55 protein-coding genes and 6 pseudogenes (2 of these 61 cut by a window edge) are annotated in these 54,920 nt (G+C 70.6%); 26 read left to right on the top strand and 35 right to left on the bottom strand.

What is annotated here, in order from left to right; all coding sequences use genetic code 11:
• Both IPT68_RS23415 and IPT68_RS23410 read left to right on the top strand, forming a co-directional pair.
• Window positions 1-67 carry the final stretch of a hypothetical protein gene (locus IPT68_RS23415; RefSeq protein ID WP_189696337.1) on the top strand. It extends 413 nt beyond the left edge of the window, so 67 of the gene's 480 nt are visible here — the last part of the coding sequence; its start codon lies off the left edge, out of view; its stop codon occupies window positions 65-67.
• 216 nt (window positions 68-283) lie between these two features.
• The gene (locus IPT68_RS23410; RefSeq protein ID WP_189696336.1) at window positions 284-565 is read left to right on the top strand and encodes a hypothetical protein; all 282 of its coding nucleotides are present in this window, start codon (window positions 284-286) and stop codon (window positions 563-565) included.
• A gap of 398 nt (window positions 566-963) precedes the next feature.
• On the opposite strand, the gene IPT68_RS23405 is transcribed toward IPT68_RS23410, so the two are convergent.
• The 5 genes from IPT68_RS23405 to IPT68_RS23385 all read right to left on the bottom strand — a co-directional run bounded on the left by IPT68_RS23405 (window position 964) and on the right by IPT68_RS23385 (window position 4,490).
• Complete coding sequence (locus IPT68_RS23405; protein ID WP_228039828.1) at window positions 964-1,308, bottom strand: hypothetical protein; 345 nt, start codon at window positions 1,306-1,308, stop codon at window positions 964-966.
• A 321-nt stretch (window positions 1,309-1,629) separates the two neighbouring features.
• A complete protein-coding gene (locus tag IPT68_RS23400) occupies window positions 1,630-1,914 on the bottom strand; it encodes a hypothetical protein (RefSeq protein ID WP_189696335.1) in 285 nt (94 codons plus the stop codon).
• Between the two features lie 166 nt (window positions 1,915-2,080).
• A complete protein-coding gene (locus IPT68_RS23395) occupies window positions 2,081-2,422 on the bottom strand; it encodes a hypothetical protein (protein WP_189696334.1) in 342 nt (113 codons plus the stop codon).
• Window positions 2,423-2,579: 157 nt separating this feature from the next.
• The gene (locus IPT68_RS23390) at window positions 2,580-2,822 is read right to left on the bottom strand and encodes a hypothetical protein (RefSeq protein WP_189696333.1); all 243 of its coding nucleotides are present in this window, start codon (window positions 2,820-2,822) and stop codon (window positions 2,580-2,582) included.
• Between the two features lie 255 nt (window positions 2,823-3,077).
• On the bottom strand, window positions 3,078-4,490 hold the full coding sequence (locus IPT68_RS23385) for a condensation domain-containing protein (RefSeq protein WP_189696332.1): 1,413 nt from the start codon (window positions 4,488-4,490) through the stop codon (window positions 3,078-3,080).
• Window positions 4,491-5,257: 767 nt separating this feature from the next.
• On the opposite strand from IPT68_RS23385, the gene IPT68_RS23380 reads away from it, so the two are divergent.
• The 3 genes from IPT68_RS23380 to IPT68_RS23370 are packed head-to-tail and all read left to right on the top strand — an operon-like array spanning window position 5,258 to window position 7,008.
• Entirely contained in the window at window positions 5,258-5,644 is a 387-nt protein-coding gene (locus IPT68_RS23380; protein ID WP_189696331.1) for a CPCC family cysteine-rich protein, read from the top strand.
• A complete protein-coding gene (locus IPT68_RS23375) occupies window positions 5,641-6,372 on the top strand; it encodes a HEAT repeat domain-containing protein (RefSeq protein WP_189696330.1) in 732 nt (243 codons plus the stop codon). The genes IPT68_RS23380 and IPT68_RS23375 overlap by 4 nt, the downstream gene beginning before the upstream one ends.
• A 3-nt stretch (window positions 6,373-6,375) precedes the next feature.
• On the top strand, window positions 6,376-7,008 hold the full coding sequence (locus IPT68_RS23370) for a DUF6000 family protein (RefSeq protein ID WP_189696329.1): 633 nt from the start codon (window positions 6,376-6,378) through the stop codon (window positions 7,006-7,008).
• Here the strand turns inward: IPT68_RS23370 and IPT68_RS23365 are convergent.
• Both IPT68_RS23365 and IPT68_RS23360 read right to left on the bottom strand, forming a co-directional pair.
• Window positions 6,902-7,522, bottom strand: coding sequence for a CbrC family protein (locus IPT68_RS23365; protein WP_228039827.1), 621 nt, complete (start codon window positions 7,520-7,522; stop codon window positions 6,902-6,904). The two genes, IPT68_RS23370 and IPT68_RS23365, sit on opposite strands and share 107 nt — an antisense overlap.
• Before the next feature lie 109 nt (window positions 7,523-7,631).
• Window positions 7,632-7,988, bottom strand: a complete 357-nt coding sequence (locus IPT68_RS23360; protein ID WP_189696328.1) for a hypothetical protein — start codon at window positions 7,986-7,988, stop codon at window positions 7,632-7,634.
• Between the two features lie 96 nt (window positions 7,989-8,084).
• On the opposite strand from IPT68_RS23360, the gene IPT68_RS23355 reads away from it, so the two are divergent.
• Complete coding sequence (locus tag IPT68_RS23355; protein WP_189696327.1) at window positions 8,085-8,627, top strand: hypothetical protein; 543 nt, start codon at window positions 8,085-8,087, stop codon at window positions 8,625-8,627.
• A gap of 18 nt (window positions 8,628-8,645) precedes the next feature.
• On the opposite strand, the gene IPT68_RS23350 is transcribed toward IPT68_RS23355, so the two are convergent.
• The 3 genes and pseudogenes from IPT68_RS23350 to IPT68_RS23340 form a co-directional block, all read right to left on the bottom strand.
• A complete protein-coding gene (locus IPT68_RS23350; protein WP_189696326.1) occupies window positions 8,646-9,107 on the bottom strand; it encodes a hypothetical protein in 462 nt (153 codons plus the stop codon).
• Window positions 9,104-9,640 carry an NUDIX domain-containing protein gene (locus IPT68_RS23345; protein ID WP_189696325.1) on the bottom strand — a complete coding sequence of 179 codons (537 nt, stop codon included), beginning with the start codon at window positions 9,638-9,640 and terminating at the stop codon, window positions 9,104-9,106. The genes IPT68_RS23350 and IPT68_RS23345 overlap by 4 nt, the downstream gene beginning before the upstream one ends.
• 1 nt (window position 9,641) lies before the next feature.
• Window positions 9,642-10,118 (bottom strand): annotated as a pseudogene (locus IPT68_RS23340) (tetratricopeptide repeat protein); the annotation flags it as partial.
• A 218-nt stretch (window positions 10,119-10,336) separates the two neighbouring features.
• Here IPT68_RS23340 and IPT68_RS23335 point away from each other — a divergent pair.
• Window positions 10,337-11,164, top strand: a complete 828-nt coding sequence (locus IPT68_RS23335) for a hypothetical protein (protein WP_228039826.1) — start codon at window positions 10,337-10,339, stop codon at window positions 11,162-11,164.
• A 134-nt stretch (window positions 11,165-11,298) separates the two neighbouring features.
• On the opposite strand, the pseudogene IPT68_RS23330 reads toward IPT68_RS23335, so the two are convergent.
• Window positions 11,299-11,976 (bottom strand): annotated as a pseudogene (locus IPT68_RS23330) (relaxase/mobilization nuclease domain-containing protein); the annotation flags it as partial.
• Between the two features lie 24 nt (window positions 11,977-12,000).
• Here IPT68_RS23330 and IPT68_RS23325 point away from each other — a divergent pair.
• Both IPT68_RS23325 and IPT68_RS23320 read left to right on the top strand, forming a co-directional pair.
• Window positions 12,001-12,168 (top strand): annotated as a pseudogene (locus IPT68_RS23325) (XRE family transcriptional regulator); the annotation flags it as partial.
• A 156-nt stretch (window positions 12,169-12,324) separates the two neighbouring features.
• Window positions 12,325-13,335, top strand: coding sequence for a tyrosine-type recombinase/integrase (locus IPT68_RS23320; protein WP_228039824.1), 1,011 nt, complete (start codon window positions 12,325-12,327; stop codon window positions 13,333-13,335).
• A gap of 84 nt (window positions 13,336-13,419) precedes the next feature.
• On the opposite strand, the gene ychF is transcribed toward IPT68_RS23320, so the two are convergent.
• Complete coding sequence (gene ychF / locus IPT68_RS23315) at window positions 13,420-14,508, bottom strand: redox-regulated ATPase YchF (RefSeq protein WP_189696324.1); 1,089 nt, start codon at window positions 14,506-14,508, stop codon at window positions 13,420-13,422.
• A 443-nt stretch (window positions 14,509-14,951) separates the two neighbouring features.
• On the opposite strand from ychF, the gene IPT68_RS35065 reads away from it, so the two are divergent.
• Window positions 14,952-15,347: a DUF6542 domain-containing protein gene (locus tag IPT68_RS35065; RefSeq protein ID WP_373300496.1), complete on the top strand. Its 396-nt coding sequence runs from the start codon at window positions 14,952-14,954 to the stop codon at window positions 15,345-15,347.
• A gap of 363 nt (window positions 15,348-15,710) precedes the next feature.
• On the opposite strand, the gene ppgK is transcribed toward IPT68_RS35065, so the two are convergent.
• Entirely contained in the window at window positions 15,711-16,457 is a 747-nt protein-coding gene (gene ppgK, locus IPT68_RS23305) for a polyphosphate--glucose phosphotransferase (protein ID WP_189696322.1), read from the bottom strand.
• 70 nt (window positions 16,458-16,527) lie between these two features.
• Window positions 16,528-17,547, bottom strand: coding sequence for a 4-hydroxy-3-methylbut-2-enyl diphosphate reductase (locus tag IPT68_RS23300; protein ID WP_189696321.1), 1,020 nt, complete (start codon window positions 17,545-17,547; stop codon window positions 16,528-16,530).
• A 117-nt stretch (window positions 17,548-17,664) separates the two neighbouring features.
• Between IPT68_RS23300 and IPT68_RS23295 the strand changes: the two are divergent.
• From IPT68_RS23295 to IPT68_RS23280, 4 genes and pseudogenes are all read left to right on the top strand, one after another.
• Window positions 17,665-17,931 (top strand): annotated as a pseudogene (locus tag IPT68_RS23295) (amino acid permease); the annotation flags it as partial.
• A gap of 136 nt (window positions 17,932-18,067) precedes the next feature.
• The gene (xseA, locus tag IPT68_RS23290; RefSeq protein WP_189696320.1) at window positions 18,068-19,276 is read left to right on the top strand and encodes an exodeoxyribonuclease VII large subunit; all 1,209 of its coding nucleotides are present in this window, start codon (window positions 18,068-18,070) and stop codon (window positions 19,274-19,276) included.
• Window positions 19,277-19,285: 9 nt separating this feature from the next.
• Window positions 19,286-19,555, top strand: a complete 270-nt coding sequence (locus IPT68_RS23285) for an exodeoxyribonuclease VII small subunit (RefSeq protein ID WP_189696319.1) — start codon at window positions 19,286-19,288, stop codon at window positions 19,553-19,555.
• 559 nt (window positions 19,556-20,114) lie between these two features.
• Complete coding sequence (locus IPT68_RS23280) at window positions 20,115-20,705, top strand: malonic semialdehyde reductase (RefSeq protein WP_189696318.1); 591 nt, start codon at window positions 20,115-20,117, stop codon at window positions 20,703-20,705.
• Between the two features lie 117 nt (window positions 20,706-20,822).
• Here IPT68_RS23280 and IPT68_RS23275 read toward each other — a convergent pair whose 3' ends face one another.
• Window positions 20,823-21,359 carry a DUF4245 domain-containing protein gene (locus IPT68_RS23275; RefSeq protein WP_189696317.1) on the bottom strand — a complete coding sequence of 179 codons (537 nt, stop codon included), beginning with the start codon at window positions 21,357-21,359 and terminating at the stop codon, window positions 20,823-20,825.
• A gap of 126 nt (window positions 21,360-21,485) precedes the next feature.
• Between IPT68_RS23275 and glpX the strand changes: the two genes are divergently transcribed.
• Window positions 21,486-22,517 (top strand): class II fructose-bisphosphatase, encoded by a 1,032-nt coding sequence (gene glpX / locus IPT68_RS23270; RefSeq protein ID WP_189696316.1) that lies wholly within the window; start codon window positions 21,486-21,488, stop codon window positions 22,515-22,517.
• A 79-nt stretch (window positions 22,518-22,596) separates the two neighbouring features.
• On the opposite strand, the gene IPT68_RS23265 is transcribed toward glpX, so the two are convergent.
• Window positions 22,597-22,974, bottom strand: a complete 378-nt coding sequence (locus IPT68_RS23265; protein ID WP_189696315.1) for a WhiB family transcriptional regulator — start codon at window positions 22,972-22,974, stop codon at window positions 22,597-22,599.
• A gap of 175 nt (window positions 22,975-23,149) precedes the next feature.
• Window positions 23,150-23,833 (bottom strand): DUF1707 SHOCT-like domain-containing protein, encoded by a 684-nt coding sequence (locus tag IPT68_RS23260; RefSeq protein WP_189696314.1) that lies wholly within the window; start codon window positions 23,831-23,833, stop codon window positions 23,150-23,152.
• Between the two features lie 148 nt (window positions 23,834-23,981).
• On the opposite strand from IPT68_RS23260, the gene IPT68_RS23255 reads away from it, so the two are divergent.
• From IPT68_RS23255 to IPT68_RS23240, 4 genes are all read left to right on the top strand, one after another.
• On the top strand, window positions 23,982-25,658 hold the full coding sequence (locus IPT68_RS23255; RefSeq protein ID WP_308438735.1) for a fumarate hydratase: 1,677 nt from the start codon (window positions 23,982-23,984) through the stop codon (window positions 25,656-25,658).
• Between the two features lie 123 nt (window positions 25,659-25,781).
• Window positions 25,782-27,167: a class II fumarate hydratase gene (locus tag IPT68_RS23250; RefSeq protein WP_189696312.1), complete on the top strand. Its 1,386-nt coding sequence runs from the start codon at window positions 25,782-25,784 to the stop codon at window positions 27,165-27,167.
• Between the two features lie 82 nt (window positions 27,168-27,249).
• A complete protein-coding gene (fomD, locus tag IPT68_RS23245; RefSeq protein ID WP_189696311.1) occupies window positions 27,250-27,942 on the top strand; it encodes a cytidylyl-2-hydroxypropylphosphonate hydrolase in 693 nt (230 codons plus the stop codon).
• 329 nt (window positions 27,943-28,271) lie between these two features.
• Window positions 28,272-30,377 carry an ATP-binding SpoIIE family protein phosphatase gene (locus IPT68_RS23240; protein ID WP_189696310.1) on the top strand — a complete coding sequence of 702 codons (2,106 nt, stop codon included), beginning with the start codon at window positions 28,272-28,274 and terminating at the stop codon, window positions 30,375-30,377.
• A gap of 129 nt (window positions 30,378-30,506) precedes the next feature.
• On the opposite strand, the gene IPT68_RS23235 is transcribed toward IPT68_RS23240, so the two are convergent.
• Window positions 30,507-32,867: a transglycosylase domain-containing protein gene (locus tag IPT68_RS23235; RefSeq protein WP_189696309.1), complete on the bottom strand. Its 2,361-nt coding sequence runs from the start codon at window positions 32,865-32,867 to the stop codon at window positions 30,507-30,509.
• 231 nt (window positions 32,868-33,098) lie between these two features.
• Here IPT68_RS23235 and IPT68_RS23230 point away from each other — a divergent pair, with 231 nt between their 5' ends.
• The 5 genes from IPT68_RS23230 (at window position 33,099) to IPT68_RS23210 (ending at window position 38,003) form a co-directional block, all read left to right on the top strand.
• Window positions 33,099-34,103, top strand: coding sequence for an SPFH domain-containing protein (locus tag IPT68_RS23230; protein WP_189696308.1), 1,005 nt, complete (start codon window positions 33,099-33,101; stop codon window positions 34,101-34,103).
• Complete coding sequence (locus IPT68_RS23225) at window positions 34,100-34,363, top strand: hypothetical protein (protein WP_189696307.1); 264 nt, start codon at window positions 34,100-34,102, stop codon at window positions 34,361-34,363. The genes IPT68_RS23230 and IPT68_RS23225 overlap by 4 nt, the downstream gene beginning before the upstream one ends.
• 105 nt (window positions 34,364-34,468) lie before the next feature.
• Window positions 34,469-34,993: a PadR family transcriptional regulator gene (locus tag IPT68_RS23220; protein WP_189696306.1), complete on the top strand. Its 525-nt coding sequence runs from the start codon at window positions 34,469-34,471 to the stop codon at window positions 34,991-34,993.
• On the top strand, window positions 34,990-35,676 hold the full coding sequence (locus IPT68_RS23215; RefSeq protein ID WP_189696305.1) for an ABC transporter ATP-binding protein: 687 nt from the start codon (window positions 34,990-34,992) through the stop codon (window positions 35,674-35,676). The genes IPT68_RS23220 and IPT68_RS23215 overlap by 4 nt, the downstream gene beginning before the upstream one ends.
• Window positions 35,673-38,003 carry an ABC transporter permease gene (locus IPT68_RS23210; protein WP_189696304.1) on the top strand — a complete coding sequence of 777 codons (2,331 nt, stop codon included), beginning with the start codon at window positions 35,673-35,675 and terminating at the stop codon, window positions 38,001-38,003. Before IPT68_RS23215 ends, IPT68_RS23210 begins: the two co-directional genes overlap by 4 nt.
• Here IPT68_RS23210 and IPT68_RS34230 read toward each other — a convergent pair.
• The 9 genes and pseudogenes from IPT68_RS34230 to IPT68_RS34225 all read right to left on the bottom strand — a co-directional run.
• A pseudogene (locus tag IPT68_RS34230) lies at window positions 37,939-38,166 on the bottom strand (hypothetical protein); the annotation flags it as partial. The gene IPT68_RS23210 and the pseudogene IPT68_RS34230 sit on opposite strands and share 65 nt — an antisense overlap.
• Before the next feature lie 236 nt (window positions 38,167-38,402).
• Window positions 38,403-39,728, bottom strand: coding sequence for an AI-2E family transporter (locus IPT68_RS23205; protein WP_189696303.1), 1,326 nt, complete (start codon window positions 39,726-39,728; stop codon window positions 38,403-38,405).
• Between the two features lie 137 nt (window positions 39,729-39,865).
• Window positions 39,866-40,564 carry an aggregation-promoting factor C-terminal-like domain-containing protein gene (locus IPT68_RS23200; protein ID WP_228039822.1) on the bottom strand — a complete coding sequence of 233 codons (699 nt, stop codon included), beginning with the start codon at window positions 40,562-40,564 and terminating at the stop codon, window positions 39,866-39,868.
• Between the two features lie 418 nt (window positions 40,565-40,982).
• On the bottom strand, window positions 40,983-42,308 hold the full coding sequence (locus IPT68_RS23195; RefSeq protein WP_189696301.1) for a PhoH family protein: 1,326 nt from the start codon (window positions 42,306-42,308) through the stop codon (window positions 40,983-40,985).
• A 313-nt stretch (window positions 42,309-42,621) separates the two neighbouring features.
• Complete coding sequence (locus IPT68_RS23190; RefSeq protein WP_189696300.1) at window positions 42,622-43,395, bottom strand: isoprenyl transferase; 774 nt, start codon at window positions 43,393-43,395, stop codon at window positions 42,622-42,624.
• A 723-nt stretch (window positions 43,396-44,118) separates the two neighbouring features.
• Window positions 44,119-44,940 (bottom strand): class I SAM-dependent methyltransferase, encoded by an 822-nt coding sequence (locus IPT68_RS23185; RefSeq protein ID WP_189696299.1) that lies wholly within the window; start codon window positions 44,938-44,940, stop codon window positions 44,119-44,121.
• A gap of 67 nt (window positions 44,941-45,007) precedes the next feature.
• Window positions 45,008-45,178 (bottom strand): GntR family transcriptional regulator, encoded by a 171-nt coding sequence (locus IPT68_RS23180; protein ID WP_229818340.1) that lies wholly within the window; start codon window positions 45,176-45,178, stop codon window positions 45,008-45,010.
• A 60-nt stretch (window positions 45,179-45,238) separates the two neighbouring features.
• Complete coding sequence (locus tag IPT68_RS23175) at window positions 45,239-46,111, bottom strand: LLM class flavin-dependent oxidoreductase (protein ID WP_189696298.1); 873 nt, start codon at window positions 46,109-46,111, stop codon at window positions 45,239-45,241.
• Between the two features lie 145 nt (window positions 46,112-46,256).
• Window positions 46,257-46,415: pseudogene (locus tag IPT68_RS34225) on the bottom strand (dihydrofolate reductase family protein); the annotation flags it as partial.
• A 106-nt stretch (window positions 46,416-46,521) separates the two neighbouring features.
• On the opposite strand from IPT68_RS34225, the gene IPT68_RS23165 reads away from it, so the two are divergent.
• Together IPT68_RS23165 and IPT68_RS23160 are read left to right on the top strand one after the other, a co-directional pair.
• Complete coding sequence (locus IPT68_RS23165) at window positions 46,522-47,706, top strand: DUF418 domain-containing protein (protein ID WP_189696296.1); 1,185 nt, start codon at window positions 46,522-46,524, stop codon at window positions 47,704-47,706.
• Between the two features lie 74 nt (window positions 47,707-47,780).
• Window positions 47,781-48,149 (top strand): DUF192 domain-containing protein, encoded by a 369-nt coding sequence (locus IPT68_RS23160; RefSeq protein WP_189696295.1) that lies wholly within the window; start codon window positions 47,781-47,783, stop codon window positions 48,147-48,149.
• Between the two features lie 75 nt (window positions 48,150-48,224).
• Here IPT68_RS23160 and IPT68_RS23155 read toward each other — a convergent pair whose 3' ends face one another.
• From IPT68_RS23155 to IPT68_RS23120, 8 genes are all read right to left on the bottom strand, one after another.
• Complete coding sequence (locus tag IPT68_RS23155) at window positions 48,225-48,851, bottom strand: OmpA family protein (RefSeq protein ID WP_189696294.1); 627 nt, start codon at window positions 48,849-48,851, stop codon at window positions 48,225-48,227.
• Between the two features lie 7 nt (window positions 48,852-48,858).
• Window positions 48,859-49,437, bottom strand: coding sequence for a hypothetical protein (locus IPT68_RS23150; protein WP_189696293.1), 579 nt, complete (start codon window positions 49,435-49,437; stop codon window positions 48,859-48,861).
• Between the two features lie 16 nt (window positions 49,438-49,453).
• Window positions 49,454-50,062 carry a pilus assembly protein TadG-related protein gene (locus IPT68_RS23145; RefSeq protein ID WP_189696292.1) on the bottom strand — a complete coding sequence of 203 codons (609 nt, stop codon included), beginning with the start codon at window positions 50,060-50,062 and terminating at the stop codon, window positions 49,454-49,456.
• Window positions 50,062-50,259, bottom strand: a complete 198-nt coding sequence (locus IPT68_RS23140) for a Flp family type IVb pilin (protein WP_189696291.1) — start codon at window positions 50,257-50,259, stop codon at window positions 50,062-50,064. Before IPT68_RS23140 ends, IPT68_RS23145 begins: the two co-directional genes overlap by 1 nt.
• 123 nt (window positions 50,260-50,382) lie before the next feature.
• Window positions 50,383-51,231 (bottom strand): response regulator transcription factor, encoded by an 849-nt coding sequence (locus IPT68_RS23135; RefSeq protein ID WP_189696290.1) that lies wholly within the window; start codon window positions 51,229-51,231, stop codon window positions 50,383-50,385.
• Window positions 51,232-51,263: 32 nt separating this feature from the next.
• On the bottom strand, window positions 51,264-52,454 hold the full coding sequence (locus tag IPT68_RS23130) for a sensor histidine kinase (RefSeq protein WP_189696667.1): 1,191 nt from the start codon (window positions 52,452-52,454) through the stop codon (window positions 51,264-51,266).
• Between the two features lie 647 nt (window positions 52,455-53,101).
• Window positions 53,102-53,989: a DUF5936 domain-containing protein gene (locus IPT68_RS23125; RefSeq protein WP_189696289.1), complete on the bottom strand. Its 888-nt coding sequence runs from the start codon at window positions 53,987-53,989 to the stop codon at window positions 53,102-53,104.
• Window positions 53,990-54,005: 16 nt separating this feature from the next.
• Window positions 54,006-54,920 carry the 3' portion of a type II secretion system F family protein gene (locus IPT68_RS23120; RefSeq protein ID WP_189696288.1) on the bottom strand. 30 nt of this gene lie beyond the right edge of the window, so 915 of the gene's 945 nt are visible here — the last part of the coding sequence; its start codon lies beyond the right edge, outside the window — the gene reads right to left on this strand; it ends in the stop codon at window positions 54,006-54,008.

Below are 54,920 nucleotides of genomic sequence, written 5' to 3'. Positions count from 1 at the left end.
CCGGGGCGTCGACTGCACCCAGGCCAACAGTCAGGCGAATTCCTTCGCCAACGCGCGCACGCGGTAGCACCGTCGGACAGCCACGCGTTGCCGCCCGGCACCGGCCTCCCGCGCTTCGCGGCGCAGGCCGGTTCGCATGCGATACGGCTTTTCGGGTGCTTCCGCCGCATGTTCGCAAGATCGGCGCGCCTTTGCCCGCTTTGTCGCATTTCCTATTAGTCTCCGGGAACTGTAGAAAGTCGATCTCCCGCAGATCGCACCCACCCACTCCACCGGAGATGAAATGCGCAAGCTTCGCACCGTTGCCGTCCTGGTCGCCGCACTCGGCAGCATCGGCCTCGTGGGCGGCACGGCCCACGCCGACCAGGGCAAGGGCAAGGACGGCGACAAGTTCCACATCTCGCAGAACTCCCAGTGCAAGTCGCACGACCTGAACCTCGACATCCTTGGCCAGGTCGGCCTCCTCAACGGCCTGCTGGGCAACGGGCTCAACGGCGAGGGCAACCCGGGCGCCCAGTCCTCCCACATCGGTTCCACCATGGGCTGCAACAACAGCGCCTTCTGACGTTCCGGTCGGCGCACAGCCGCCGAGCGAGTTGGTCCCGGCACCAGGCCCCAGGGCTAGGCGCCGGGACCATCTGCGTGCGCCGGCAGATTCGCGGGCCGTACCGGGCCTTGCGGCAGATCCCCCGCGCTTTCAGTCACGCGACGCACTCCTCGACCACTGCGCGTGCCGCGGTCCGGGCGCGGTGTGACGGATCGTCCGGTCGACGGGAGGGCGCGGGCGAGATCCACAGCCACAACGGTCGTCCGGCGTCCGGCGTCCGGCGTCCGGCGTCCGGCAGAACGTAGTCGGCATCGGCGAGCCGCGGAACTGCGACAACAGGGTCAGCGTCACGTAGGGCGAGGCACAAACGAATGCCGGGCCGGGAATCGTCCCGGCCCGGCATTCGCCGACGGCGCTCAGATCTCGACATGCGGCTTCTTGAAGCCCTTCGGCAGCTTCGCCGTGTTGGAGCAGTCCACAACCGGCCCCACGCCGGCGGACCCGCCACCCAACAGTTGGTCGTCCCGAAACACCACGTTCGGCCGGTCGGTCGTCGAGCATTCCTGCTCCTGCCTGATGACATGCTCGCCGTCCTTGTCCATACGGGTCTCGCTCTTGCGAATGCAGACCGTGCCACCCTGCACGGTGCTCTCGCAGTTGCCCGAGCGCCCATCTGCGGATGCGTGTCCGGCACCGACACAGATTGCGGCGAGACTTCCGACGATCCCCGAGACAGTGGCGATCTTCCGCGAAGTGAACATGTGCTGCGCTCCTTTACGACGTAGGCCCGGGCGCCGTTGTCATGTGACTGGCGTGCGCCCGGGCCTGAGATTGTCGAAACTGATCGTTCTACGCCGGAATGCATAGTCAGCTGCGCCCGGCGGCAAGATTGCCGCAGCCCGGACGCGGACAGTCATGACTGCTGCGCGTCCGGGCTGCCTTCGCCACGGATGTCACTCAGCACACGAGGGAGCAGGCCGAGTCGGGATCAGGCCGTTGCGGTGGTGTGCCCTGAGCTTCTCGCTTCCGAAGAAGGTCGATGGCCCGTGGTAGCGCCAAGAGAATGAGCTCTCGGTACGCCTTTACTCGCCCTCGCCGTGCTCACCCTCGCCGTGCTGGCCCTCACCGTGCTCACCCTCGCCGTGCTGGCCGTAGTCCTGCTCGGGCTCGCCGTGCTTCTGCTGCTCCGGCGCGGCGTGCGGCTGAACGTAGTAGCCGCCGCCGACAGCCACGGCGTTGGCCGACGAGTTGGCCACGGCGGTGACAGGCGGAGTGTCGCCCTCGCCGGCGAAGCTGACCCCGGCACCGAAGGCGGACAGTCCCGCGACCGCCACGGCGACGACTGCAACGCGCTGCAACTTGTGCATGAATGACCCTTTCTTACCCAGGCGAGTTGCCCGGCTTGAATACTGTTTGTGATCATATACGCACAGTTGGTCACATTTCGGGATCTACGTTCTCGACGTCGTGTCGGCCCGTGCCGCGTCGCGCAGCAGGGAACGACGTCGGCCGGAAGGATGTGGTCTGCCGTACTCAGCCCGTCAGGCCGAACGACTCCGGCACGCCGTCAGCCTCGTCGGGCGCTCCCGTAGTCGTAGGGGAACAGGTCACCTCAGGCCCGAGCCGTGTCGTCCCGGTCCCCCAGGCGGCGGGCAGCGTCAACGGCTTCACCGGCATGCAGGTCTCCTGGTGGGGGACGACGCCGTCCTCGGGGATCACGCCCTGGATCCGCTGAGTGCAGGAGATGTTGCCCAGGAGGTCACGAGTACAGCCTCCCGAGGTCTCCCCGACAGTCGCATGGCTCGTTCCGGCGCAGGCCACTGCGAGGCCGCCGACGAGCACCGAGACCACCGCGATCTTCTTCCTGCTGAACATGTGATGCGCTTCCCTTCGTAGGGATGCCCGGCACCCCTGAACACCGGGCGGGCCGGGCACCGTCTTCGACACTCAGACAACCGGCCCGGGGAAGGGGGCCCTTCGAGGCCGGCCGCGAAAGGTCCGCCGAGCCTCGGGCGCGTCGACGCCGCCGAACTCAGCCGGTGAAGGCGTTGTTGTACTGGCCGCAGGCCGTGTCCATGGCGCCCGCGAGGCCGAGCACACCGATCGGGACGTCGTTCTCGGACACCGTCTGCGGACTGCACTCCTGGTAGGGGCGGTAGAGGTCGGTCAACCGCACTCCGCTGTCAGGGGCGTCGGCGGTAGCGGTACCGGCGCCGACGGCGGACAGGCCGCCCGCCGCCACTGCTGCGATCACGACCTGCTGAAGCTTGCGCATGGAACCCTCGGTTCTCGCTCGTACATCGAGGCTGATTGCCTACCGTGACTGTATGGACACTATCAGTAATCACTCGCGACTTGCCACACTGAGCCTCCCTCCGAGGGGCATTGGCTCACACCATCACCGGATGGACGTCAATTGGCCGTATAAGCAGCTGGATTGCCGTTCAGTCCGCGCCCTCACGTCAGGGCAACAGGGATCAGGCACGGCTCGACGCCCGCGCCAACTCGACTGGAAGAAGAAGGAATCGCGTCACGAGAATTCCCATTCCGGGGCCAGGACGCGATCGCGCGCCGAGACGGAGACGATCAGGTCCCGCAGCCCTTCGACATAGCGCCGCACGTTCTTGTAGGCGACGTCGGTGTCCGGGTACCGGCAGGCGAACCACAGTCCCTCGTGCAGCCGGTTGACCCAGACGCACACCTGGTCGCCGTACGACACCCGGATCAGCCCGTACGCCCTCTGCTCGGCCCAGTGGGCCGCGCCCGGGATGAGGCGGGCGTCCACGTAAGAGACGATCGAGTACATGTCGGGGGAGTTCGGGCGGAAGTCCCTGCCGAGCAGACGCAGTACGCGGGCCAGTGGAATGCGCGCCAGTGACCGGTTGGCCCGCAACTCGGCGCGGACCGTCTCCAGCGCCCCGTGGAAGTCGCGTGCCGCGGGCACTTCGATGGGTGCGCCGCCGACGTACCAGCCCACGGAGTCCGACCACGCGGACTTCAGCCGGGTGTGGAACGGCACCACCGTACGGTAGACCGGCTGCCCACCGAGTTCCTGGACGATCAGACTGGTCGCGGCCAAAATGCCTACCAGGCTTCCGCCGTAGGGTCGGCAGTGAGCCTCGAACGCGGCGGCGGCCTCCGCGTCGACAAGCGGCTCGCACACCAACTTCTGGGTGGGCAGCGGGTCACCGGGACGCAGACCGAGGTCGACAGGGAACTCCGGCAGCCTCCCGTCACACCGTCCGATGAACTCCCGCCAGCGCGCGACGATCACGTGTGTGTCGTCGATCCCGTCCGCGTCTGTCCGTTCCTGCTGGCAGAAGTCGACGTAACTTCGCGCGGGTGCGCCGCTGAGAGGTCGCCCCATGACGCCCGCGACGTAGAGTTCGTGAATTTCGTCCGGGATGCGCTGGAGGGAGTAGGCGTCGACGTTGGTGTGGTCGAAGGCCATGTACACACTGGTGGATTCGTCGCGGACGATCGCGGCATAGATGATGTTCGGCCAGCCGAGCGCGTCCGCCGCGACGTCGAATCGATCCTGCAGGTACCGGGTCAGCGTCTCCGTGTCGACGAAGTCGCCGATCACCTCGCGCTGCAGCGACACGTCGTTGCCGCGGAGCGTGAAACGGTGCATGTCGTCGCCGACCCACCGGAAGCCGCTGCGCAGGGTCTCGTGGCGCAGCGTCCAGCCACGCAGGGCCTGTTCCAGCGCGTCGAGGTCGGCTCGGCCCGGCAGGTCGAACGCCGTGCCCAGCCAAGTCGGTACGAACAGACCGTCTTCCCGCACCAGTCGCGCCGTCCTGATGTGCGACTCCTGAATGTATGCCGGCGGCCGCGGATCCGGCGGCAGCGCTGCCGCGGCCGCGATGGTCGCCTTGCTGAACGTCCACTCGACGAGCCGTCCGGCCCGGACCTCACAGCGCTGAATGTCAGAAATTCGCACGGTGGCGTCTCCTTCGCTGAAGACACCAGCTTGATCAAGTGGGGGCCGTGCGCGCGCGGTGATCGTTGTGTCGCGGACTTTTCAGCGGTATGTGTGACATGTCGAACGGTGAAGCGATACCTCAATGGTGAGCGCGTACCGCTGACCGGCCACTCCGGCGGACCGCCCGGCTGCCACGGAGCCCGAGGCTGCAACGAGGAGATGGTACGCGCGCCACCAGTGTGGCTGAACGAGACGCCGCATCGCCCTACTTGTGGACCGCCGTGCCGGCGTTGCGAACCGACTGGCATCGGACCAGCCGGTCACCTGCCGGGAAGGTCTCCCGCGCTTCGCGCACACACGCTGACACCCCCTGCACGGAAGGTGTTCGCGCGGCATCCGGACGGGCGGCAGAAAGGTCGCCAGGGCGGAAGGTCGACGGAAGCGGAGCGGTCACCCGGAATGTGGACGTTGGACGTCACCGTCCACGGAGTGCGGGCGGAACGGGGCCGGACCGCCAGCGACCCGACCCCGCCCGGCCTTGGCGTCCGCAAGATCGGCGAACGCGCACCGTGGCGCCGCTAGACGTTGAAGCGGAACGTCTGCGGCCCGATCCTGACCTGCGGCGGAGCCCCCTCCAGGGCTCTGGCCCGGGATTTTATGGTCGGCATGCGTTGGCTCCCGACGGCCGTTGACGGGTGTCCTGCGGACTGGCTGCGGACTGGCCTGGGGCTCCGAGGCGGCGAAATCCCTGGCACACCGGCGGGGCCTGCAAGGAGACTGCGCAGGTGAGCGACTCCTACCCCTGTCCCTGCTGCGGGCACCGCGTGCTGGACGCGATGCCCGGCTCGTACGAGATCTGCCCCGTCTGCTTCTGGGAGGACGACGGGGTCCAGTTCCGCTGGCCCACCATGAGCGGCGGCGCGAACAAGGTCTCCCTGATCGAGGCCCAGCGGAACTACCAGGACTTCGGCGCCTGCGACGAGCACGGCCGCCGGCACGTCCGCCCGCCGGCCGAGGACGAACCGCTCGACCCCGCCTGGCGCCCCATCGATCTGACACGGGACTCCTTCGAGGACTGGACGGCCGAGGACCGCGCCCCGTGGCCCGACGACCACTCGGTGCTCTGCTGGTGGCTGCCCACCTTCTGGCGCCGGGACCACTCCGCGTCATGACCTCCCACATCGAGACACTCGTCCAGCAGCTCGACGGCAAGGCCGACGAGTCCTACGACGCCCGCGCGGAGCTGATCTGGATCGGCGCCGACGCCATACCCGCCGTCATCAACGGCCTGCCCTCCCTCAGCGGCTTCGGTCAGCTGACCGCCATCGAGGTCTTCGAGGAGGTGGGCGATCCACGTTGCGGCCCCGTTCTCATCGGCCTGCTGGACAGCGACAACCCGACCGTCCGCGAATGGGCGGCCATGGCCCTGGCGAGCCTGGAGCTCGACGGCGCCATCGAGCCCCTGCGCCGCGCCTACCGCGCCTGCCTGGAACGGGCGACCCCACCGGACTGGACCGAGTCCGTCGGCATCCGCTGGGCGCTGACCGAACTCGGCGCACGCACCCCCGTCGTCCCACCGCTCACCGCACGCCTAGGCCCCACCGCTGCGGACAACGCCCCAGGCTGGCCCTCGGCCCACTTCACCGAGATCGTCAACGACCTGGCCGACCACGCCCAGGTGATCCTCTACTCCCAGTTCTGGCGAGTGGACGCCGGCCGCACGTACGGCATCTCCGGTCCCGGCCTGGATTGGGAACTCGACTGGACCGCGCCCTGGGAGCACCTGGTCGAAGAGTCCCGCACCTGGTCCCTGCTGGAAGCGTCCGAAGCCCCCACCGGCAGCAACATCTTCGTCGCCCCCACCTGGATCGACCGTGCCGACCTGTACCCGGAGTGGTGACCGATGCCGTTCCAGCACCCCGAGGAGATCGGCTGCGGCTACGTAATCGAGCGCTATGTGACGAGGAAGGACTCGGACCATCCGCGCTACCGCGAACTGAAGAGCGGTCGCGTCCTGCGGCCCGGGTGGCCACATGCCGAACGCTTCGCCCGTCACCTCATCGACGACGCAGTCACGATCACCGATGACGAGCTGGAGGCCCTCCTCGGCTACGAGTGGCGCTCACGCCTCACCGCCGCCTGGCTGATCGGCGTAGGCCGACGCGCCACGTTCCGCGAACGCATCGGCGACCTGCTCCTGGCCAGCGAGTTCTGCTTCTCCGGCAGCGCCTACTGCTTCGCCCTGGCCCGCTTCGGCACCCACGCGGACGCCGAGATCCTCGCCTCCTACCTGAACCGCTACCTCCCCCGCACCGACCTCCGCTACGACCAGCCAGCAGCCCTCGGTGCACTCCTCCGCCTCGACGCGCACCTTGGCACCCACCATGCGGACCGCTTCACCCAGCCTGATGGTCTCTGGGACCAGTGGGTCAACGCCCTGGCCCACCTCCGCGACAACCCCGCCTACACCCCCGTCGAGCGTCGCCGCTGGACGGACCTCCCATGCGACTTCGCCAACGGCTGGACCCGGCCGTAGCCGCAGCTGTCTGACTGCGGCTACGTGAGTCCGCGTACGCCATGTACCGGCCGCAGGTACGGCACTTGAAAAGGTAGCCGGTGGGCTGACTGTCCTTGTCCAGAGCACCCAGATAGCTCTCCACTGCCCCGGCGGACCACCCCCACACGCCGGCCTCGCTGCGCAGTTCCTCCCGCGCATCCGGGAACGCGGCCAACTCGGCCGCCCCGACCGCCCCCATGAACGCCGTACCGTCACCGCAGTGAAAGAACCACCGCGGGTCCTGCCAGAATGAGAAGCCCGGCGTACCCGCATCGACGGGCATCACGACCTCAAGCGGGACATCGTCCCCGACCGGGTCACCGATGAAGTGCGCGTCGTACTTCGCAGCCGCGCTGCCATCCGCGATGCACCACGGGCACCGCAGGTGGGAAAGTTCCTCGACCGCGTACACCGGGCCCGTGTGAATGAACCCCCGCGCCCTCCCGCAACAGAGGCACGTCGTGCTGGACGCAACGACCGCCCCGGTCGCCAACGGGTCGGGGTGTTAGGGAAAACCGGGCAACTCCTCGGACATGCCGGTCACGCCACCTGCGCACAGGAAGGTCGTGCCGGACTGCACCCGGCCCTCGATCCGAAGGCGGTCACGGCCGCAGCAGCCGCGCCTGCGGGTCATAGCAAACGAGCCCCGTCGATGCCGCGAGATCAGCGGCGTAGGCCGAAGCCTCCTCGGCCATGCTGTACCGCATCGGGAAGTAGATGAACGGCCCGGACGCCTCGCCGATCAACGGCCCCGTCGACCAGGGGGAGGTGTCCTCCTCGTCCTCCGTGAGATCCACCCATCGCGCCAAGAGCCCAGCAACGTACTCCGCGATACGCGGTGACGGTGGAAACTCTTCCTCCGTGTCGATGTAGCGGTCGTACAGCTGGGTGAGGACCTCGCCCGCGATCACATCGTCAGCCGGCTTGCTGCCTTCCCACACCGCCAGGTCATAGCTCATGGCCGAACCGTGCCATGCCCCACTGACAGCACCCCTTCAGCGTCGATCAGCATGCCAGCCGCACCAGATGTCCGAGAGCGCTGTTACGTTCCACCCATGCCCGCACCAGACGATCTACTCCTTCGGATCGAACAGGAGCCTTCCCTTGCTGCCGCGCTCGCCTGGCCTGGCGACTTCGACGTCGAGCGCCGGGACCCCATTGAGGACCTTGCCCTTCCCACCTGGATCCCCCTACATCCGATAGCCGGATGCGGCGCCGGCGGCACGTACTTCCTGTGCGGGGAAGCCGGGGCCGAGGAGAGGCCCGTCCTGTACGCCGATTCCGAGGGCCAGGCCACGTTGATCGGCGCCGACCTCGTCGAGGCCATCACGCTCATCGCCGTACTGCCCTTCTGGCGCGACCTGGCGAAGGGCTTCGTCATCAGCGAGCTCGGATCGGACCTTCGAGCCGACCACCCGGACTTCGACGCAGAGCGCGACCGCCTTCTGCACGCCCTCGGGCTTGCCGCCCTCTCCGAGGAGGAGGCTGCCGCTCGCCTGCTGGCTGTGGCCGCACACACGGCCCCGGACTACGTGCCGCACGTACCGGACGACGATCACCTGCCGTACGAGCTTCTGTTTCCGAGCGGCCCTGCATAGCGAAGCCAGCGCTTGACGTCAGTACCGGGCGATGACCTGTCGCAGGTCCGTGCCCAGGAGGTCCTCCAACGCCTGGACGCTGGCTGGCGGTAGTGGCAGCTCGCATTCTGGATCTGTGGTTACGATGCTGTACCTGGCGAAACCCGCAGCCCAGACGTAGTCCAGGGCGTTCAAGTCCGTCTGGGCAGAGCAACAGGGCATCGTCACGGCAAGTGCGTCGAAATAGCCGTCCGGACGGGCTGCACTGTCCATCGCGTTGCCCCACCAGTCTTCGATATCGGAGCTGCATACGGGGCACCGAACACCACACCAGTTCTCCCCGGGATCAATGAAGGCTGTGCCGGGGATGTCCCCAACGTCGTAACCGCCCAACGCCTCAGGAACCAGTTGCTGTAGCCGGGCCTGCGCAGCCTCGCTCGCAGCCGGCGCAGGCGAAAAGCGCGGGTCCTTGGGTATGAGGTGGAGCAGCGTGATGCTCACGCTGCCGACCAGCCGTCCAGCGAGACCTCCGAGCCGTCATTCAAGTATTGGTGGAGGGCGCTGGCAGTGGTATCCACAAACGCCTCGGGGATGGAGTTGACGTCGACCCAGCGGACCTGGGAGTGCTTGCGGGGTTCGCGGTTTTCGGGTTCGCCGGTCCATTCGTGGGCGGCGAAGACGACGGTGAGGAAGCCGTTGGGGGCCTCGACGCCCCAGGCGCCGTGGATGATGTGGGCGACCTTGAGGGACTCGGGCTTCACCGTGAGGCCCGTCTCCTCGTAGAGCTCGCGGACCGCGGTCCCCGTGATGGGTTCGCCCGGCTCACTCTTGCCGATGGGCAGGTCCCACAGGCCCTGGGCGAACTTGGCGTTTTCGCTGCGCTGGAGGAGGACGACGCGGTTGGTGGCCTTGTCGTGGACGATGACGGCCGCGACCAGCAGGGTCATCGATTCGAGCGCCGGCTTGAGGGCTTGGGAGCGGTCGTCGGTCTGCTGGGCCACGGTGTTCCCTTCGTCGGGCGGGTTGTTGGGCATGTTAGGCGAGAGCCTCGTGGGCACGGCGGGCGAGATCGGAGGCGCCAGGAACGCGGCGGCGCTGGTAGACCGCGAGCGTGGAGCGGATCGATGTAATCGCCTTCCGGGTCCGGTCGGAGGTCATGCCCTCCATCAGGACCAGGGCCTGGGTCCATGCGGTGACCGCTTCGTCGGCGAGGGCCTGGGCGGCGAGACTGTCGCCGAGGTCGGCGTGGGTGAGGGCATGGACGCGCTTGTACTTTTCGGGGTCCCAGCGGGTGAGGGCGTCTCGGTGCTGCTGTTCGGCGCCGATGTGGTCGGCGAGGTCGGTCAGGGTGCGGGCGGTGTGGCTGGCCACGGTGCCGGCGGCGGGGCCGCTGACGCGGGAGTAGCTGGGCTGGGGGTCGTCATCGCGGAGGAGGGCGTCTTCGGCGGCGAGCAGGGCGCGCGCGGCCATGGAGCTCTCGTGCACGGCGGCGTAGGCGCGGGCGTGTGGGCCGTCGAGTGGTTCATGGAGCAGTCCATCCGCTGGATCGACGATCCGGCCACCGACCCCGCCAGCAGACGGCCGTGGTCGGGGTGGAGCCAGACTCTCCGAAGACCGGTGGGAGCGCAGGGCCGGTCGGCGGTCGCTTCGCGCCGAACTGCTGAACTGGCAACCCCGCCCTCGCCTCGTCCGTACCCCGGTACGCGCCCGCCGTTCGCGAGGTCCTTGCCGTGAGCGCGGACTCCTACTACCGGTGGATCGCCCGGGAACGGCTGGCTGCCTGGGGGGAGGATGTCACTGGTCTCGTCACTGCGGAGAAGGAGCGCCGCGCGGCCCTGGACCGGGCAGGCGAGCTGGCGGAGGACCCGTTCGGCGGCCAGGAGCAGGAGCAGGCGATCCGCCGGCTGGAAGAGCAACCCGAGGACACCGCGGCTCCGAAACGACTCGGCCGCCGGCGTGAGGACCGGACCGCGCCCATACCGGCCGCCCTGCACGAGCCAGCACCCGAGCAGCCCGTGGCCGCCGCTGGAAGCGAGGCGGGGTACTGCGGCCCGTGGCGGATCGCTCGGGAGGAGGAGCGCGCCGAGTGGACGTTCACGCCGTACGTAGGAGTCGGCCCCCTGCACTTCGGAATGACCTTGGAGGAGATCACCCGCGTCCTCGGCGAAGGACCGGCCGTCTCGTCCTACTCCCACCACAGCGAAGACCAGCAGCTCAACTACGCCGACTTCGCTGAGAGCGGGATCAGGGCCCTTTTTCACGACGGCCGCCTGGGGTGCGTCGCCGCAGACGCCCTCACCGGCCCCCAGGTGAGACTGGACGCAGCCCCGCTGACCGGCTGCGCGCCTTCCCACGTGGAGGACTGGCTCGTCCACCGCACAACACGGCCCGGCAGCCTGTCGTACAGCGTCGCCGGCGATCCGGTCTTCGCCGACCTCGGCCTGGCGATCCGCTCCCAGCGGGCCGGCGACATCGTCCTGACCCGCCCCCTCTTCCTGCTCCACGACTGGCTCGACCTGTGGCACGCACTACCCAGCGAGGAGTGGAACTGCTCCTGAAGCGTGGTTCGCCGGTCGGCCTCACCTGAGTGCGAGGCCGACCGGAGCGACATCTCGTCCACTCGAGCGATATCGGGGACGTAGACCACCGGTCGAGTGGGGAATCAACGTGAGCAGCTCTGCGCTGGCCGGGGTCAGCGGTGTCGACTGCGTTCTTCGGGCCTCATGGCCACTGGTGTGGCCGGAGGGTGTGGCGTGGCGGACAGGGCCGAAGTGCCGCTGGTGGCGCTTCGCATGCGAGCCGCTTGCGTCCGCCGGTTCGGCTGAGCCGTGATGCGCCAGTTGAGGACCTCGGCGGGGTGCTCGACGCTGTCGAGTTCCCGCTGGGTGCCCACTTCGGCTAGGAGGCGTCGGGGGTTGTGGCCGGCGGTCTCGGCGTGGGCGAGGGTGGTGGTCAGGGCGGTCCAATTGAGGTCGGCGAGGATCCGGTCGGCGTGGTTGGGGAGGGCCGCGCGCACGTCTTGCTCGAAGCGGCGGGCGGTTGCGGCTCGTGGTGCGCGGCGGGCCAAGTCGGCCAAGACGGGTGTGGCGGCCTGCTGGTAGCCCGCCTCGAGGTAGCGGAAGGCTTCCTCGGCCACAGCGGCCTGCTGCTCGTGGCCGCGCTGCTCGTGCCACTTGGCGGCTGCGCGAGCCAGGTGCACGGTGGCGAAGAGCAGGGCGATGGCGAGCCCGCCCGGCTCGTTGGAGGCGTGGGCGAGTTCCTTGGCGGCCTTGCGCAGGGCGGTGGCGGCCTGGTGGTCGGCGCGGATGGCGGAGCGGCGGGCGCGGTTGAACGCCATCGCCGCCACCCGCAGTTCCACCCGGTTGGGGGCCGGTCGTGGCGCCGGCGATGTGCCCGAGACGCACGCGATCGCCTGCATCACGCCGTGGTCGCCATCGCCGACCACATCAAGGCCCACCCCGACAGCTCGCGGGCCATCCATGAGCAGTGCCTCCGCCTCATGGGCGACGAGCGCGACGCTCGCACGCTCAGCGGCGACATCGAGAACGGCGGCCACTACTGACAACCGACACGAAGGAGAGGCCACTTGGCCAACATTCAGAAGCGCCCCAACGGCAAATGACGTGCTCGCTACCGCGACCTCGACGGCAAGGAGCACGCCCGCCACTTCGAGCGCAAGATCGACGCCCAGCGCTGGCTCGACGAGGTCACGGCCACCATGGTCACCGGCCAGTACGTCGACCCGCGGTCGGCGAAGAAGCCCTTCAAGGAGTACGCGGAGGAATGGCGTGCCATCCAGCCGCACCGGCCTTCCACGGCCAAGGCGGTGGCCCAGCACCTGCGCTGCTACGTCTACCCGGCCTGGGAGAAGCGGGCACTCGGCGCCATCAAGCCCGGCGACGTACAGAGCTGGGTCACCAGTCCGACCACCACGCACGGGCTGGCCGCCAGCACCTCACGGTCCGTCTTCAACACGGTCAACGCCGTCTTCCGGGCGGCCGTCCGTGACCGGATGATCTCTCACAACCCGTGCGCCGAGGCGAAGCTGCCCTCGGTACCACGAAAGAAGATCGTGCCCCTGGCCGTCGAGCAGGTACGGACGCTGTCCGAGGCGATACCCGCCCGTTACAAGGGCCTCGTGCTGCTCGGCGCGGCCACCGGGCTCCGCCCCGGCGAACTCTTCGGCCTCCAGCTCCGGCACGTGGACCTGCTGCACGCGACCGTCTCGGTCGAGCAGCAGATCCAGCAGACCGCCAAGCACGGCGTGTACATCTGCCCGCCCAAGACCGCTCGCTCGCACCGCACGGTCCCGCTCCCCCGCATGGCGGTGGACGCGATGAAGGCCCACCTGCGGGACTTCCCCGCCGATGGGCCCGAGGGCTGGATCTTCACGGCGCCGCAAGGCGGACCCGCGGTCTGCACGCACTTCATGGACGGGTCCTGGCGGCCCGCCTGCGCGAAGGCCGGCATACCGAAGGGCACCGGACCCCACGCCCTCCGGCATCACTACGCCAGCCTGCTGATCAAGCACGGCGAGTCCGTGAAGACGGTCTCCGAGCGCCTCGGCCACACCAACGCGGCCATGACGCTGAACATCTACACCCACCTGTGGCCCGACTCCGAGGAGCGGACCCGGGCCGCGGTCGACAAGGCGTACGCGGACCAGTCCGCCGATGCCCAGCCACCGGTCGACCAAGCGGCGAAGCCGCTCCCCCGCGCGCTGACCTAAGTCAGCACGCTGCGGACTCTGTGCGGACCGCAAAGGCCGCCCAACCCGCTCCGCCGCAGGTCAGACGGCCTTTCGCCGGACGTATCAGACGTTGAAGCGGAACTCGACGACGTCCCCGTCCTGCATCACGTAGTCCTTGCCCTCCATGCGCGCCTTGCCCTTCGCGCGGGCCTCGGCCACCGAACCCGTCTCCACCAGGTCGCCGAAGGAGATGACCTCGGCCTTGATGAAGCCCTTCTGGAAGTCGGTGTGGATGACACCGGCCGCCTCGGGGGCGGTGGCGCCCTTCTTGATGGTCCAGGCGCGGGACTCCTTGGGTCCGGCCGTGAGGTAGGTCTGCAGGCCCAGGGTGTTGAAGCCGACGCGGGCCAGGGTGGCGAGGCCCGGCTCGTCCTGGCCCACGGACTGGAGCAGCTCCAGGGCCTCGTCCTCGTCGAGCTCGGCGAGGTCCGCCTCCAGCTTGGCGTTGAGGAAGATCGCCTCGGCGGGGGCGACCAGCGCGCGCTGCTCGTCCTTGAAGGCGTCGTCCGTCAGCTCGTCCTCGTCGACGTTGAAGACGTAGAGGAACGGCTTGGTGGTGAGCAGGTGCAGGTCGTGCAGGAGCTCGGCGCGCTCGCTGCCCTGGACGATGCCGTGCGCGAAGAGCGTGTCGCCCTTCTCCAGGATCTCCTTGGCCTCCTCGACCGCCTTGACCTTGGGCGCGACGTCCTTCTTGATCCGCGACTCCTTCTGGAGGCGGGGCAGCACCTTCTCGATCGTCTGGAGGTCGGCCAGGATCAGCTCGGTGTTGATTGTCTCGATGTCGTCCTTGGGCGAGACCTTGCCGTCGACGTGCACGACGTTCTCGTCCTTGAACGCGCGGATCACCTGGCAGATCGCGTCGGACTCGCGGATGTTCGCCAGGAACTTGTTGCCCAGGCCCTCACCCTCGGACGCGCCCCGCACGATGCCCGCGATGTCGACGAAGTCGACCGTGGCCGGCAGCACCCGCTCCGAGGAGAAGATCTCCGCCAGCTTCGCCAGGCGCGGGTCGGGGACGCCGACCACGCCGACGTTCGGCTCGATCGTGGCGAACGGGTAGTTGGCCGCCAGCACGTCGTTCTTGGTCAGGGCGTTGAACAGGGTCGACTTGCCGACATTCGGCAGACCGACGATTCCGATCGTGAGCGACACGTTGCGACTTCCCGTACGTGAGAGGGGCGTGGAGGCCGAGGGGCCGGGGGCCGGGAGCCGGGGACCGGCTGGCCGATCCCCCAGTTTACGGGGTGCCGCACTCCGGCCGGGCGCCCAGTCGAACGCTTGGTCAAGCTTGCGCAACGGCGTGTCGAACGGCCTATTCGGCACATTAACCGACCTAAGTTGGGCCAGTGGAGCAACACAGGGCGCGATTTCCTCAGCACGGGCCGGGACGTGGGGCCTCGCCCCCGACGCCGCTGCCACCCCAGGCACGGCGCGGTGGCAGCGGCGCCGGTGGCGGTCGTGGTGGCGGTGGTGGGACGTCGTCACGGCCGGTCAAGTCCGCCGGGGCGCGGTCCGAACGCCGTCCCGCCGGTGCTGCCGGAGCGCCGGTGGCGGTACGCCGGCCTGCCCCGCCTGTCGTCCAGGCGGTTCGGCGGATGCCCAATCCACGGCTCACCGGACTCGGCTGCGGGCTGTTCTGCGTGGCGGTGATGCTGACGCTCGGGACACTCGACGCGATGCTGTTCGGATCGTCGCCGATCGTGTACGGCGTGCTGTTCCTGCCGGTGTGCGTGCTGGCGGCGGTGTGGGTGCGGGGCGTGGACCTGGTGACCGTGCCGATCGTGGTGCCGATCGCCTTCGCCTCGGGGCTGGTGTTCGTCGCCGAGAGGGGGGAGGGGCTGAGCGGGCGGGTCGTGGGCCTGTTCACAGCGCTGGCCACGCAGGCGGGGTGGCTGTACGGGGGGACTCTTGTCGCCGGGTCGATCGTGACGGTCCGGAAGGTGCGGATGATGCGACGACGCCGGGCGGCACGCAGCCGTCCGCCGGCGTAACCGCCCCGGCCGGGATCGAGGGGCACCTTCTACCACCCGCAAGGACTCCGGCGGCCGAGCAGGGACCCGGTCCGTCCGCCGCGGATGAACTCCGCCAACCGGCGCCCAGCCCAGCGGCCCTCGGACGGACTCCGAGAACCGGCGCGCACCCGCGCCGCCCCGCGTCCGCCCCAGCCCGCCCCCTCGTGGAGCCCAGCGCCCCGGGCCGCCCCCGCACGCACCCGGCACCCGGCCACCCAGCCCCCTCCGCGTGACGTCTGGGCCCAGGACGCACAGCTGAGCCGCCGCCCGGCAGGCACCCCGGCAACCAGCGCGCACCCGCGTCGCCCCGGCCCGCGTGCCACCCGCTCGGTCCGGGCCTACCTACCCCCCGTTCGCCGCCCGCATCGCCGCCCCCACGATTCCCGCGTTGTTCTGCAGCTGCGCCGGGACGATCTCCGCCTTGATGCCCTCGACGTAGTGCAGGAACTTGTGCGCCTTGCGGCTCACGCCGCCGCCGATGACGAACAGCTCCGGCGAGAAGAGCATCTCGACGTGCGCGAGGTACTGCTGGACCCGGTGCGCCCACTGCTCCCACGACATGTCGTGGTCGTCCTTGACCTTGCTGGAGGCCCGCTTCTCGGCGTCGTGGCCGTGCAGCTCCAGATGGCCCAGCTCGGTGTTGGACACGAGGACGCCGTCGGTGAAGACGGCGCTGCCGATGCCGGTGCCGAAGGTCAGCACGATGACCGTGCCCTCGCGGTCGCGGCCGGCGCCGAACGCCATCTCGGCGACGCCCGCCGCGTCCGCGTCGTTCACCACGGTCACCGGCACGCCGCCCAGGCGGTCGCCGAGCAGCACGCGCGCGTCGGTGTCGATCCAGCTCTTGTCGACGTTCGCCGCCGTGCGGATCATGCACCCGCCCGTGACGACGCCCGGGAAGGTCACTCCGACCGGGCCGGTCCAGCCGAAGTGGTCGACGACCTCCTTGACCCCGTCGGCCACCGCGTCCGGTAGGGCCGGGTGCGGGGTCAGCACCTTGTATCGCTCGTCCGCGAGGTCGCCCCTGTCGAGGTCCACAGGGGCGCCCTTGATCCCGGATCCACCGATGTCCACGCCGAAGATCTGCATGTCACCACGTTACGACGGACGACTGACAGTCACGACGCCGCACCCGGCCCCCGTCACCGCACCCGGCGGCTCACGCCTCGGCGGAGCCCTCCGTGGCCGTGCGCTGTGCGATCAGTGCCGCCGCCTCCTCGCGCAGGTCGCGGCGGAGTTCCTTGGGCAGCGAGAAGGTGATGGACTCCTCGGCCGCCTTGACGATCTCGACGTCCTCGAAGCCACGCTGGGACAGCCACTCCAGCACCTGCTCGACCAGCACCTCGGGGACGGAGGCTCCGGAGGTGACGCCGACCGTCGTGACGCCGTCCAGCCAGGCCTCGTCGATCTCGTCGGCGAAGTCCACCAGGTACGCGGCGCGGGCGCCGGCCAGCTTGGCGACCTCAACGAGTCGCTTGGAGTTGGAGGAGTTGCGGGAGCCGACGACGATGACGAGGTCGGCCTCGGCGCCCATCTGCTTCACGGCGAGCTGGCGGTTCTGGGTGGCGTAGCAGATGTCGTCGCTGGGCGGCGAGATCAGCTGCGGGAACTTCTCCTTCAGCGCGTCGACGGTCTCCATGGTCTCGTCGACGGAGAGCGTGGTCTGGGACAGCCAGACGACCTTGGACGGGTCGCGGACCTCGACCTTGGCCACGTCGCCGGGGCCGTCGACGAGCTGGATGTGGTCGGGGGCCTCGCCGGAGGTGCCGATGACCTCCTCGTGGCCCTCGTGACCGATCAGGAGGATGTCGTAGTCCTCGTTCGCGAACCGGACGGCTTCCTTGTGGACCTTGGTGACCAGCGGGCACGTCGCGTCGATGGTGGCCAGCCGGCCCCGTTCCGCCTCCTGGTGGACGACCGGGGCGACGCCGTGCGCGGAGAACATGACGATGTTCCCCGGGGGGACCTCCTCCGTCTGCTCGACGAAGATGGCGCCCTTCTTCTCCAGGGTCTGCACGACGTACTTGTTGTGGACGATCTCGTGCCGGACATAGATAGGAGCGCCGTACTGCTCCAGGGCTTTCTCGACGGCGATCACGGCGCGGTCCACACCCGCGCAGTAGCCACGGGGGGCGGCGAGCAGGACACGGCGGCCAGACGAAGCAGTCATGGCACCCATCGTAAGGCCGCGTTCGGGGGGTCAAAGATCGCGCCCTCGTGACGTTCCCGGGGAGTCTGGCCTGGAGCCGGGAGGGATGGGGAAGCGCAGCACGTACGCGACCGTCGGAGGCAACTGATGTCCGGATCCGGCACGGTGGCGACCGGGGCGGAGGAGCAGCAGGGGCTGCGGCGCACCCTGGGCCTTCGGGACCTGGTCGTCTACGGGTTGCCGTTCATCGCCCCGATGGCCCCGGTCGGCGTGTTCGACGCCCTGGACGCCAGGTCGCACGGGGCGGTGGTCCTGGTGTACGTCGTCGCCACGGTGGCGATGGCGTTCACCGCATGCAGCTACGCCCAGATGGTGCGGGTGGTCCCGCAGGCGGGCTCGGTGTTCGCCTACGCGACGCGCAGTGCGCAGGTGGTGGGGGCGTGTGGCTGGTGGTCGGAGGAGTGATGCTGGTGGCGCAGGCCCGCGGGAAGAGCCCGGCCGGCGTCTGAGGAGGGGCGGGATTGTCGGTGCCGCCCATTACGCTCGCCGCATGGCAGTCAACACGTCCCCGGAAACCCCCCTGCCCGTCGGTGAGGTGTCACGGCTCATCGGGGGGTGGATCGACCGGCTCGGGGCGGTCTGGGTCGAGGGGCAGATCACGCAGTTGTCGCGCCGGCCGGGCGCGGGCGTGGTGTTCCTGACGCTGCGGGACCCGTCGTACGACATCTCGGTGAGCGTCACCTGTTACCGGCAGGTGTTCGACGCGGTCGCCGACGTGGTCGGCGAGGGCGCGCGGGTCGTCGTCCTGGCGAAGCCGGAGTGGTACGCGCCGCGGGGGCAGCTGTCGCTGCGGGCCGCCGAGATCCGGCCCGTCGGGGTCGGGGAGCTGCTGGCGCGCCTGGAGCAGCTGAAGAAGAAGCTGGCGGGTGAGGGACTGTTCGCGCCGGAGCGCAAGCGGCCGCTGCCGTTCCTGCCGCAGCTGATCGGGCTGGTGTGCGGGCGGGCCTCGGCCGCGGAGCGGGACGTGCTGGAGAACGCCCGGCACCGCTGGCCCGCCGTGCGCTTCGAGGTGCGCAACGTCGCCGTGCAGGGCGTGCACGCCGTGCCGCAGGTCGTGCAGGCGGTGAAGGAGCTCGACGAGCTCGACGACGTCGACGTGATCATCGTGGCGCGGGGCGGGGGCAGCGTGGAGGACCTGCTGCCGTTCTCCGACGAGCAGCTCGTGCGGGCCGTCGCGGCCTGCCGTACGCCGGTCGTCTCGGCGATCGGGCACGAGCCCGACAACCCGCTCCTGGACCATGTGGCCGATCTGCGGGCCTCCACGCCCACCGACGCCGCGAAGAAGGTCGTACCGGACGTGGGCGAGGAGGTCGAGCGGGTGCGGCAGCTGCGCAACCGGGCGCGGCGGTGCGTGGCGGCGTTCGTGGAGCGCGAGGAGCGGGGGCTGGCGCACGCGCTGGCGCGGCCCTCGATAGAGGACCCGCACCGGATGATCCGCGAGCGGGAGGACCAGGTGGCGGCGCTGGTCGAGCGGGGGCGACGGTGCCTGGGGCACCACCTGGACCGGGCCGAGTCGGAGCTGACGCACACGCACGCGCGCGTGGTGGCCCTGTCGCCGGCGGCGACCCTGAAGCGGGGGTACGCGGTGCTGCAGACGGCCGACGGGCACGTGGTCCGCGCACCGGACGAGGTGACGGCCGACGAGCGGCTGCGGGCGCGGGTGGCCGAGGGTGAGTTCTCCGTACGAGTCGATGCGTAGGGTGAGGGGATGACCAGCGAGGTGGAACAGACGGCGGCCCGGACCGAGGCACTCGGCTACGAGCAGGCCCGGGACGAGCTGATCGAGGTCGTACGGCGGCTGGAGGCGGGCGGTACGACGCTGGAGGAGTCCCTCGCGCTGTGGGAGCGGGGCGAGGAGCTGGCGAAGGTGTGCCGGCGGTGGCTGGAGGGCGCGCGGGCCCGACTGGACGCGGCACTGGCCGAGGAGACGGCGGAGGAGTCGGGCGAGCAGGCGTCCGGCGGGGGTCGGGCCGAGTAGGCGGCCGGCGGGCAGCTCGGGCCGCGTAGGCGGCCGGCGGGCAGTTCGGGCCGAGTAGGCGGCCGGCGGGCAGCTCGGGCCGAGTAGACGGCCGGCGAAGGGCGGCCCGCGTAGGCGGCAGACGGAGGGCGGCCCGCGTAGGCGGCAGACGGAGGGCGGCCCGCGTAGGCGGCAGACGGAGGGCGGCCCGCGTAGGCGGCCGGCGGGCAGCTCGGGCCGCGTAGGCGGCCGACGGGCAGCTCGGGCCGAGTAGGCGGCCGGCGGAGGGCGGCCCGCGTAAGCGGCCGACGGGGGTTCGCAGCAGGCGGCCGGCGAGGGCTTGGGCGAGCGGGCGATCTGCGGCGAAGTTCGAGGCGAGTCGGCGTTCCGGGGCCGGGCCGAGCAAGCGACGGACCGGGTCAGGCCCCGGCAGACGTCGCGGACCTTTGCGAAGCGCATGCGATTGTGAAGTGGCTCACCGCGCTCCGGATTTAGTTGAACGTTGAACTTCATTGACGTACGGTCGGTGCCGTCAGCCGATCCGCCCCGGATCCGACGCACGAACCGAGAAGGTTGCACGATGTCCCTCGCACTTGACCCCGCCGCCCAGGACCTGCTGTTCCGAGAGGCCCGCACTGCGAACACCTTCACCGACGAGCCGGTGACCGAGGAGCAGGTACAGGCGATCTACGACCTGGTCAAGTACGGCCCGACCTCCATGAACCAGTCGCCCCTGCGCGTCACGCTGGTGCGCTCCCCCGAGGCCCGCGAGCGCCTGGTGCAGCACATGGCCGAGGGCAACCAGGCCAAGACGGCCGCCGCCCCGCTGGTCGCGATCCTCTCCGCGGACAACGAGTTCCACGAGGAGCTGCCCCGGCTCTTCCCGCACTTCCCGCAGGCCAAGGACGCGGTCTTCGGCGACCGCGCCGTGCGCGAGAGCAACGCCGCGCTGAACGCCGCCCTCCAGGCCGCGTACTTCATCATCGGCGTCCGCGCCGCCGGCCTGGCCGCCGGCCCCATGACCGGCTGCGACTTCGATGCCGTGCGCAAGGAGTTCCTGGACGACGACCACACCCCGCTGATGGTCGTCAACATCGGCCGTCCGGGCCCGGACGCCTGGCACCCGCGCTCGCCGCGACTGGCGTACGAGGAAGTCGTCACCACCGTGTGACCGACCGGCATGTCGACGACAGAGGCCCCCGGCTCCGGCCGGGGGCCTCTGTCACGGCCTCATGACGACATGTCTCCATGGCGACATGTCGTCACAGCGCCTCACGGCGTCACGACGTCACGACGCCTTCAGCGCCTTCGCCATCGTGGTCAGCTGGTCGAACGAGCCCGTGCCGGCCACCACCGTCGTCGCGCCCTTGGCGTCGTCGTCCTCCGCCAGGACGAGCGCGTCGTACCGGCCGCCGGTGTAGCGGATCCACGTTCGGCCGTCGATCTCCTGGGTGACCTTGGTCTCGTCCGCCCCCTGGGTCGCGTCCTCGATGAACAGGACCCGCCGGTCCATGGACTGCTTCACGGCGACGTACTCCCCGTCGGGTGCGCGGAAGCCGAGGTGCCAGGCGTCCTGCTCCTGGCCGTCGAAGCGGACCGACGTCGGCTTCCAGGTCCGCGGCAGGCCCTCGGGCGCGGCCACCGGATAGGCGGCGGCGCGGCGCGCCGTGAGCAGCTCGACCCGGTAGTCGACCCGCTTGAGATCGGGTTCCCCGTCGTCGTCGTGCGGGATGAAGAGATACATGACCAATCCCGCCAGCACGATCAGGCCCAGGGAGAGAACCATGTCCCGGACCGTCTTCTGCTTGCCGTTCGTACCTGCCACGCGTCCTATCGTCGCAGGTGCCCCGGCCGCTCATCCGTGGGGGGCTCTGCTCATTCTGTCGATCTGACGATAGAGTCGGCCGCGAACCCTCATCCGGCCGTCGTCGTATCAGAAAGGTGCGCTCCGATGACCGAGCATCACTTGCCGTCCGAACTCGATGTCCCTTCCGAGGCCCCCGACCGCAACCTCGCCCTGGAACTCGTCCGGGTGACGGAGGCCGCGGCGATGGCCGCGGGCCGCTGGGTGGGGCGCGGTGACAAGAACGGCGCCGACGGCGCCGCCGTGCGCGCGATGCGCACCCTTGTCTCCACCGTGTCCATGAACGGCGTCGTCGTCATCGGGGAGGGCGAGAAGGACGAGGCGCCGATGCTCTTCAACGGGGAGCGCGTCGGCGACGGGACCGGGCCCGAGTGCGACATCGCCGTCGACCCGATCGACGGTACGACCCTCACCGCGAAGGGCATGCCGAACGCGATCGCGGTGCTGGCAGCCGCCGAGCGGGGGTCGATGTTCGACCCGTCCGCCGTGTTCTACATGGACAAGCTGGTCACCGGGCCCGAGGCGGCCGACTTCGTCGACATCGACGCGCCGGTGTCCGTGAACATCCGGCGGGTCGCCAAGGCCAAGCGGTCGACGCCGGAGGACGTGACCGTTGTCATCCTCGACCGGCCCCGGCACGAGGGACTCATCCAGGAGATCCGCGAGACGGGTGCCCGCATCAAGCTGATCTCCGACGGCGACGTCGCGGGCTCCATCCTGGCGCTGCGCGAGGGCACGGGCGTGGACCTGCTGCTGGGGATCGGCGGGACGCCCGAGGGGATCATCTCGGCCTGCGCCGTGAAGTGCCTCGGGGGAACGATCCAGGGCAAGCTGTGGCCCAAGGACGAGGAGGAGCGGCAGCGGGCGATCGACGCCGGGCACGACCTGGACCGCGTGCTGCACACCGAGGACCTGGTGACCGGGGAGAACGTGTTCTTCGTGGCCACCGGCATCACCGACGGAGAGCTGCTGCGGGGCGTGCGGTACCGGTCGGAGACGGCCACCACCGACTCCATCGTGATGCGGTCCAAGTCGGGGACCGTGCGGCGGATCGACTCCGAGCACCGGCTGAGCAAGCTGCGGGCGTACAGCGCGATCGACTTCGACCGGGCGAAGTAGGCGCAAACCCGCGTTCTCGCGGCATCGAGAAGGCGCCCCCTGTGCGGAGGGGGCGCCTTTCTTCGCGTGGGCCGGCGGGTCAGCCCGCCGCCGCTATGCGGTTGTTCGCCCGGGCTGCCTTCTTCAGTTCCAGTTCGCGGCGGCGACGCCTGGCCAGGACCACGCGGCGTTCGGCGGCGGTGAGACCGCCCCAGACGCCGTACGGCTCGGGCTGGAGCAGGGCGTGTTCGCGGCACTCGACCATGACGGGACAGCGGGAGCAGACCCGCTTGGCCGCCTCCTCCCGGGAGAGCCGGGCGGCCGTCGGCTCCTTGGACGGCGCGAAGAACAGGCCGGCCTCGTCGCGCCGGCACACGGCCTCCGTGTGCCAAGGGGCGTCTTGGTCCCTGTCTCGCGCCGGCACCCGCTGGGCCGGAACGCCAGCTACCTGCAGGGACGTTTGCGGCGGTTGCAGCACGGTCTACTCCTGACGACGGCTTCGCGAGCGAGAGACGATGCAGCAAGGTCTACCCGCTGTACGCGCGCCTATGCAGGGAGTTCCCGACCACCGGAATCCGGAGGTGAGGATGCGCCGCCGGACCGGGGGCGGACCGTGACCGAATCCCCTCGGCATCAGCCCGGCTTCACGACCGTCAACGGTCCAAGTGCTTACGCAGACCCTTGTCGACCTTGCGCTGCACCCGGTCGAGGATGTCCGCCACGAGCTTCCCGCGCTTCGGCCGCGCCTCGATGTTGCCGAGGACGGCCCAGCCGTCCACGAAGACGACGGGCGCGTCGGGGTCCGTCGCGTCCAGCGTGTCCACCTCGAAGTTGCCGAGGATTCCCCCGCCCGTGCCGCGCAGCGAGACGTTCTCCGGCACGCGGACCTCGACGTTGCCGAAGACGGACCACGCCTTGATGACGACCTGCTGGTACTCGAAGATCGCCTCGCTGAGGTCGATCTCGACGCTGCCGAAGATCGAGTAGACGTGGAGACGGCGGCCCGCCCGCCAGCGCCCCTTGCGCAGCGAGGCGCTGAACACCGCGATCACGTTCTCGTCCGGCTCCGCCGGTATCGCGCCGGCCGTCGGACGCCGGGGCGCGGAGACGTATGTGGGGGTCGCGCGGGCCTGGTGCGCGCCGGGCAGGTCCCGCACGTACGGCTCGAGTTCGCCGACCGTCTTGGCGCGGTAGACACCCTCCACCCGCTCGGCGTGCTCCTCCGCGGTGAGGCGGCCCTCGGCGAGGGCGTCGCGCAGGATGTCCGCGAAGCGGTCGCGGTCGGCGTCGGAGGCGCGGAGCTCGGAGACGGGCGCGGTCTGCTTCTGAAGGTCCACGACAGCAGCGTACCCAAACACGATAGATCGCGACACCCCAGGGGGCCGCAGAACTGAGCCTTACCTCACAACCTCGCCGTCGGCGGCACGTCCTACGCTGGTGGACGCTTGCCAATGGAGGCCGGCCGCTGTCTGCCGTGAGTGAGGAATGGGCGCGATGCCTGAGTTCGAGTACACCGATCTGCTCCCCATGGGAGAGGACACCACCCCGTACCGGCTGGTGACCTCCGAGGGTGTCTCCACCTTCGAGGCCGACGGGCGGACGTTCCTCAAGGTCGAGCCCGAGGCGCTGCGCAAGCTCGCCGAGGAGGCCATCCACGACATCCAGCACTACCTGCGCCCGCCGCACCTGGCCCAGCTGCGGCGGATCATCGACGACCCGGAGGCCTCGGCCAACGACAAGTTCGTCGCCCTGGACCTGCTGAAGAACGCCAACATCGCCGCCGCGGGCGTGCTGCCCATGTGCCAGGACACCGGCACGGCCATCGTCATGGGCAAGCGCGGACAGAACGTCCTCACCACGGGCGAGGACGAGAAGGCGCTGTCCAAGGGCATCTTCGACGCGTACACCAAGCTGAACCTGCGCTACTCCCAGATGGCCCCGCTGACCATGTGGGAGGAGAAGAACACCGGCTCCAACCTCCCGGCGCAGATCGAGCTGTACGCCACCGACGGCGGCGCCTACAAGTTCCTGTTCATGGCCAAGGGCGGCGGCAGCGCCAACAAGTCCTTCCTCTACCAGGAGACCAAGGCCGTCCTGAACGAGGCCTCCATGATGAAGTTCCTGGAGGAGAAGATCCGTTCGCTGGGCACGGCCGCCTGCCCGCCGTACCACCTGGCGATCGTGGTCGGCGGGACGAGCGCCGAGTACGCGCTGAAGACCGCGAAGTACGCCTCCGCGCACTACCTGGACGAGATCCCCACCGAGGGCTCGCCGCTCGGGCACGGCTTCCGGGACAAGGAGCTCGAGGAGAAGGTCTTCGAGCTGACGCAGAAGATCGGTATCGGCGCCCAGTTCGGCGGCAAGTACTTCTGCCACGACGTCCGGGTGATCCGCCTCCCCCGGCACGGCGCGTCCTGCCCGGTCGCCATCGCCGTGTCCTGCTCGGCGGACCGGCAGGCGGTCGCCAAGATCACGGCGGAGGGCGTCTTCCTGGAGCAGCTCGAGACCGACCCGGCGCGCTTCCTGCCGGAGACGACCGACGAGCACCTGGACGAGTCCGGCGACGTCGTGCGGATCGACCTCAACCAGCCGATGGACGACATCCTCGCCGAGCTGACCAAGTACCCGGTCAAGACCCGGCTCTCGCTCACCGGCCCGCTGGTCGTGGCCCGTGACATCGCGCACGCCAAGATCAAGGAGCGGCTGGACGCGGGCGAGGAGATGCCGCAGTACCTGAAGGACCACCCGGTGTACTACGCCGGCCCCGCGAAGACCCCCGAGGGCTACGCCTCCGGCTCCTTCGGCCCGACCACGGCCGGCCGGATGGACTCCTACGTCGAGCAGTTCCAGGCGGCGGGCGGCTCGAAGGTGATGCTGGCCAAGGGCAACCGCAGCAAGCAGGTCACGGACGCCTGCGGCACGCACGGCGGCTTCTACCTGGGCTCCATCGGCGGCCCCGCCGCCCGCCTCGCCCAGGACTGCATCAAGAAGGTCGAGGTCGTCGAGTACGAGGAGCTCGGCATGGAGGCCGTCTGGAAGATCGAGGTCGAGGACTTCCCGGCGTTCATCGTGGTCGACGACAAGGGCAACGACTTCTTCCAGGACCCCGCCCCGCAGCCGACCTTCACGACGATCCCGGTGCGCGGGCCCGGACTGGCGTAGTGCCTTCAGCGGCGGCGGGGCCGTTTTCGCCCCGCCGCCCCTGTGCTTTCCGTCCTTCGGGGAACGGTCCCGTTCGGGACGGGCATCCGGAACATCCCCGCCGCTCGGATCGCTGTAGCCGGTATGAGTGAATACCGCATCGAGCACGACTCCATGGGCGAGGTCAGGGTCCCGGCGGACGCCAAGTGGCGGGCGCAGACGCAGCGGGCCGTGGAGAACTTCCCCGTCTCCGGGCAGCGGCTGGAGCGTGCCCACATCGAGGCCCTCGCGCGCATCAAGGCCGCGGCCGCGACCGTCAACGCCCGGCTCGGCGTCCTCGACAAGGACATCGCCGAGGCCGTCCAGGAGGCGGCCCGGGAGGTCGCCGAGGGGCGGTGGGACGACCACTTCCCCGTGGACGTGTTCCAGACGGGCTCCGGCACCTCGTCCAACATGAACACCAACGAGGTCATCGCGACCCTCGCGAGCGAGCGGCTCGGCCGGGGCGTCCACCCCAACGACCACGTCAACGCGTCCCAGTCGTCCAACGACGTCTTCCCCTCCTCCCTGCACATCGCCGCCACGGCCGCCGTCCTGCGCGACCTGATCCCCGCGCTGAGGCACCTCGCCGAGTCCCTGGAGCACAAGGCGGAGGAGTTCGCCGACGTGGTGAAGTCGGGGCGGACCCACCTGATGGACGCCACGCCCGTGACGCTGGGGCAGGAGTTCGGCGGGTACGCCGCCCAGGTGCGGTACGGCATCGAGCGGCTGGAGGCCTCGCTGCCCCGGCTCGCGGAACTGCCGCTCGGCGGCACGGCGGTCGGTACCGGTATCAACACCCCGCCCGGCTTCCCGGCGGCCGTGATCGCGGAGGTCGCCCGCGCCACCGGGCTGCCGCTCACCGAGGCCCGCAACCACTTCGAGGCGCAGGGCGCCCGGGACGGCGTCGTCGAGACCAGCGGGCAGCTGCGCACCATCGCGGTCGGACTGACGAAGATCGCCAACGATCTGCGCTGGATGTCGTCCGGGCCGCGCACCGGGCTCGCCGAGATCAACCTGCCCGACCTCCAGCCCGGTTCGTCGATCATGCCCGGCAAGGTGAACCCGGTCGTCCCGGAGGCCGTGCTCATGGTCTGCGCGCAGGTCGTCGGCAACGACACCACCGTCGCCACAGCCGGCGCCTCCGGCAACTTCGAGCTGAACGTGATGCTCCCGGTCATCGCGAAGAACGTGCTGGAGTCCGTCCGGCTGCTGGCCAACGCCGCGCGGCTGCTGGCCGACCGCACCGTCGACGGCATCACCGCCAACCGCGAACGCGCCCGCGAGTACGCCGAGTCCTCGCCCTCCGTGGTCACCCCGCTGAACCAGTACATCGGCTACGAGGAGGCCGCGAAGGTCGCCAAGAAGTCGCTGGCCGAGCGCAAGACGATCCGTCAGGTCGTGCTGGAGAACGGGTACGTGGAGCGCGGCGACCTCACGGTGGAGCAACTCGACGAGGCGCTGGACGTGCTGCGGATGACCCGTCCGTGACCGGCGCGGCGCGGGTGCGAGCGGCGCGCGAACCGTGACGCGCGCCGCAGCGTCGTATGCCTGGGACACCTAATATCTGTGCATGGCGGAAGACGGAGCGATGAGACGCGTGGAAGCGGGCGGGGCACCGGCCTTCTGGGCCCCGGGCAGTCACATCCTGTGGCGCTACCGGGAGAACGCAGGCGACCGCTTCCACATCGCCCGCCCCGTCACCGTCGTACGCGACGACCCCGACCTGCTCGCCGTGTGGATGGCGCCGGGCACGGAGTGCGTCAAGCCGGTCCTCGCCGACGGGACGCCGGTGCACCTGGAGCCGCTGGAGTCGCGCTACACCAAGGCGCGGACCGTGCAGCGGGACCGCTGGTTCGGCACCGGCGTGCTGAAGCTGGCCCGGCCCGGGGAGCCGTGGTCGGTGTGGCTGTTCTGGGACCCGGGCTGGCGGTTCAAGAACTGGTACGTCAACCTCGAGCAGCCGCTGGCGCGCTGGGACGGCGGGGTCGACTCCGAGGATCACTTTCTCGACATCTCGGTGCACCCGGACCGCAGTTGGCAGTGGCGCGACGAGGACGAGTTCGCGCAGGCCCAGCGGGACGGCCTGATGGACGCCGCGCAGGCCGGACGGGTGCGGGCGGCGGGGCGGGCCGCGGTGGAGGTGATCCGCGCCTGGGGGCCGCCGTTCTCGGACGACTGGCCGCGCTGGCGTCCCGATCCGGCCTGGACCGTACCCTCGCTTCCGGAGGACTGGGATCGTACGCCTGCGCATGTGTCCTCATGAGACCCTTGCTGCGCCCCCGGGCAGGAAACGTAGGATCGTCCTCCGCAAGGGTCGCGCGGTGGCAACTCGCGGGGCGCGCAGTGTGCTTGACCGGATGTCACCGAGGGGCGGCAGGACGTGAGCGAGGGGTACGAGGGCAACACCCGCAGGGCCTGCGCCACAGGCGGGACTCCCGGTGCGGACACCGAGGGCCGCGGCCGGTCCGCCGGTGGCGGACGAACAGCCGCTGACCGCCCGGTAATTCCGTTCCTGGGGCACGTATTCGGGGTATCGGGATCTCTGCGGGACGAACTGCACGCGCGGTGCAAGGCGCGCACGGGCCCGGACGGATGGATGCGACACGCGTGACGGAGCAGCCGACCTCTTTCGAGCGCCCCCAGGCGGGCATCGACCCCGCGGATCCCCGCGGGGCGCTCCTGCGTTCCCCGGCGGCTCCGCCGGCGCCCGGTGCCGCCGCCTTACCGGCGCAGGCCCGCAGCACCGGTGAGACGCCCTCGGGCACGTCCGTGACGCCCGGAGACGGCGCCGGCCCCGAGCACTCCCAGCCGGCCGCCGACGAGCCGATGGGGTCACCTCCGGCTCGAACGAAGCCGAGCGCGGGCGACCACCGCCCGCGCCCCGCCCCGGAGGTCATCCCGGCGCAGCCCGGCAGCGACCCGGAGCGTTCCGGCCCCGGCGGACAGGAACGCCGTACCGGCCAGGCCTCCCCGCTCGGCCGCCCCACGCCGATGCGGCGGGACGGCGACCGGCTGCGCTTCGTGGGCGCGGCCACCCGGCGGATCGCCCGCGGCATCGACCTCGACGAGATCGTGATGGGGCTGTGCCGGGCGACCGTGCCGACCTTCTCCGACGCGATCCTCGTCTACCTGCGCGACCCGCTGCCGGTCGGCGACGAGCGGCCCACGGGCCCGGTCGTGCTGCGGCTGCGGCGCACCGACCGGATCCCCGAGGAGCGGGACACCGAGGGCGGCTTCCTGCCGATGCTCCAGCCGGAGCCGTCGGAGTTGTCGACGCTGACCGCCGAGCTGTGCGAGGTCCGGCCCGGTGGCGCGCTCGCCGAGGTGCTGCGCGGGGTGCGGCCGGTCTTCGCCGACGCGCCCGCCGCGCGCGCCGCGCTGCCCGAACTGCTCGGCGAGCACGGCGAGTCGGTGATCCCGGCCGGCCAGCGGGCCATCCTGGCCCCGCTGCGGGGCCGCCGCCGCGTCATCGGCGCCGCGGTGTTCCTGCGCCGCCCCGAGCGGATCCCGTTCGAGGCCGACGACCTGCTCATCGCCGCCCAGCTCGCCACGCACAGCGCGCTCGGCATCGACAAGGCGGTGCTGTACGGGCGGGAGGCGTACATCGCCGACGAGCTGCAGCGCACCATGCTTCCCGAGACCCTGCCGCAGCCGACGGGCGTCCGGCTGGCCTCGCGCTACCTGCCGGCCGCCGAGACCGCGCGGGTCGGCGGCGACTGGTACGACGCCATCCCGCTGCCCGGCAGCCGGGTCGCGCTCGTCGTCGGCGACGTGATGGGGCACTCCATGACGTCCGCCGCGATCATGGGCCAGCTGCGGACGACGGCGCAGACGCTCGCCGGACTCGACCTGCCACCGCAGGAGGTGCTGCACCACCTCGACGAACAGGCGCAACGGCTCGGCACCGACCGCATGGCGACCTGCCTGTACGCCGTGTACGACCCGGTGGCGCACCGGATCACCATCGCCAACGCGGGCCATCCGCCGCCGGTGCTGCTGCACCTGGGCGGGCGGGCCGAGGTGCTGCGGGTCCCGGCGGGCGCGCCGATCGGCGTCGGCGGCGTCGACTTCGAGGCGGTGGAGCTGGACGCGCCGGCCGGGGCAACGCTGCTGCTGTACACGGACGGGCTGGTCGAGTCCCGGCTGCGGGACGTGTGGACCGGCATAGAGCAGCTGCGGGAGAAGCTCGCCGCGACCGCGCAGCTCACGGGCCCGGACCATCCACCGCCGCTGGAAGCGCTGTGCGACGAGGTGCTGGACATGCTCGGGCCGGGTGACCGGGACGACGACATCGCGCTGCTCGCCGCCCGGTTCGACGGGATCGCGCCGAGTGACGTGGCGTACTGGTTCCTGGAGCCGGAGGAGATGGCGCCGGGCAAGGCCCGCCGGCTGGCCCGGCGCGCGCTGGCCCGGTGGGGGATGGACGAGCTGACGGACTCCGTCGAGCTGCTGGTCAGCGAGGTCGTGACGAACGCCGTGCGCTATGCGTCGCGGCCGGTGACGTTGCGGTTGCTGCGGACGGACGTGCTGCGCTGCGAGGTGGGCGACGACGTGCCGCAGCTGCCCCGGCTGCGGCAGGCCCGGGCCACCGACGAGGGCGGGCGTGGGCTGTATCTGGTGAACCGGATGGCCCGGCGGTGGGGGGCGACTCGGCTCAGCACCGGGAAGGTCGTGTGGTTCGAGCTGAATCGCGGGTAGGGGCCGCGAGTGCGCCGTAGGGGCTCGTGACGTACGGCGCGTGCGGGTTGTGGGCGGCTTCTCGCGCGGTTCCCCGCGCCCCTGAGAGCCTTGAGGGCGCCCGGCGTTGTGTGCCGGGCGCCCTCGTTGTCATTCCTCGCTGTCCGGGAACAACGGGTTCTCCGGGGTCGTCCCGTCCGTCGGTGTCGACGTCGGGGGCTGGGTCGTCGGCGTCTGGGACGGGGACTGGGTGGGCGTCTGGCTCGGGGTTCCGGTCGGCGTCCGGGTCGGGGACTGGGACGTCGGGGGTGCCGAGGTGGGGGGCTCGGACGTGGGGGCCTGGGTGGTCGGCTCCAGGGTGGGCGTCGGGGTGTACGACGGCTTCACCGCCGCGCCCTGGTCGGTGTCCAGGTCGAACTTGGTGACCTCGTCCATCACGCCGAAGGTGTACGCCGCCCAGATCTGCGCCGGGAAGCCACCGCCGTTGACGCGGCCCTTGCCCGGGAGGGTGCCGGTGGCGCCCGCCATGTTCACCTGCCGGCCGGTCTTGGCGTCCTCGCCGAACAGGCCGACCGAGGTCACCAGGTTCGGGGTGTAGCCGGTGAACCAGGCGGACCTGCCGTAGTCGGAGGTACCGGTCTTGCCGGCCACCTGCTGCCCCTGACGCTCCGGGTTGTCCCGCACCGACGCGCGGGCCGTGCCGTCGTCGACCACGCCGGTGAGCACCGAGGTGACCGTGTCGGCGGCCTCGCGGCTGATGACCTGGTCGCCGACGGGGTCCGGCAGGTCCACCACGGTGTCCTTGTGCTCGGCCGAGGCGAGGATCGCCGGCGTGACCTTCTTGCCGTGGTTGTCGAGGGTGGCGTAGATCCCCGCCATCTCCAGCGGGCTCGCCCCCATCGAGCCGAGCGTCTGGGCCGGCACCGCCTCCATGCCGTCGGTGTCCATGCCGAGCCTGCCGGCGACCTCCATCACCTCGTCCATGCCGACGTCGACGCCCATCTGCGCGAAAACGGAGTTGATGGACTTGTTCATCGCGGTCTGCACGGTGACGTCACCGTAGTCGACGTCGTCCTCGTTCGGCGGGGCGAAGCCGACCTTGTCGCCGTTGTCCACGACCTGGTGCCTGCTGTCACCGTCGTAGCCCGTGTTCGCGGTGATCGGCTCGCCGTCCTGGGTCTCGGCGCCGTCCTCCACGGCTGCGGCCAGGATCACCGGCTTGAAGGTGGAGGCCGGCTGGTAGTCGCGCCGGGTCGCGTTGTTGCGGTAGTGCTTGAGGTAGTCCACGCCGCCGTACATCGCGACGATCTTGCCGGTCTTCGGGTCGACGGACACGGCGCCGGGCTGGATGTTCGCGTCGACCTTGCGCTTCTCCGGGTCGAGCTTGCTGGTGAGCTGCTCCTCGGCGGCCTTCTCCAGTGCGTTCTGCTTCTTCTTGTCGATGTTCACGGTCATGGTCCAGCCGCCGCGCTTGACCATGGCGAGCGCGTCGTCCTCGCTGTCCACCGCGCCCTGCGCCACCAGTTGCCGGGCCAGTTCCGCGTTGGCCGCGTCGACCAGGTAGCCGGTCTGGCCCTCCATGCCGGGCGTGCCCTGCGGCTCCTTCGGCACCGGGAACGTCATGCCCCGGCGCTCCGAGGCGTTCAGCCAGCCCTCCTCGACCATGTTGTCCAGGACGTAGTGCCAGCGGTTCTTCGCCAGTCGCTTGCTGGTCTGCGAGGCGACCGCCCAGTCGTACTGGCTCGGCGCCTGGAGCAGCGCGGCGAGGTACGCGCCCTGTTCGACGGTGAGTTCGTCGGCGTCGACGCGGTAGTACGCCTGGGCGGCGGCCTGGATGCCGTAGGCGTTGCGGCCGTAGTAGCTGGTGTTGATGTAGCCCGCGAGTATGTCGTCCTTGGACATCCGGCGGTCCACCTTCAGGGAGATCACCAGTTCCTTGAGCTTGCGGGTGACCGTCTGTTCCTGGCTGAGGTAGTAGTTCTTGACGTACTGCTGGGTGATCGTCGAACCGCCCTGCGCGCCCTTGCCGCTGAGGGTGTTGAGCAGACCGCGGGCCGTGCCCTTCAGGTCGACGCCGTTGTCCTGGTAGAACGTCTTGTTCTCGGCGGCGACGAAGGTCCGCTGGACGTCCTTGGGCACCTTGGCCAGGTCGACGACCTCGCGGTTGACCTCGCCCTCACGGGCCAGGACCGTGCCGTTGGCGTACTTGTAGACGTTGCTCTGCAGCTTCGCCGCCGCGTTGCCCTCGGGGACCGGCACGAGCAGGTACAGCAGGATGAAGCCGCCGATGCCGAGCAGGCACAGGCCGAGGAACGTGCCGAGGATCTTCCTCCAGGTGAACAGACGGCGTACGCCGGTCTTCCCGGACGCGCCGGGCCTGGTCCTGCGGCGGCCGTGGCCGACCGGGCCCGCGGGGCCCGCCGGGCTCGCCGCGCGCGACGAACGGCGAGGCCGGGGTGCCGCGCGGTGGCCGCCGCGCTGTCGCGCTCGTCTCTCTTCCGCTCGTCCCATGAGTCCGTTCGCTCCGCTCCGCTCTCGGTGGTCACATCGGTGTCGTGGCTCAGGTCAGCTCCGAAAGCTAACACCGCTCTCTATGACAAAGTCCGACTCATTCGGCCTTTTACGGGCGTGACAATCAGCACGCCTCCCTACGGAACCGACGTCCGAGAGGTGTCCAGGGTTGTCATGACGGGCCAATCTGCTATCACTTAGCTAGAAAAGAGCTAGGGAACGGGGGACCCCATGTCCACGCACGACTCCCCGGCCGTCGCCGACGTCGCGGAGATGCCCGCACCACGCGTCCGCGTGTTCCCGGCGCACAGCATCGGCGGCGGACTCGCCCTGCTCCTGGACCTGGTCGGGCTGATGGGCGGCGTCGCCACGGTGGTCGCCGCCACGACCTTCGCCGCGACGGGCGCCAAGGCCGCGCTGATCGTCCTCGGCATCCTGGTCGCCGTCTGCTCCTTCGTCGCGATGTGCGGGCTGAACATGGTGGCGCCGGGCGAGGCCCGGGTCGTCCAGCTCTTCGGCCGCTACCGGGGCACGATCCGGCAGGACGGCCTGCGCTGGGTGAACCCTCCCCCACTCTCGGCTTCGCTCGAGCGGGGGGACCCCCATTCCTCGCGCACCAAGATCTCCACCCGCGTCCGCAACCACGAGACCGCGGTTCTGAAGGTCAACGACGCCTACGGCAACCCGATCGAACTCGCCACGGTCGTGGTGTGGAAGGTCGAGGACACCGCGCAGGCCTCGTTCGAGGTCGACGACTACATCGAGTTCGTCTCCACCCAGACCGAGGCGGCCGTACGGCACATCGCCATCGAGTACCCGTACGACGCCCACGAGGAGGACGGTCTGTCGCTGCGCGAGAACGCCGAGGAGATCACCGGGAAGCTCGCCGTCGAACTGCACGCCCGGGTCGAGGCGGCCGGCGTGCAGATCATCGAGTCCCGCTTCACGCACCTCGCCCACGCACCGGAGATCGCCTCGGCGATGCTCCAGCGGCAACGGGCCGGCGCGGTCGTCGCGGCCCGGCGGCAGATCGTGGACGGCGCGGTCGGCAGGGTCGAGATGGCGCTGGACCGGCTCACCATGGGGGCACCGCCCACGCCCTTCGGGCAGTGGGGGAGGGACATCGTGGAGCTGGACTCCGAGCGGAAGGCGGCGATGGTCTCCAACCTGATGGTGGTGCTGTGCGGTGACCGGGCCACCCAGCCGGTCGTCAACACCGGGTCCCTCTACCAGTGACCGAGCCCTCCGAGACCCCCGAGCCCTCCCAGGCCTCCCCGAGGCGGCGGCCGCAGCAGCAGCGCAAGCAGGTGCTGCTGCGGCTCGACCCGGCGGTGTACGAGTCGCTCGCCCGCTGGGCGTCGGACGAGCTGCGATCGGCCAACGCCCAGATCGAGTTCCTGCTCCGCAAGGCCCTCAAGGACGCGGGCCGGCTGCCCGGCGACGCGGGGCCGATGCCCCGCCGGGGCCGGCCGCCCCGGACCCCCGGGCAGCAGTAGCAGAACCGTGACAATCGGGCCCCACCAGCGGCGTCGTACCGCACGCCGTCGACTGCACACGGCGTGTATACACGCGACGTATACACCCTGTGTAGAGTGCTGTGCATGTCCATCGGTCACACTCTCCTCGGGCTCCTGGAGTCCGGCCCCCGCCACGGCTACGACCTGAAGCGGGCCTTCGACGAGAAGTTCGGTCAGGACCGGCCGCTGCACTACGGCCAGGTCTACTCGACGATGTCCCGGCTGCTGAAGAACGGCCTCGTCGAGGTCGACGGCATCGAGCCGGGCGGCGGGCCGGAACGGAAGCGGTACGCGATCACCGACGCCGGGATCACCGACGTCGAGCGGTGGCTCGCGACGCCGGAGAAGCCGGAGCCGTACCTTCAGTCGACCCTGTACACCAAGGTCGTCCTCGCCCTGCTCACCCGGCGCGACGCCGCCGACATCCTCGACACCCAGCGCTCGGAGCACCTGCGCCTGATGCGGCTGCTCACCGAGCGCAAGCGCAAGGGCGATCTCGCCGACCAGCTGATCTGCGACCACGCGCTGTTCCACCTGGAGGCCGACCTGCGCTGGCTGGAACTGACCGCCGCGCGGCTCGACAAGCTGGCGGAGGCGGTGGCGAAGTGAGTCCCTCCGGTTCCCTGCTCGTGGCCGAGGGCCTGCGCAAGACGTACGGCCCGACGACCGCCCTGGACGGCGCCGACTTCTCCATCCACCCCGGCGAGGTCGTCGCCGTGATGGGCCCCTCCGGCTCCGGCAAGTCCACCCTGCTGCACTGCCTCGCCGGGATCGTCACGCCCGACGAGGGCTCGATCCGGTACGACGGCCGGGAGACGGCCACGATGAACGACGCCCAGCGCAGCGCGCTCAGGCGCTCGGACTTCGGGTTCGTCTTCCAGTTCGGTCAGCTCGTGCCCGAGCTGACCTGCGTCGAGAACGTGGCCCTGCCACTGCGCCTGAACGGCACCTCCCGCAAGGCGGCCGAGCGCACCGCGCTGTCCTGGATGGAGCGCCTGGAGGTCGACGGCATCGGCCGCAAGCGGCCCGGCGAGGTCTCCGGCGGTCAGGGCCAGCGCGTCGCCGTGGCCCGCGCCCTGGTCACCGGCCCGCGCGTGCTGTTCGCCGACGAGCCGACCGGCGCGCTGGACTCCCTCAACGGCGAGCGCGTGATGGAGCTGCTGACCGACGCGGCCCGCTCCACCAACGCGGCCGTCGTCCTGGTCACGCACGAGGCGCGGGTCGCCGCCTACTCCGACCGCGAGATCGTCGTACGGGACGGCAGGTCCCGGGACATGGAGCGGGCCGTATGAGGCCCCGCCAGTGGTACCGGGACCTCGCCATGGGCGTCCGGTTCGCGTTCACCGGCCGGGGCGGCTGGGTGCGGGCGGTGCTCACGGCGGTCGGCGTCGGACTCGGCGTGGCGCTGCTGCTGCTCACCACCGCGATCCCGAACGCGCTGGACGCCCGGCGCGCACGCGAACAGGCCCGCAACGACTACAGGTTCAGCCAGACGGTGCCGCCGAAGTCGGACTCCACCCTGCTCGTCGCCGCCGTCGGCACCACCTTCCGCGACCTGGACATCCGCGGCCGGGCGCTGGAACCCGAGGGCCCGAAGGCACCCCTGCCACCCGGCGTCGACACGATGCCCGGGGTCGGCGAGATGGTCGTCTCCCCCCGGCTGAAGACGCTGCTGGAGTCGCCCGACGCGAAGCTGCTGCGCGAGCGGCTGCCGGAGCGGATCGTCGGCACGATCGGCGAGCCCGGCCTGGTGGGCTCCGCCGAACTCGCCTTCTACCGCGGCGCCGAAGGGCTCTCCGCCCATCTCGACCAGGGCCCGGTGCACCGGATCGAACGGTTCGGGGAGCCGATCCCGGGCACCTCCGAGCCCTGGGACCCGGTACTACTGCTGCTGCTGCTGGTCGTCTTCGTGGTCCTGCTGGTGCCGGTGGGCGTCTTCGTCGCCGCGGCCGTGCGGTTCGGCGGCGAGGGACGCGACCGACGGCTCGCGGCGCTGCGGCTGGTGGGCTCCGACAGCGGAATGACCCGCCGGGTCGCGGCGGGCGAGGCACTCGCCGGGTCCGTGCTGGGCCTGGTCTTCGGCACCGGATTCTTCCTGATAGGACGTCAGCTCGCCGGGCAGGCCGAGGTGTTCGACGTCAGCGTCTTCCCGAGCTACCTCGACCCCTCCCCCGCCCTCGCCGCGCTGGTCGCGGCCCTGGTCCCGGCGGCGGCCGTGCTGGTCACCCTCTTCGCGCTGCGCGGCGTGGTCATCGAACCGCTCGGCGTGGTCCGCACGGCCAGGCCCAGCCGCCGCAGGCTCTGGTGGCGGCTGCTGCTGCCACTGGCCGGCCTGGCGATGCTCGCCCCGATGATCGGCCAGGGCGGCGACGCGGGCAAGTTCAACCAGTACCTGGTCGTCGGCGGCGTGATGCTGCTGCTCATCGGCGTCACCGCGCTGCTGCCGTGGATCGTCGAGACGGTCGTCGCCCGGCTCGGCGCGGGCTCGGTCTCCTGGCAGCTGGCGGTCCGCCGGCTCCAGCTGAGCAGCGGCACGGCGGCCCGCACCGTCAACGGCATCGCCGTCGCGGTGGCCGGGGCGATCGCCCTGCAGATGCTGTTCGCCGGGGTGGAGAGCGACTTCACCCGGCGGACCGCGTACGACCTCAGCAGGGCGCAGATGCAGGTACGGCTGTCGCAGGGCGTTGCCCTGGCCGCGGCCGCCGAGGAGTTCCGCAGGACCGAGGGCGTGCGCAAGGTCTACGCCTTCTCCGAGGGCTATCTGGGCGAGCGGCGCAGGAACCCCGAGCACGGTGCCCAGGTGACGGTGGGCGACTGCGACCAGCTGCGGGTGCTGGCGACGCTCCCGTCGTGCCGGGACGGTGATGCCTTCGTGCTGGCCGACGCGGAGTGGGACACCGACAGCGCCGACCTGGCGCAGCCGGGCCGGACGCTCTACTTCGACCCCAGCTACGAGGGCAGTCCCCAGGGCGCCGAGGCCGCGTGGACCGTGCCGGCCGTGCGCGACGCGGCCGCCCTGCCGGGCCTGACGGGCGAAGCGCGCGGTGGGTTCCTGGTCACGCCGAAGGCCCTGTCGCAGGCGGCTGTGGACACGATGACCAGCGAGGTCTACCTCAAGATCGACGACACGAGGCCGGACGTGCGCGACCTGGTGCGCAACACCTCGGCGGCCCTCGACCCGCTCGCGGACCCCATGGTGTGGGTGTCCACCGAGCGCGCCGGCCGCTACGACTCCATCCGCACCGGCCTGTTCGTCGGCGCGGCCTGCGTCCTGGCCCTCATCGGCGCGAGCCTGCTCGTCTCCCAGCTGGAGCAGCTGCGCGAACGCAGGAAGCTGCTGTCGGCCCTGGTCGCCTTCGGCACCCGGCGCCGCACGCTGAGCCTGTCCGTCCTGTGGCAGACGGCGATCCCGATCGTGCTGGGCCTCACCCTCGCCTCGGTGGTGGGCCTCACCCTGGGCGCGGTGCTGCTGAAGATGACGGCCACCGGGGTGAGCGTCGACTGGGCGAGCGTGCTGTCGATGATCGGCATCGGCGCGGGCGTCGTCCTCCTCGTCACCCTGATGAGCCTGCCGCCCCTGCTGCGGCTGATGCGCCCGGAGGGCCTGCGCACCGAGTGAGCTGCTCGGTGCCCTCCAGCACCCGTACGGGAAGCGGCCGCAGTGCCTCGCGCAGTGCGGCCGCCGGCTCCTCGTACTCCGCGCCGCGCGCCGCGCCCGTCCGCATGGCCGGTGCGATCCGGCGGGTCGGCACGGGACCGGAGAAGTACCCGGTGAGCAGCTGTCACAGGGGGGAGTTCGGTCACGCTCGGCTTCTACCGCACGCGGCAGCTGCTGTCGGACCACGAGTACCGCACCCTGCGCGCGGGCCTGTGGTCCGGCAGTCCTTACAAGATCGCCTCTGTCGTCCAGGCGGTGGCGGTGACGCCGGACGCCGAGGCCGCGTCGCCGAGTAGCCCGGAGGCCGACCGCGCCATGGGACCCCGTCCACCGGTGTGGGCGGGGTCCTCTCGTTCCCCCTCAGCCGACCGGGCCGGGCCGGTGGTCCGGCGAACCCGGGGCGGCGTCCGACGCCGTGGCGCCCCGGGGACGCGGGGCGTGGCGCACGGCCCGTTCGTGGGAGTAGGCGCGCAGATAGCCGACCACGGTGTTCGTGACCGCCACCAGCGGGACCGCCACCACCGCGCCACCGATCCCGGCCACCATGCCGCCCGCCGCCACCGCCAGGACCACGGCCAGCGGATGCACCCGCACCGCCCTGCCGAGGATGAACGGCTGGAGGATGTGGCCCTCGATCTGCTGCACGGCGAGCACCACGACCAGCGTCATCACCGCCGTGAAGACGCCCTGCGTGACGAGCGCCACGACCACCGCCAGGGCGCCCGAGACCACCGCGCCCACCAACGGCACGAACGCCCCGAGGAAGATGAACACCGCCAGCGGGACCGCCATCGGCACGTCCAGGAAGTAGATGCCGAGGCCGATGAAGATGGCGTCAATGAGGGCCACTACCACCGTGCCGCGCACGTACGCCGTGAGCGTCCGCCAGGCCCGGGGCCCGGCTCCCGCCACTCCCGGACGCGCCGCCGCCGGCACCAGCTTCAGCGTCCACTCCCAGATCCGCCGCCCGTCGTAGAGCAGGAACAGCGTCGAGAACACCGCCAGCAGGATCCCGGTCAGCGTCTCGACGACGACCGTCACGCCCTCCAGGCCGGCGGTCGTGATCTGGTCGGTGTTCGCCCCGACCGCCTCGCGCAGGTTCTCGGCGATGTCGTTGATCTGCTTGTCGGTCACATGGAAGGGACTGTCGAGCAGCCATCGCCGCAACTCGTCGATGCCGTCCTGGACCTGGTCGGAGAGGTCGTCGATGTTCTCCATGACCTGCCAGGTCACGAACCAGCCGATCAGGCCCATCACCACGAACCCGAGGATCGCGGTCATCGCCGTCGCCGGGCCCCGCGGCACTCCGTACCGCCGCAGCCGCGCCACCGTGGGCTGCAACAGAGCCGTCATGAGCAGCGCGGCCACGAAGGCCAGCACGACCAGTTGCACGGCGCTGATGACCCGCATCAGCACCCACAGCGTGCCTGCCAGCACCAGCAGCCGCCAGCCGGCCTCCGCCGCGACCCGCATCCCCCACGGCACGGCCTGCGCCGGATCGGGACGGGTGACGACCGGACCGTCCGGGGCGTACCCGGCGGAGCCCACCGCCTCGGCCGACTCCTCGGGCGCCGGTTCGGGTTCTGCGTCCGCCCTCTCGGCCTCGGCACGGCGCTGCTCCCACCGTTGCCCCATCTCGGTCAGTCGGGTGCCGACCCGACCGAGCCACCCTGGCACTCGCGACATGATCCGTCCCTTACCCCCGGCCGTCCCCACCACTCCCCCCGGGAGTCGTCCCGTCAGACCGTACATGGCCGAAGCCCCTCACCGAAGGACGGTGAGGGGCTCGGAAAAGTTGAGTGGGAGGCTACCCAGCTGCGGGGTCAGTACCAGTGGTTGGCCTGCCAGAACGACCAGGCGCCGCACGGGCTGCCGTAGCGCTCGTTCATGTAGTTCAGGCCCCACTTGATCTGGGTGGCCGGGTTGGTCTGCCAGTCGGCGCCGACGGAGGACATCTTGGAGCCGGGCAGCGCCTGGAAGAGGCCGTAGGCACCGGAGGAGGGGTTGACCGCCTTGTAGTTCCAGTCGGACTCGTGGTCGACGATGTTGCTGAAGCACTGGAACTGGTCGCCCGGCACCATCGACGCCGCCATCGACTGGATCTCGGCGATGGTGTACGAGCTCTGGACGGAGAAGCTGCTCGCGTCCCGGACGGCGGAACGGCTGGCCGCCTCCTCCGCCGCCTCCTCGCGCTCCTTGGCTTCCTGGGCCGCCTTCTCGGCGGCCTCCTTCTTCGCGACCGCGGACTCGGCGGCGGCCTTGCGCGCCGCCTCCTCGGCCTCCTTCTTGGCGCTCGCGTCCGCGGCGATGGCCTGTACGTCGGCCTGCTGCGTCAGGGACGCGGTCTGCACCTGGGCCTGCTGGCCCGCGGGTATGTCCGCGAGGAGCGTCAGGTCGGTTGCCGCCGCCTCGGCGTCATTGGTCTGCGCGGTGCTGCCCGAGGCAACGCCGACGACGCTTCCGACAGCGGTGACCGCGGTGGCCGAGGCCACTGCGAATCCCCGGACCGAAATCCGGCTCACACGGTTTCCTTCCAGCATCGCCCGCTTCGGTGACCCTGGCGGACGCAATCGTGCCCCTGGCACTGGCCTCCCCAACTGCGGGTCACGGAAGGCACGGGCCCGATGGACAACTCCCGGCGAGAGAGCGGCCCATGATGCTCGGGCGGCATACGACGACGCTGTGGAGTTGTTGTGGTGCTCCTGTGGTGCCGTACCGCTGGGGGTACAGCTGTGTCGTATGCGGGGCCTGACAGGAGTGAGACTCTGCCGCAACCCGACGCCGCAAGGCAATTCCGAGTTGCGTGTGAAAGCTCACACGTCCTTCGGCCCCGGTGATTTCCGGAAACCGTGACACGCGAAGGCGCCGCCCGGCTAGGCTCTGAGCCTTTGCCGAACGGCGCCAACTACCGTGTATACGCCCCTGATTGGGGCGCGCGGGTCAGATCGCCCCGTCCTCCAGCATTTCGGTCACAAGCGCCGCGATCTGGGACCTCTCGGACCGCGTCAGGGTCACATGGGCGAAGAGCGGATGCCCCTTCAGCTTTTCGACGACGGCGACGACACCGTCGTACCGCCCCACTCGCAAATTGTCCCTTTGCGCCACATCGTGCGTCAGAACGACCCGTGAATTGGCGCCGATCCTGGACAGAACGGTCAGCAGGACGTTCCGTTCGAGGGACTGCGCCTCGTCCACGATCACGAACGCGTCGTGCAGCGAGCGGCCGCGGATGTGGGTGAGCGGGAGAACCTCCAGCATCCCGCGCGCGGTGACCTCCTCGATGACCTCGCGGCTGGTGACCGCGGACAGCGTGTCGAAGACCGCCTGCGCCCAGGGGCTCATCTTCTCGGCCTCGGTGCCGGGCAGGTAGCCCAGCTCCTGCCCGCCGACGGCGTACAGCGGGCGGAAGACCATGATCTTCTCGTGCTGGCGGCGCTCCAGCACCGCCTCCAGGCCCGCGCACAGCGCCAGCGCCGACTTGCCGGTGCCGGCCCGGCCGCCCATCGACACGATCCCGATGTCCGGGTCGAGCAGCAGATCCAGCGCGATGCGCTGCTCCGCGCTGCGCCCCTTGACGCCGAACGCCTCCCGGTCGCCGCGTACCAGACGGACGTTGCCCTCCGACGTCACCCGGCCGAGTGCCTTTCCGCGCTCGGACTGGATGGTCAGGCCAGTGTGGACGGGCAGGTCGGCGACTTCGGGGACGTAGACGTGGCCTTCCTCGAAGAGGATGTCCACCTGCTCGCCGGGCAGGGTCAGTTCGGACATTCCGGTCCAGCCGGAGGAGTCCGTGATGGCGAGCTCCGCGCGGTACTCCTCGGCGAGCAGGCCCACGGAGGACGCCTTGATCCTGAGCGGGAGGTCCTTCGACACCACGGTGACGTCGAAACCCTCGGCCTGCAGGTTCCGCGCGACCGCGAGGATGCGGGAGTCGTTGTCGCCCAGGCGGTAGCCGGTCGGCAGCACGCTGGGGTCCGAGTGGTTGAGCTCGACGCGGAGCGTCCCACCGAGGTCCCCGATCGGGATGGGGGCGTCCAGGCGGCCGTACCGCACACGGTAGTCGTCGAGCAGACGCAGGGCCTGCCGGGCGAAGTAGCCGAGTTCGGGATGGTGCCGCTTCGCCTCCAGCTCCGTGACCACCACGACCGGGAGCACGACCTCGTGCTCGTCGAAGCGGCTCAAAGCGTTCGGGTCGGCCAGCAGGACGCTGGTGTCGAGAACATAGGTGCGCCGGTCGGGCTTGTGGCGCTTTGTGCTGGTCACCACGGAAGGACGTACCCCCTCGGATGAGGTCGGGGAGCGACGGAGACGGTCTGGACCGGTTGCCGGCCGCGATGCACGGGCCGGCAGCCGGCCCTTCGGCTCTTCGTCCGTGCTGTGACCGCACGATCGGGCTGGTGCAAAGGGCCTCCCGGGCGGACGGCCCCGTGCCGTCCGCTGAGATCCGACACCCGTGGTTCGGGCGTCGACCTGCAGGGGTTATGCCCTCGAAAACGCGCCGTCATGCCATGGCGTACGACGGCGCGCCGGTGAACTCCGTGGGAAGCGCGCTGCGTCCGCGGGGGGTGTGCCGGGTCCGTCAGCCGCCGTACCGGCGGTGGCGCGCCGCGTAGTCGCGCAGGGCCCGCAGGAAGTCGACCTTGCGGAAGGCCGGCCAGAAAACCTCACAGAAGTAGTATTCCGAGTGGGCCGTCTGCCACAGCATGAAACCGGACAGCCGCTGCTCGCCGCTGGTGCGGATGACGAGGTCGGGGTCGGGCTGGTCACCCGTGTAGAGGTGGCGGCCGATCATGTCGACGTCGACGGCCTCGGCGACCTCCTCGACCGAGCGGCCCTTGTCGGCGGCGTCCAGCAGCATCGAGCGGACGGCGTCGGCGATCTCCTGGCGGCCGCCGTAGCCGATGGCGACGTTGACCAGTATCCCGTCGACGTGCGCGGTGGCCTCCTCGGCCTCCTTCAGGGCCGTCTGCATGGCGGACGGGAGCAGGTCCGGGGTGCCGACGTGGTGGACCCGCCAGCGGCCGTCGGCGGCGAGGGTGCGCACGACGTCCTCGATGATGCCGAGCAGCGGGACGAGCTCCTCCTGGGGCCGGTTGAAGTTGTCCGTCGACAGCAGCCAGAGGGTGACGACCTCGACGTCCGTCTCGGTGCACCAGCCGAGGAATTCCTCGATCTTCTCGGCGCCCGCCCGGTGGCCGTCAACGGTGGTGGAGCCCGCGGCCTTCGCCCAGCGCCGGCTGCCGTCCACGATGACGCCGATGTGCTTGGGCACCTGGGCGTGGTCGAGGTGGCCTTCCACCCGGCGTGCGTACAGCCTGACCAGCAGGCCGCGCAGCTTGTCGCGCAGGTTCACGTGATTGTCAGCCCCTCCGTACGGATCGGACAGGTGCGGTCGAGCGCAACCCCTGTCCGTATGGCGGTCCCCGCGGGCGAAGCCTACCCCCGCCTACGACGGTGCCCCCAAGGGGTGTTGGGGGCAAAAAAACGGGCCGGTCCGTGGGGGGGAGACGGACCGGCCCGAGGGGGGGCTTCCACCATAACCCTTCGTAAGGGATGCTGCGTGCATCAGCGCGCCACAACTACTCTCCGAAATCGAGCGGCGACGCCCCGGTGGCCGCGGAATGCCTGGTTCACGGCCTGTTCATGGCCGGATCGCAGGGGACGCACAGGACTTTTCCGGCATCCCCCTGATGGGCGACGCGTCCGCCGCCGGTGGCTTGACGGCCGGGAACGGCATGCGGGCACCGCGCAGCCCCCTCCACCGCGCGGTGCCGCCCGCGCGGCTTTGCTCGCGCGAATTACCTTGGTCTGAACTTACGCGAGTGTCGCGGGTGAGGCGAGTGGCAGCTGATAACAATGCGAGAAACCCGGGCCATGACTGGGGGCAAGGTCGGGGTGCGAAGCCCGGAATCGGGCGCGCGGAGCACCCGTCCGGCCCATGAAGGGCGGCCGCCCGCTCTCGATCCGCCCCGGCTGATCCCACCGCCAGGCGAACAGCAAAGGGGCCACCCGGGTCCGGCCTGTGCGTGACGACCGGAGCGGCGGTTCCCGGCCACGCCGGCGCCCGGCGGTCTGCCTAGCCGGCGGGCCGCCTCGGACCGGTGGGCTTGCGGACGTCGAAGAGATGGCGGGTGCTGTGGGCCACGAAGGAACCCTCCGCCTCGATCCGCTCGTGCAGGGCCCGGAGCCTGTCCTCGTACGCCTCGACGGTGAAGCCCGGCACCATCCAGATCACCTTGCGCAGGAAGTGGACGACAGCGGCGATGTCGTGGGACTCCATCCGCAGCCGCTCCGCGCGCAGCTCGACGACCTCCAGTCCCGCCGCCTGCGCGCCCGCGCGTTCCAGGTCGGGGTGGCGGGCGTTGCGCCGCGCGTCGGGCTGCGGCCCGCGGAAGTGCTCGACGAGTTCGTAGCCGCTGCTGGGCCCGACATGCTGGGCGAAGTACGTGCCGCCGGGCCGGAGCACGCGTGCAATCTCGTCCCAGTGGGGCTGTACGGGGTGACGGCTGCAGACGAGGTCGAAGGCGCCGTCGGCGAAGGGCAGCGGCGCGTCCTGCGGCGCGGCGACGACCACCACACCGCGCGGGTGCAGCAGGGCGGTGGCCGCGGCGACGTTCGGCGGCCAGCCCTCGGTCGCGGCGACCAGGCGGGGTCGGTGCGCGGCGGCGCCGAGTGCGAATCCGAGGACCTCGCCGCCGCCGGTCTGGACGTCGAGGGCGGCACGCGCGCGTGCGAGACGCCCCGCCAGCGACTCGGCATACCGCCAGGACGGCCGGGCCTCGGTGGCCCGCCCCTCGAACCAGGAGAAGTCCCAGCCCTTGGTGGGCACGGCGGCCCCTTCGGCGACGAGTTCCTCGAAGGTGGGGCGGGGTTCGGGGTGGCGGCGTTCGTGCTGCATGCGGTTGATCGTCGCAGGGCGTGGCCGGGGGCCGCTGCTCAATTTCCCTCCGGGCGACGGTGCTTGGCTACGCGGAGGGCTCTGGGGTTTCGGAGGAGGGCGGCGGGGGGTCGACAACGAAGGTCCCCAGCCCGACTTCGCCCCGCGTCCAGCCGCCTTCCCGCACATGCCGCATGGCCTTCGCCGCCGTAGCGTTCACCACGCCGAACTCCTGGGCGATCTCCAAGGTGGACGGCACGCGACTGCCTGGCGGATACGTGCCGTCCTTGATGCGCCGCCCGGCAAAATTGTGCCGACGCTATGGGACCAGCGGCCTCACGTCCCGCGCCGTGAAGCGGATGAAACCCTCTGGGTCCGGTTCGTCGGCCGTCGGCTGGAGGATCACCGTGTCGGCGCCCGCCTCGGTGAGGCGTTCGACGGCCTTGGCGACGGTCGGGGCGTCGCCGGCGACGCCGAGATCGGGGACGTCCGCGAGGCCCTCGGCGGTGAGTTCGGCGTGCAGGCGGGCGGCGGCGTCGGGGCCGGTGGCGGTGAGGAGATAGACGACGACGCGGTGTGGGTCGGTGCGGTCGGCCGACGCCCGGCCCTCGTCGATGAGCCGGCGGGCCTGGCGTACGCCCTCCGGGGGTGTGCCCGCCGTGAGGACCGTGCCGTCCGCCGCCGCGCCGGACAGTTGCAGCGTGCGCGGACCGGTGGCGCCCGCGAGGATCTCGACCGGGCCCGGCGGCGGCCAGTCGAGGGCGACGTCGTCCAGCTTGACGTAGCGGCCCTCGGTCGTGAGGCGCTCGCCGCGCAGCAGTGCCCGCAGCGCGTCGAGGTGCTCGCGCAGCAGCGTCAGCGGCGACGCGGCGCGGGCGCCGACCTGGCCCATCCAGTCCTGTACACCGTGCCCGACAGCGAGGACCGGGCGGCCGGGGAACATGCGGTGCAGGGAGGCGGCCTCCATCGCGGTGATGCCGACGTTCCGCAGCGGCACGGGGAGCAGGCCGACGCCGACCCGGACGCGTTCGGTCCAGGCGAGGGCGGCCGCGGCCGTGGAGACACCGCCCTCGCGGAAGCAGTCCTCCCACAGCCACAGTTCGTCGAGGCCGGTCTCGTCGGCCAGTCGGGCGAGGGCCCGCAGCCGCTCGGGAGGAAGCTGGGGGCGGAACACAGCACCGAGTCCTGTCATGGGCCCTTCCTACCCACGGTTCGGTGCAGGGACAACCGCTTTACGCCGTCCGCGCGTTGGCCCGGTCGTACCGCAGCAGTACGACGCCGTTGCCGAACGTCGCGGTCTCCACGAGCCGCAGATCGGCCGGGCGCGCGCCCGGCGGGTAGGCGACACGGCCGTCGAGGAAGGCGCCCATGTCGCGCGACACGTCGTTGAAGTGCTGGTGGACTTCCTCGTCGATGCGGTGCCGGCCGAGGTCGCGGTCGGGGCCCTCGATACAGCCGTCGAGGGACACGGACATCATCAGGACGATCTTCCCCATGACGCACCTCGGGGTTGCGGAGGGTCGGTTCCTGCATCAAAGGATGTACGACGTTCTCGTCCGGCCGCAGGACGTTCGGGGAAAGGTGCGCCGGGAGCCTTGAAGCATGGCCGGTATCTCGTGGAACAGTCCGCGCGCGTCCGTGGACGCCGCCGCCTCCCGCCCCTCCCCCAAGGGCGGCCGACTGCCTCTGCTGGACGTCCTGCGCGGGGTGGCGATCCTCGGCACCCTCATGACCAACGTGTGGATCTTCGCCACGCCGGGTTCGGAGTGGGCGTTCCTTCAAGGAGTCCCCATGGCGGACCCCTTCGACGAACCGGTGGAAGCACTGTTCCGCTTCCTCGCGGACGGCAAGTTCCTGGCACTGCTGACGATCCTCTTCGGCGTGGGCCTGGCCATCCAGTACGACTCCGCGCAGCGCCACGGCACCCCGTGGCCGCGCGGCTACCGACCCCGCGCCCTGTTCCTGTTCGCAGAGGGCACCCTCCACTTCGTCCTGGTGTTCGGTTTCGATGTCCTCATGGGGTACGCCGTCACGGCCCTGCTGGTCGCGCGGTTGCTCGTACGCTCCGCGCGTCTGCGGCGCGTGCTGATGTGGACGTCGGTGAGCCTGCACGTGGCCCTGACGTCGCTGATCACGTCGGCCCTGCTGGCGGACGACTCCGGCCCCGGGCGGCTCTCCGCGGAGTCCGTGGACCTGTACGCGCGCGGCAGCTGGCCGGACCAGATCGGCTTCCGCCTGGAGAACGCCGTCGCCATGCGCCTGGAGCCAGTCATCTCCTTCGGCCTGCTGGTCTTCCTCTTCCTGCTCGGCGTCCGCCTGTACCGCGCCGGAACCTTCTCCCCGACAGCGCGGGGCCGCCGGCTGCGCGCCCGGATGGCGCTCTGGGGCCTCGGCCTCCCCTTCAACGCGGCGCTGACCCTCGGCGGCGAGGACTTCTTCTTCCTCGGCCGCTATGTGGCGGCTCCAGTGGTCGCCCTCGGCTACCTGGGCCTGATCGGCGTCGTACTTGACCGCGGCCGCCTCCCCGCCCCGGTCGCCACGGGCCTGTCATCGGTCGGCCGCACCGCCCTGTCGTCGTACGTCATCCAGAACGTCCTCTGCATGCTGCTCTGCTACGGCGTCGGCCTCGGCCTGACCGAGCGGTTCGGGCCGGACGCAGGACCGTGGTGGGTGATGGGCATGTGGGCGCTGATCTGCGGGTTCCTCATCGCGGGCGCGACGCTGTGGCTGCGCCGCTTCTCGCACGGGCCGCTGGAGTCGGTGCAGCGGTGGGCACTGCGCCGCTGAGGCACCCGTTCGTCGGCGGCGGATACGGTCGGTGCGTACAGCGGATGCGGACGGACGGGCGAGGGGGCGCGGGCATGGGGCGGCGTTGGCGGGACGGGCACGGGGAGTTGATCGTGGACGGGGGTGCGACAGTGCCGCTGGAGATCGCCACGTCGTACCGGGCGCGTACGAAAGGGCTGCTCGGGCGGGCCTCGGTGAACGGGGCGCTGTTGTTGTCCCCCGCGAACAGCGTCCACACCCTTCGGATGCGCTTCCCGATCGATGTGGCCTATCTGGACAAAGACTTGGTCGTCGTCGCCGTGCAGACGATGAGGCCGTGGCGGCTGGGGGCGCCGCGGTTGCGGGCGCGGCATGTGCTGGAGGCGGAGGCCGGGGTGATGGCGGGGTGGGGGGTGCGGGTGAGTGTGGGAATGGACGTCCGGGTTTCGGTGGAGGGGACATGAGGCGACGCAGGGGAGACCTCGAGTCACTTTCCTGGACCAGGTCTTGACCTCCCCGTCGGGGGCGTCGCCGTCGTATCAGCTGTCTGTGCGCGGGAAGGAGACCTCCACGCGGCGGTTCTTCTTGCGGCCGGACTCCGTCGAGTTGTCGGCGATGGGGTACTGCTCGCCGTAGCCGCGGACCTCGAAGGTGATGTTCGGGTCGTTCAGTTCCGAGTCGAGGATGTCGTGCACGGCGTTGGCGCGGCGGCGGGACAACGCGTCGCCGTGGGCGGAGGAGCCGAGGTTGTCCGTGAAGCCGAAGACGCGGACCTTCGTGCCGTTCTGGGCCTTGATCTCCTGGGCGATCGCGAGGATGCGGGCCTTCGCGGCGGCGCTGAGCCTCGCGCTGTCCTTGCCGAACAGGACTTCGGCCTGGAGCGCGAACTTCACGTCCGCGTTGGTGTCCTCACGGCGTTCGTCGCCGCTCTGGTCCTCCACGACCTGCTTGATGTCGAGCACCTTGGGTTCGGCGAGGGTGGCGCCTTCCGGGATCTTGAGGTCGGGGTCGTTGGGGTCGACCTCGACCGGGGCGGAGGCGGTGGCCTCCGTGCCCGGGGGGACGCTGGGGCCGTCCTCGGCGTGGGCGGTGGTGGTGGCGTAGAGGTTGGCGGCGAGCATGAGGGTGGCGGTGGTGAGGGTCACGGTGAGGCGGGAGTGGGTCATGGGGGCCTCAACCGGAGATCTGGATTGGGGCGCTGGCGAAGGTGGGCAGCTGGAAGGTGACCTCGGTAGTGCTGGTCGGCGGCGCCGGGAACTGCATGAACACAGGGACGGAGGCGCCGGCCTTGATCCTCGGGATGCTTGTCGTGGTCAGTGGGCGGCCGTCCGTGTCCCGCAGGACGTAGTACCGCTTCTTGCTGGCCGAGTCCACGAGCGTCGCACCACCGAGCGACGAGCCGTGCCTGATGATCTCCGTCTCATCGCCCGCAGTGCGCACGGAGACCCGAACCGGCTCGTCTCCGTCGTTCTTCAGCTCACCGCTGACGGTGACGAAACCCCCGGAGTCCCGGGTGGCAGAGGTGATCTGCAGAACAAGACCGTCCTCGCCCCGGAGTTCGGCCAGAGGTTCGTCCGTGCCTTCCTGCGCACTCGGCCGGGATCCGCTTTCCTGAGAAGCGGACGCGGAGCTGTCCGGCTTCTCGTCTTCCGTGCCGCCGCCGCTGCAGCCGGCCACGCCGAGGGCCAGTCCGGCCGCAACGGTCAGTGCGAGCACCCCTCCGCGGGCCTTCGTGGTGAACCGAACGCTCATGCCTCTGCTTCCTTCATCACTCGTCGCTCGCTTGCGAGTCGGACAGATGGACGTCGAAAAGGTCCTCGGGCTCCGGCAGGATGTCCAGCTCCTCCGGGTCCAGGTCCCAGCTACTGTCCTTACAGTTGAGGCTCGGCAGAACATTGTCCCCCGCGCCCTCACCAGGGAGTTCGAATGTGCAGCGCGGTTCGACGACGGCAACTGCGGTCGCCGTCGCGCGCATGTCCTCCGTCCCGGGCACGATGGTGTCTCCGACTGTCTCAAAGGTCTCGACGTCGACCCTGTAGCTCAGGAGATCCGAGTCGCAGACTGTCACGCGCGCATCGTTCTGCGCGGCGAGCTGATGTGCGCGCCAGCATGAGTCGGCTGCGCCCACGTCACCGTCGAAGATGCCCTGCCACGTGGCCGGGTCGAGTATGTTCTCGAGCCACTGGCCCGCGAGTTGGTCCCGCAGGTCTTGGGCCGCTGCGAGCGCCGCTGCGTCTGCCGCTGTCTGAGCCTCGTTACGAGTCGCCGCTGCCTGGCCGACCGCGAGGTACACGAACGCGAGAAAGAGCAGACCTGCCACCACCGTGATGTAGATGGGGAAGGCCTGCCCTGTGTCGTCGTGCCGGTGCAGCCGCATCAACCGCCAGTGACCTCGTCGATCTTCTCCACGATGGCGTCGTAGATCGACTGACCGATGTCCGTCCCCGTGATCGCCAGCACGATCGCCACGACAACAGCGATGATCCCCAGATACTCCACCGCCGTCTGGCCCTTGTCGTCGCGGGCGGCGCGGTTGCGGAGGTACGTGACCGTGGTGTTCATCCAGTTGCTCATGGCGTTCCCCTCCGGATGTCTCGGCTTCGGTGTCGGGAACGTACGGCGGGACACCGGGGTCGGCAGAGGGTCCCAGGGCCCAAACGCGGGCCCAAATACGGATCGGCGGACGATGCATCGCGGTCACCCCAGCCCCAGCCACTTCGCCGTGGCCTCCGAGCGGCTCGTGCTGTGGAGCTTGGCGAAGATGCGGTTGATGTGGTTCTTGACCGTCTTCTCGCTGATGAAGCACGTGGCGGCGATCTGCTGGTTGTTCATGCCGGACGCGATGAGGTCCATGATCTCCGCCTCCCTCGTGCTGAGTTGGAACCGTGACCGGTATGACGACGACTGTGCCACAGCCGGTTGCAGCTGCGAAAGGTTTTCTGAAGAAATAGCCAGTGGTGGCCGTTCCGCATTACGGTCACTTGCAGGGGAGGTCGAGGGCTGTCGATTTGCAGTCGCATCGCATGTGCCCAGGTTGTCGGGGAGCGGCGGCCGCCCGGGAGGAGGGCCGCTTTGCCGGAGCTGGGCGAGGAGCGCTCCCGCCGCCGTGGGCGTGAAGTGGGGCTTGCCGCTCGTGATGTCCCGTACCGCCGCCACCAGTTGGTCCGCCGTGAACTCGCCGTGGACCAGGTAGCCGCCCGCTCCCCGGCGCAGGGCCTCTTCGACGACCTCCGACTCGCGGCTGTAGGTGAGCATGACGACGGGAGCGAGCCGCACGAGGTACGGGAGCGCCGAGATGCCGTCCACTCCCGGCATGCGGACGTCCAGGAGGACGACGTCGGGGCGGTGGATCCGCGTCGCCTCGTACGCCTCCCGGCCGTCCGCCGCCTCCGCCACGACCGTGATGTCCTCGCGACCCGTCAGGAGGGCGGTGAGGCCCGCGCGGACCACGGGGTTGTCGTCGGCCACGACCACACGCAGGGACGTGCCGGCCGGGTCCGAGGGCTGTGCGAAGTCGGTGAAAGGGTGTCGCTGATCGTCCGGCATGGTGCGTTCGGCCTCCTCTCGGGTGCGGGATCTCAGGACGGGTGGGTGTCGAGGGCCGCCAGCGGGAGTTCCAGGCGTACTTCCGTGCCCTTGGGGTGGTTGCCCCGGCCCATGCGGATGCGGGCGCCCACGGACGTGGCGCGTTCGACCATGCCGACCAGGCCGAAGTGACCGGCACGGCGCAGCTGTTCGAGGGTGGTGCTCGGCGGGAGGCCGCGGCCGTCGTCGTAGACGCTGAGCAGGAGCAGGTCGCCCTGGAGGCCCGCCGTCACGTCGACCCGTGTGGGGCTCGCGTGGCGGTGGGCGTTCTCCATGGCCTCCGTGGCGATGATGAGCAGTTGGCGGGCCACCGCCGGGGGGACGGGTGGCACGGCGGTGTCGCCGGTGGTCCGGTACGTGGCGGGGACGCCGGTGCGCGTCGTGAAGTCCGCGGTGCGGAGGGCGAGTTCGGCGAGTACGTCCGTACCGTGAGCCGGGTCCGACTCGCTGCGCAGGTCCGTGAGGAGTTCGCGGGACTCCGCCGCGGCCCGGCGGGCCGAGCGGGCCACCAGTTCCGCCTGACGTTTGACCAGGGACGGGTTCAGTCGGTCCGCCGAGTCGGCGAGGCCGTCCGCCGCCAGGGCCACGCCGTGCAGCGTCTTGGCCACCGAGTCGTGCAGTTCCCTTGCCAGGCGAGCGCGTTCCGCCGCCACCGCCTCCGTTACGGCCAACCGGGCCTGGACCGCGGTCAGGGCGTGGGTGGCTTCGCCGAAGCGGAGCATGAGGTGGCGCAGGGTGGAGCCGAGGGCGCCGGTGATGACGCAGAGGCCGGGGAGCAGGAGGGTCTCGGCGGGGGTCGCGTCGGGGCTGTCGGCGAGGGTGGCGTGGACCAGGAGGAGGATCAGGGACTGCAGGGACGCGAAGACGGCGGCGCCCCGCCAGCTGTAGACGAGGCCGGCGAGGAGGGGGGTGCACACGCTGACGTAGGCGAGGGTGCTGTCGGGGCCCGCGGAGACGAGGGGGAGGGAGCCGACGACGGTGTCCAGCGCCAGGAGGGTGGGGTGGCGCAGGAGCAAGGGGCCGAAGCGTTCCCAGTCCCTGAAGAGGACGTAGGACGCCATGAACGTGATGACGACCGCCGCGCCGACGAGGCGTACGCCGAGGCCCGGGGAGGCGTTGAGGAGGGCGGCGGGGGCGGCGAGCGCGATCATGGCCAGGCGGAAGCCGAACACCTGACGGCACATGGCCTGGAGGGCGTTGACCTGGATGGAGAGGGCGGGTGGCGGTGGGGGCACCCGGTCCTCGCCGACGGAGACGTGACCAAGGCGCCGGCCAGCCCCGCCTGCGCGGGCGTCGTCGCGGTCGCCGTCCGCCCTGCCCGTGCGGGCGTCGTCATGGTCACCGGACACCCAGCCCCCGCGAGCAGCGTCATCGCCACCGGACACCCAGCCCCCGCGAGCAGCGTCATCGCCACCGGACACCCAGCCCCCGCGAGCAGCGTCATCGTCACCGGACACCCAGCCTGCGCGGGCGTCGTCGCGGTCGCCGTCCCCCCAGCCCCAGCGGACGGCGTCATCGCCACCGGACACCCAGCCCCCGCGAGCGGCGTCGAGAGATACGAGTGGTCCCTCCTGGGACGGCTCGTCGGCTGCGTCTGCGGACGCCGGCACCACACCCGGCGTTTCCTTCGGCAGCGGCGGTCCCTCCGCCCGCACCCACCCCGGCGGCAGCTCCGGCGTGGCCGACGTCGCCGGCCCGTCCGGTGCGTCCGTCCGTGTGCGCGCCGGCAGCCCCGTCCCCGCGGGCGGTGTGGCGCTCCCCGGGGGCTGCCGGCGGCGACGGCGCAGCAGCCGCGCCCCCTGCCCGCGCGTCGGTGTGATCGTCATCGCCGTCACTCACCCGTGAGCGTGCCGAAGTCCGTCCCGGAGCCCAGCAACAGGCCCGCTCCCAGCAGCAGCATCGTCGCCGGGACCATGAACGTCGTGATCATCATCGTGGCCTTGGGCACGGCCCGCGCGGCCTTGCGCCGCGCGTTCTGCGCGTCCGTGCGCCGCATGTCCTTGGCCAGCGACACCAGCGTGTCCACGATCGGCGCCCCCAGTTCCTCGCCCTGCTGCAACGCCGTCACGAACATCGCCACCTGCTCGGAGTCGTTGCGCCGCCGGAGTTCCGCGAAGGCCTGGCGGCGGCTCATGCCAAGGTCCATCTGCCGCAGCGTGATACGGAGCTCGTCGGCCCAGGGGCCCTCGTAGCGGGAGGCGACCCGGTCCAGGGCCTGGCGGAAGCCGAGGCCCGCGCTGACCACCACGGCGAGGACGTCGAGGAAGTCCGGCAGGGTCCGCTCGATCACGTCCTTGCGGACCCGGATCGCCGACCAGATCCCCACCTCGGTCCAGAAGGCGCCGAAGGCGAACAGCAGCAGGGCCATCAGCACGTTGCCCTGGAGCAGGAACACCAGGCCTCCGACGCCGCCCAGGAAGCCGTACACCGCCCGGCGCGCCGCGTAGCGGTCGATCGTCAGGCCGCCGGGGTTGCCCGCCAGGTCGATCCTGCGGCGGTACTTGGCCACCTGCTTCGGGCCCATCAGGCGCAGAACGGCGGGCGCGTACCGCATACCCATCCGGTCGACGGCCGAGTCCACCGCGCCGGTGCGGGTGGAGCCGACCTCCAGGGCGAGCCGGAGGTCGCCGGGCAGTTTCGCCTCCGCCCGGTACATCCGGATGCCGGCGAAGACGCCCCACACGCCGAGACCCATCAGCAGTGCCAGCAGAAGTGCCATGCCGAACCCTCCCTCCTCAGACGTCGATGCGCGACAGCCGGCGGATCATGACGAAGCCGACGGCGTACAGCGCGAACGCGATGATCACGCAGGCCTGGCCGACCGGGGAGCCCGTCATCCGGTCCAGGGCCCCGTCCTTGACGCCGTTCATCAGGAACAGCGAGCCCACGCCCATGACGGGGACCGCGTACGACGTCATGCTCACCTGCGAGAGCTGGGTCCGGATCTCGCGGCGGGTCTCCTTGCGCTCCTCGAGCGTCTCGGTGAGGTTCCTCAGCGCGCTCACGAGCTGGCCGCCGGCGCGGTTCGACAGCACGAGGGTGGTGACCAGGACCACCAGCTCGCGCGACGGGAGCCGGTCGGCCATCTCCCCCAGCGCCTCGTCCATCGAAGCGCCCAGCGCCAGCTGGTTGGCCACCTTCGCCAGCTCCTCCCCCGCCGGCGCCTCCAGTTCCTCCGCCGCCATGCCGATCGCGGTGCGCAGGGCGAGGCCGGCCTGGGTGGCGTTGGCCAGGATGCGGGCCAGTTCGGGGAGCTGGTTGATGAACCTCTCGATGCGTCTTTGACGTTGCCAGTTCAGGAACTGGACCGCGGCCCAGACGCCGAGCAGACCGGCGATCGGGCCGAAGAAGGGCGCGAGGGTGGCCTGACCGATCAGCCACAGGCCCGCGACGGCGGCGAGCATCGCGGCGAAGAACTCGCCCGGGGTCACGTCCAGGCCCGTCGCCTGCAGCCGCAGTTCCAGTGTGCGGCCCGCTCGCGTACGGCGCAGTCGTCGGTCCAGGCTGCGGAACCGGCGCCGGCGGCCGGTGACCTGGATCTGGCCGGTGGACGACAGACGGTCCACCAGGGCCTGCCGCTGGGCCCGGCCCGTCGCGTAGGCGTGCAGGCCGGCCACGGCGAGGGCGCAGGTCAGCAGGGTGACACCGGT

The sequence above is a fragment of the Streptomyces chromofuscus genome, assembly GCF_015160875.1.
In the GTDB taxonomy this organism is placed as follows: domain Bacteria; phylum Actinomycetota; class Actinomycetes; order Streptomycetales; family Streptomycetaceae; genus Streptomyces; species Streptomyces chromofuscus.
Note: the sequence above shows the minus strand (reverse complement) of the source record. Positions and strands in the feature narration are given on the sequence as shown.

Coding starts and splice junctions, on each gene's coding strand:
- IPT68_RS23140 (WP_189696291.1), bottom strand. CDS start 50,259: ATGAGCAACTGGATGAACACCACGGTCACGTACCTCCGCAACCGCGCC.
- IPT68_RS23240 (WP_189696310.1), top strand. CDS start 28,272: ATGGATGCGACACGCGTGACGGAGCAGCCGACCTCTTTCGAGCGCCCC.
- IPT68_RS23205 (WP_189696303.1), bottom strand. CDS start 39,728: ATGTCGCGAGTGCCAGGGTGGCTCGGTCGGGTCGGCACCCGACTGACC.
- ppgK (WP_189696322.1), bottom strand. CDS start 16,457: ATGCAGATCTTCGGCGTGGACATCGGTGGATCCGGGATCAAGGGCGCC.
- IPT68_RS23280 (WP_189696318.1), top strand. CDS start 20,115: ATGTCCCTCGCACTTGACCCCGCCGCCCAGGACCTGCTGTTCCGAGAG.
- IPT68_RS23125 (WP_189696289.1), bottom strand. CDS start 53,989: ATGGCACTTCTGCTGGCACTGCTGATGGGTCTCGGCGTGTGGGGCGTC.
- IPT68_RS23155 (WP_189696294.1), bottom strand. CDS start 48,851: ATGACCCACTCCCGCCTCACCGTGACCCTCACCACCGCCACCCTCATG.
- IPT68_RS23165 (WP_189696296.1), top strand. CDS start 46,522: ATGGCCGGTATCTCGTGGAACAGTCCGCGCGCGTCCGTGGACGCCGCC.
- IPT68_RS23375 (WP_189696330.1), top strand. CDS start 5,641: ATGACCTCCCACATCGAGACACTCGTCCAGCAGCTCGACGGCAAGGCC.
- IPT68_RS23250 (WP_189696312.1), top strand. CDS start 25,782: ATGAGTGAATACCGCATCGAGCACGACTCCATGGGCGAGGTCAGGGTC.
- IPT68_RS23210 (WP_189696304.1), top strand. CDS start 35,673: ATGAGGCCCCGCCAGTGGTACCGGGACCTCGCCATGGGCGTCCGGTTC.
- glpX (WP_189696316.1), top strand. CDS start 21,486: ATGACCGAGCATCACTTGCCGTCCGAACTCGATGTCCCTTCCGAGGCC.
- IPT68_RS23145 (WP_189696292.1), bottom strand. CDS start 50,062: ATGCGGCTGCACCGGCACGACGACACAGGGCAGGCCTTCCCCATCTAC.
- IPT68_RS23185 (WP_189696299.1), bottom strand. CDS start 44,940: ATGCAGCACGAACGCCGCCACCCCGAACCCCGCCCCACCTTCGAGGAA.
- IPT68_RS23360 (WP_189696328.1), bottom strand. CDS start 7,988: ATGAGCTATGACCTGGCGGTGTGGGAAGGCAGCAAGCCGGCTGACGAT.
- xseA (WP_189696320.1), top strand. CDS start 18,068: ATGGCAGTCAACACGTCCCCGGAAACCCCCCTGCCCGTCGGTGAGGTG.
- IPT68_RS23410 (WP_189696336.1), top strand. CDS start 284: ATGCGCAAGCTTCGCACCGTTGCCGTCCTGGTCGCCGCACTCGGCAGC.
- fomD (WP_189696311.1), top strand. CDS start 27,250: ATGGCGGAAGACGGAGCGATGAGACGCGTGGAAGCGGGCGGGGCACCG.
- IPT68_RS23160 (WP_189696295.1), top strand. CDS start 47,781: ATGGGGCGGCGTTGGCGGGACGGGCACGGGGAGTTGATCGTGGACGGG.
- IPT68_RS23355 (WP_189696327.1), top strand. CDS start 8,085: ATGCCCGCACCAGACGATCTACTCCTTCGGATCGAACAGGAGCCTTCC.
- IPT68_RS23175 (WP_189696298.1), bottom strand. CDS start 46,111: ATGACAGGACTCGGTGCTGTGTTCCGCCCCCAGCTTCCTCCCGAGCGG.
- IPT68_RS23255 (WP_308438735.1), top strand. CDS start 23,982: ATGGGCGCGATGCCTGAGTTCGAGTACACCGATCTGCTCCCCATGGGA.
- IPT68_RS23390 (WP_189696333.1), bottom strand. CDS start 2,822: ATGCGCAAGCTTCAGCAGGTCGTGATCGCAGCAGTGGCGGCGGGCGGC.
- IPT68_RS23150 (WP_189696293.1), bottom strand. CDS start 49,437: ATGAGCGTTCGGTTCACCACGAAGGCCCGCGGAGGGGTGCTCGCACTG.
- IPT68_RS23395 (WP_189696334.1), bottom strand. CDS start 2,422: ATGTTCAGCAGGAAGAAGATCGCGGTGGTCTCGGTGCTCGTCGGCGGC.
- IPT68_RS23320 (WP_228039824.1), top strand. CDS start 12,325: ATGGTCACCGGCCAGTACGTCGACCCGCGGTCGGCGAAGAAGCCCTTC.
- IPT68_RS23230 (WP_189696308.1), top strand. CDS start 33,099: ATGTCCACGCACGACTCCCCGGCCGTCGCCGACGTCGCGGAGATGCCC.
- IPT68_RS23345 (WP_189696325.1), bottom strand. CDS start 9,640: ATGCCCAACAACCCGCCCGACGAAGGGAACACCGTGGCCCAGCAGACC.
- IPT68_RS23220 (WP_189696306.1), top strand. CDS start 34,469: ATGTCCATCGGTCACACTCTCCTCGGGCTCCTGGAGTCCGGCCCCCGC.
- IPT68_RS23405 (WP_228039828.1), bottom strand. CDS start 1,308: ATGTTCACTTCGCGGAAGATCGCCACTGTCTCGGGGATCGTCGGAAGT.
- IPT68_RS23400 (WP_189696335.1), bottom strand. CDS start 1,914: ATGCACAAGTTGCAGCGCGTTGCAGTCGTCGCCGTGGCGGTCGCGGGA.
- IPT68_RS23235 (WP_189696309.1), bottom strand. CDS start 32,867: ATGGGACGAGCGGAAGAGAGACGAGCGCGACAGCGCGGCGGCCACCGC.
- IPT68_RS23300 (WP_189696321.1), bottom strand. CDS start 17,547: ATGGGTGCCATGACTGCTTCGTCTGGCCGCCGTGTCCTGCTCGCCGCC.
- IPT68_RS23285 (WP_189696319.1), top strand. CDS start 19,286: ATGACCAGCGAGGTGGAACAGACGGCGGCCCGGACCGAGGCACTCGGC.
- IPT68_RS35065 (WP_373300496.1), top strand. CDS start 14,952: ATGCCCAATCCACGGCTCACCGGACTCGGCTGCGGGCTGTTCTGCGTG.
- IPT68_RS23130 (WP_189696667.1), bottom strand. CDS start 52,454: ATGTGCCGTCAGGTGTTCGGCTTCCGCCTGGCCATGATCGCGCTCGCC.
- IPT68_RS23370 (WP_189696329.1), top strand. CDS start 6,376: ATGCCGTTCCAGCACCCCGAGGAGATCGGCTGCGGCTACGTAATCGAG.
- IPT68_RS23135 (WP_189696290.1), bottom strand. CDS start 51,231: ATGCCGGACGATCAGCGACACCCTTTCACCGACTTCGCACAGCCCTCG.